Genomic DNA, 53,943 nt, shown 5'->3' with positions numbered 1-53,943 from the left:
CATCTGCCCCTCGCCACGCGCCTGCTGGTGCACAAAGGCGACGGCAGCCTGCTCGTGCACTCCGACGGCGGCAGCTACAAGCCGCTGAACTGGATGAGCCCGCCGTGCACCCTCGCTCCCGAGGTGCCGGGCGAGGAGGAGGCAAGCGCCGGCGTCGTCGAGGTGTGGCGCGTCACCCACAAGAAGACCGGCGACGCCCTGCGCGTGCAGATCTACGAGATCCTGCACGACTCCAACCACGACCTGGGCATCGACCCCGGCCTGCAGAAGGACGGCGTCGAGGCCGACCTGCAGCGGCTGCTGGCCGAGCAGGTCGATCTGATCAGCGAGGGCGGCACGCTCGTGCGCCGCGAGTACCCGACGGCCATCGGCCCGGTCGACCTGATGATCCGGGATGCCGGCGGTGCGGCGATCGCCGTGGAGGTCAAGCGCCGCGGCGACATCGACGGCGTGGAGCAGCTCACCCGATACCTCGAACTGCTGGGCCGCGACCCGCACCTGGCGCCCATCACCGGTGTGTTCGCCGCGCAGGAGATCAAGCCGCAGGCGCGCGTGCTCGCCGAGGACCGCGGCATCCGCTGCGTCGTGCTCGACTACGAGGACATGAAGGGCACCGCCTCCGGCGCCCCGCGCCTGTTCTGAGCGACGACGCGCAGGGATCATCCCGGCGGCGTACACGGGATCACTCCGCAGGCTGACGATCGTCGCGCGCCGCTCCGGAAGGCTGGAGGCATGAACACGCGTCCCGTCATCCGCGCCCTCGCGCTCGGTGCCATCCTGCTTCCCGCCGCCCTCCTCGCCACCGGCTGCTCGTCCGTGATCGACGTGGTGGTGCACCACCAGCAGGACCTGACCTTCGAGGACCGCGCCGCGATGAAGGAGGGGTGGAACCGCTTCGAGGAGTGGGTGCCGGCGGATGCCACGCACATCATCGGCACGGCCGGCACCGACGGCCCGCACGCGGCGATCATGTTCCGCAGCGAGGAGGACCTCGACCCGGCGGTGTGCGCCGAGGTTCCGCGACGGTCCGCCCCCGTGTACGCGCTGAAGGACGCCCCCGCCGTCTACGAGATGGACAAGGTCTTCGCCTGCGGCGACTGGTCCGTCGTCCGCACCGACGACGGCTGGCTCGGCTGGACGCCGAACGCCCCGGACGAGGCCGCCGAGTCCCCCGCATCCTGATCCGACATCCCGGCGGGTGCGGCCACGCGCCCGCCGTAGGCTGGGACCATGCCCTCCTCGCCCTACACCTGCATCCTCTGGGACGTGGACGGCACCATCGCCGACGCGTCGGCCGGCATCCTGCCGCGGCTGCGCCAGGTGTTCGCCTCGTACGGACTGCCGGAACCGGACGCCGGTGAGCTGGCGCTCTGGATCGGGCCGCCCATGTACGTGTCCTTCCAGGAGCGGGCGGGCATGGACGAGGAGCAGGCGCACGAGGCCGTGTCCCGGTACCGGGAGCTCGCCGCAGCGGACGGCTACGCCGCATCCGTCGACATCTACCCCGGCGTCCCCGAGGTCCTGCGAGCGGTGCAGGATGCCGGCGTCCCGCAGGCCACCGCCAGCACCAAGCCCGAGAACCAGGTGCGCGCGATCCTCGAGCACTACGAGCTGATCGACGCCTTCACCGCCCTCTCCGGCGCACGCCCGACGCCCGAGGGTCGCGCCGACGGCAAGTCGTTCGTGATCGGGCAGGCTCTGGAGCGGCTGCGCGCGGCCGGCGTCGACACGTCACGCCCCGTGCTGGTGGGCGACCGCCACCACGACGTCGAGGGCGGCGCCGAGCACGGCATCCCGGTGATCTTCGTCGGCTGGGGCTTCGGCGGGGAGGGTGAAGCGGATGCCGCGGCGTTCCGGGCATCCGATCCGGCGTCGCTGCGCACCCTTCTGCTGTCCTGATCCGCCCCGGAAGGCCGGTCTGTTCTGCGACGGTATCGGCTCGGCGGACAGCCTCGTGCTGTACCGTGATTATGCGCGTGCCCTGGTAATCGCGCGACGAGGAGAGAGGGAACCGCAGTGGCTGAAGCACCGACCACCCGCGAGGTGCAGCTCAGCGTCCCCACCGCCGACACCACCGTGGCCGAATGGCTCGACCTGCAGTACTCCGCTTCGGAGTCGATCCGCCGCCTGATCCGCGAATCTGTGGCCCGCGAGGGGTTCACCGACGTGGCGAACCGGCCGGTGCGTCCGCCGGCGAATCCGGTGTACGTGGCCGAGAGCTTCCCGGCCGACGTCGAGGCGCCCGCCGAGGAGCCCGCGGCGCCGAAGGCGACCGCCCGGAAGGCGGCCCCGAAGGCGACGAAGAGCCCTGCATCCGAGGCATCCGCTCCGGAGGGCGCAGCGCCGAAGCCCGCCGCCCGGAAGACCGAGACGCACGACGACGCCGAGCCCGCCACGCAGGCGCGGCGACCGGCGCGCTCGGACGACACCGACGCCACGGCGACCATCGACGATCTCCTCGGCTTGTGATCGATCACCACCACCATTCAACCGACGACTCGGAACGAAAGGCCTTCCCATGAGTTCGGACATCATCCACCTGACCGGCGGCATCGACGTCGGCAACGGCTACGTCAAGGGCATGATCCTCAACACCGACACGGGTGTTCGGGATCGCATCGACCTGCCCAGCGCGATCGTCGCCACGCCCCGTCAGTCGCCGAAGGTGCCGCTGGAGGACGCTGAGGCCTTCCAGACCATGAACGACGCCGAGGAGGACTTCTACAACCGCCTTGACGCCTCGTTCTCGTCGCCGCTCGTCTCCGACAGCGACCGCCGCATCTTCGGCCGTTCCGCGCTCAGCGTGCGCGGCTCGGTGTTCAGCGAGTTCGAGGTGCACGACGGCCACGCCAGCAAGGCCGACCAGCAGCTCAGCAAGATCCTCGTGCTCGGCGTGTACGCGGCCAAGGCGCTGCGCGACTACGTGCGCGTCAACGACAAGCTCCCCGAGCAGGAGCTGCGCGTCAAGGTGCGCACCGGCCTGGCGCTGCCGATCAGCGAGTTCGTCGCGCGCCGCTACGGCTACGCCGGCGAGTTCATCGGCGCCAAGGGCTCGGCCGTGCACCTGGTGACCATCAAGAACTTCAACACGCCCGTCAGCGTGCGCATCGAGTTCGAGGACGTCCAGGTCGTCGCAGAGGGCGCGTCCGCGCAGTACGCGATCTCCGAGAAGGGCGAGCCGCTCGCGAACGCGCTGCTCACCGACCTGCGCTCGCGCGAGCCGGAGATGCTCCCCGGCGTGACCGGCGCCGACCTCGTCGCCGCGCAGAACACCGTCGGCATCGACGTGGGCGAGGGCACCGTGAACTTCCCGGTGTTCACGAACGCCCGGTTCAACGCCGAGGCCGCGTCGACGCTCGACATGGGCTACGGCACCATCCTCGAGAACGCGCTCGACCGTCAGGACGAGGCCGACCTGCGCTTCACCAGCCGCAAGCAGCTCGCCGACTTCCTGCAGACCACGCCCTCGGTGCTGCAGCGCAACCGCCACCAGCGTGCCGTGCAGCTGGTCGAGCCCGACATCAAGCACCTCGTCGACCAGATCCGCCGTGCCTTCAGCGAGACGCTCAGCCAGTCGGGTGAGTCGACCGAGGTCGTCTACGTCTACGGCGGCGGCTCCGGCCCGATCAAGGAGGAGCTGTACCCCGAGCTGATCAAGGCGGCCGGCGACGTGCCCGTGCTGTACCTGGATGCCCGGTACTCGCGCCACCTGAACCGCGAAGGCCTGTTCCTCGCCGCCCGTGCGGCCGAGGAGGCCGCTGCGGCTGCCCAGGTCGCCGCCGACGGCGACAGCAGCCGTCGCGGAAACCGGAAGACCACCAAGGCATCCGCCTGACTCCGGTCCGGGGCTCGGACACGGGCCCCGGATACGGAAAGAACCCCGCCGCACTGCGCTGAGCAGTCCGGCGGGGTTCTTCGCATTCGCCTCAGACGGGGCGGATGTTCTCAGCCTGCAGGCCCTTGGGACCCTGCGCGACGTCGAACTCGACGCGCTGGTTCTCCTCGAGGGAGCGATAGCCGGAAGACTGGATTGCGGAGTAGTGCGCGAACACGTCAGCGCCTCCGTCGTCGGGGGAGATGAAGCCGAAGCCCTTCTCCGAGTTGAACCACTTGACCGTGCCCTGGGTGCTCATTTACTGCCGTTCTGCTTGTTGCGATGCCGACGCAGGATGCACCGACTGCCGCTAACGCTATCCCAGACGACCCACCAGGCAACAGCAGGGGACAGAAGGTGATCTAAATGTTGCATGCGGATCGGCGTGTCCGCGGCCCGAGATCAGGGCCTTCGCAGCGACCTCCGGGGGAAATTGGTTGGCCCCCACCGCGGGGGGAGCGGTGAGGGCCGAAGACGACCGGAGGGTGCGTCAGGTTTCAGCATACACAGGTTTCGGATGATTTGTCCCCCATTTGGGGGACAAATTTCCCAAACGGTGTCATCATGGATTCGACCCCCTCGCGAGGTGCGTCTGGGGACTGCATCAGACGAGAGGGCCAGAGTGCATGCGTGGATCGCCGGGTGACTGGGGAACCCGTCGCTGACTGGGGTTCAGCGAAAGGCGATCGATTTCCCACGCGCATGCTCTTTCACACTAGAGGAGGGGTGGTTCGAAGTCCACGGCTTCAAGCCCGACAGGTGTGAGAGGACTTTGAGGGGAGATCAGCAGGCTCGGAGAGGGAAAGGCTGCACAGCGAGGCGGCCGGCCCCCTCCGAGCCGCTCCACTCTCAGGGTGCATCCGGCGTCGCGCGCAGGCCCTAATCTTGCAGTCATCACCTTCCGTCGAGGAGACCGATGACGCTTCCCCGCCCGCCGCGCGCACGCACCTGGACGCGCGGCACCACGGTGCTGCTGGTCGTGTGCGCCCTGGTGGTGTCGATCGCGGTGGCAGCCGCCGTGCTGCTGCCCGGGTACGTCCGCGACGGGGCCCGACGGGATGCCGAGAGCACCCTGCGCGCCTTCCTCTCCGACGCCGCGGCGCTCGACGCCGAGTGGAAGGACACCGCGAGCCCGCTGCTGCGGGCGGTCGTGCCGGTGGGCGCTCCGCTGGTCGGCGAACGGGGAACGGCGGATGCCCTGAAGCTGTCGGCGCGCTATGAGATCGGCGAGCTGACCTTCTCGGGGCGGAGCCTGGAGCGCAGCGACACGGCGAGCGCGCTCGTGACGATCGACTACCGCTTCACCGTCCACGGGCGCAGGGGCGCCTCGTCGATCCAGCAGAAGGTGTGGCTGACACGCCCGTTCTACTACGGCACGGATGAGCCGCAGCAGGTGCGCCCGAAGATCGCCCCCACCGCGGTCGGCCCGTGGCGGGTCACCGGTCTGACCGCTCCCGGCTCGGGCGACGGGTCGGCGGCAGCGGCGGCCGGACTCACCTCCGACGCCCGCGATGCCGACGATCTCGCGTGCTATTCGGCCGACACCGCGCTCGAGCAGATCGCCGACAGCGCGCGCATCGACGGCCGGCTCGCGTCGGACTGCTTCCTCGGAGCGGCGGACGGTGCGGATGCCCTGGCCTCCGGGCTGGATGCGAACACTCTGCTCGAGGCGTTCCCCGCCATCGACAGGACGGATGCCGCCAGCATGCCGCCCGAGCTGACCCGGATCGACACGAACGCGTTCGGCGCAGCGCGGGCCCCGTTCACCGAGTTCCTCATTGCCGACCGCTATGTCCTCACCATCGCGGCGGTCACGACCGACGACGGCGGGCAGGCCGTGCGCATCGTCAGCATCCGTGAGAAGGGTGCCGGGCGATGAGCGATCCGCACGGCCCCGCGGAACCCGGCATCCCCGACGCCGAGCCCGCCGGCATCCCGCTCTCGCTCGGCTCGCACCAGTTGCCGGATGCCTTCGGCGGACTCGCGACTCCGCGACCGCAGCCCGCGGTGCGCCGTCCGCTGCGCCCGAAGCCGATCATCGTCGCGCTCACCGTGCTGGCACTGCTGCTCAGCGGCGGCTGGGCGGCATCCGAGTGGCCGGAGCTGCCCGCAGCAGGCCGCTCCGCCGACTTCGCCTCACCCGATCCGCAGGCGCCCTGGCTGCCGGACTACGTGCCCGACTCGGCGCAGTACTCGAAGGCTTGGGCGTCGATGAACGCGGCGCTGCGCGCCAAGGATCGCGACGCGTTCCTCTCCTACGCCGAGGGCGACGCCCGCGACCAGCTCGCGCTGTGGTGGGACAACACCGAGCGGATCGGGCGGGGAACGGCCTACATCGTCCCCACGACCGGCAGCGACGGAGGGGCGGGCGCGTTCCTGGGCGCCGAGCTGGCGTTCTCGTCGCGCCCGCTGCGGGGGAGCGGTGATCAGGACGCGGGCTACCGGCTGACGCAGGGCTTCACCTACGACATCACCACCAAGGGCGACGGCGACAGGATGCGCCTCACGTCGTTCACGCCCGTCACGCCGATGCCGTGGGATGAGGGCGAGCTGTACGTCGCCAGACGCGACCACGTCGTGCTGTACGGCATGGCCGACGAACAGGCCCTCGTCGACGCGACGGTCGACGAGGCCGAGCAGGGGGCGGTGCTGGCGGTCAGGACGATCACCGACCTGGGCGGCAAGGTGCCGATGGCGGGATTCGTGTCGGGCATCACCGACGATCAGGAGCGCATGGACCGCTGGCAGTACGGCGAGGACGTGCCCGAGGGGGATCCGATGATCGCCGGCTACGCCACCGCCACGAACCGGCCCGCGTTCCGGTCGGACTTCTTCGAGCCCGACATCGCCGTGGGCGACGCGACCTCCGGGGTGCTGGTGATGATGGGCCCGCTGAGCACCGAGGACCGGCTGGCGACCTTCACGCACGAATTCACACACGGACTGCACTACGCTGCCGCGCCGCTGACCTCGTACGACGCGCCGCCGGTGGCGGTGTACGAGGGCTTCGCGACGTACATCGAGCTGCGCACCGGGATCACCGACATCCGCTGGCTGCAGGAGCCGGACGTGAAGGATCTCGTCGCGTCCCAGGGCGTGGCGGCCCTGTCCGACCAGGCGCTCACCGAGGGCGAGGACGCGTGGCTGTCGTACATCGCGGCCGGCTCGTACTACGTGTTCATCGCCGAGAACGGCGGGGACCCGTGGAAGCTCGCGCTCGACGGAGCGGATGCCGTGGACAAGAACCTCATCGAGATCGAGAACGACCCGCGCTTCAGCGAGGCGAACTGGAAGGCGTGGCTGAAGCGACGCTGACGGAACGCGACCTGCTTGTCAATCCCCTTCATCCGGATCCTCGCGGATGAGAGTCTTGCCTCTCCGCAATCGGGCGGCGTACCGCCCACCACAGGAAGGGGAATCCCATGGGTGTCATGGACGATGCGAAGCACAACGCCGAGAAGCTGGTCGGCAAGGCCAAGGAGCACATCGGCGACGCGACGGACAACGAGGATCTGGAGGCCGAGGGCAAGCTCGATCAGGCCAAGGCCAGCGCCAAGAAGATCGGCGACGACGTCAAGGACGCCTTCGACAAGTAGTCGTCGGAACATCGACATACGGCGGCTCGCGAGGCGGGTCGTCTGAGAACGGGCGGGTGCACCGTCGGTCCCGGACGGGACCGCGGCGCACCCGCTCTCAGTTGTGAAGGGGGCACGGATGCCGTTCACCGGTCGCTTCGGCATCGAGGAGGAGTTCACGCTGCTCGACGCCTTCACCCTCGTGCCCGTCTCCGCCGAGGGGGTCCACGCCGTCGTGCTCGGCGACGTTCCGGGAGGAGGCCGGCTGAGCGCGGAGTTCATGACGAGCCAGGTGGAGGCGGCGACCGAACCGGTCGGATCGCTCGCGCAGGCGCGCGAGCAGCTGGTGCGGATGCGGCGGATGCTGGCGCAGCATGCGCCCGATGGCACCGTCGTCGCCGCGACGGGCGCGCCGTTCGCCCTCGCCGGGGCCGCGCGCGTCACCCCGACGCCGCACTACGACGACGTGTCGCAGCTGATCGGCCGGCTCGCTTCGGAGCACACCGTGAACGGGCTCCACGTGCACGTGGAGGTGACCGGAGACGAGGAGCGCGTCCGTGCTCTGCTGCGCCTGCGCGAGACGCTTCCGCTGCTGCTCGCCCTGAGCGCGAACTCGCCCTTCGCGTTCGGCGTGCCGGCCGGGCTGGCCAGCTGGCGGAGCACGCTGATCCGGCGGCTCCCGGTGTCGTGGGGACCGCCGATCTTCACGGATGCCGACCACTACCGCCGCACGGTCGACCGGCTCGTCGGGATCGGGCTGCTCCCCGCGCGTTCGTCCGTGTCCTGGGCCGTGCGCCTCTCGGAGCAGTACGACACCGTCGAGACCCGGGTCGCCGATGCCCAGCTGGAGGTCGAGGACACCCTGCTGCTGGCTGCGCTGACCCGGGCGATCGTCCTCGCCGACGACGTCATGCCCACCAGCTCGGCTCCCGACGACCTGGACGCCTCACTGTGGCTCGCCGCACGGCACGGGATGCAGGCGCGGTTCTGCACCGCGGACAGCGGGTCGGAGTCGGCGTGGGCGGCCGCGGAGCGGGTGCTGGCCGGCATCCGCCCCGTGCTCGACGAGCTCGGGGACGCCGAGTTCGTCGATGATCGCCTGGCCTACCTGCGGGCGGACGGCACGGGCGCCGAGCGTCAGCTGCGGGCGCACGCGAGCCGGGGGCGTCGAAGCGCTGGCAGAGCTCTTCAGTCGGCCGGATCATCCGTTGGCGTAGCCCATTCCCATGCGGTCGCGCACCTCGGCGAGCGTCGCCTCCGCGATCGCGTTCGCGCGCGCGTTGCCCTCGCGGAGCACCCGGTCGACGAGGCCAGGATCGGCGGCGAGCTCGGCACGGCGGGCTCTATGCCCGGAGAGGAATGCATTCACGGCATCCGTTGTGAACGCCTTCAGCGCGCCGCTGCCGGCATCCCCGATCCGCTCGGCGACGGCCTCCGGAGTGCTGCCGGTGCACAGTGCGGCCGTGGAGAGCAGCCCCGACACCCCCGGCCGGCCCGCCGGGTCATAGGTGATGACACGGTCGCTGTCGGTGACCGTGCGCCGCACGGCATCCGCTGTCTCGTCCTCGCTCATCGACAGCGCGATCGCGTTGCCGTAGGACTTCGACATCTTGCGTCCGTCGAGCCCGGGGATCTCCGGCGTCTCGGTGACCATCGCCTCGGGTTCGGGGAACACCTCGCCGTACCGCTCGTTGAAGCGCCGCGCGATGGTGCGGGTGATCTCCACGTGCGGCAGGTTGTCCTTGCCGACCGGCACGAGGTTGCCCTTGCAGAACAGGATGTCGGCGGCCTGGTGCACCGGGTACGTCAGCAGCAGCCCGCTCAGGGCGCGACCGGATGCCGCGTGCTCGGCCTTCACGGTGGGGTTCCGGTGCAGCTCCGCCTCGCTGACCAGGCTGAGGAACGGCAGCAGGAGCTGGTTGAGCGCCGGCACCGCGGAGTGCGTGAAGATCGTGGTGCGGTCGGGGTCGAGGCCCGCGGCCAGGTAGTCGAGCACCGCGCCCCGCACGTGGTCGGCGACGTTCGCCGCGGTGTCGCGGTCGGTGATCACCTGGTAGTCGGCCAGGATGATGAACGTCTCCACGCCCAGCACCTGCAGGCGCACCCGCTCGCGAATCGTGCCGAAATGATGGCCCAGATGCAGGCTTCCGGTGGGCCGCTCGCCCGTGAGCACGCGGAACGATCCGGGGTCGTCGGTGATCCTGCGTTCCAGTTCCGGCATCCGCTCCTGCGTCGCCGCGTATGAATCCGTCATGGTGAGTCCTTCCGAGAGAAGGGCTGCACGACGAGGGATGCCGCGAACCGGGGCGCGGGCTGCCGTGCAGCCCGCGAACATGCGTCAACCGGCTGCTACTGCAGCCACCACGAGGAACGGGTCAGGGAACGCATGTGCATCAGGATACGCCCGTCGGATCTGATACTCACACGATGTGAGCAGTGCTAACATTGCTCGCATGCAGACCATCCTGGGAGCGAACGGACAGATCGCCGTCGAGCTCGCCCGCGACCTGAACCGGCGGGGGAGCGAGCTGCGCCTCGTCAGCCGCAACCCTCGCGAAGTCAACGTCGGCGACGAACTGACCAGCGCCGACCTCCTCGACGCCGAGCAGACCGCCGCGGCCGTCAAGGGGAGCGACGTCGTCTACTTCACCGCCGGCCTTCCGGCGGACGCCGAGCTGTGGGAGCGGCAGTTCCCCACGATGCTGAGAAACGCGCTCGACGCCTCGCGCGCCGCCGGCGCGGCGTTCGCCTACTTCGACAACACGTACATGTATCCGCAGGACGACCGCGTGCAGACCGAGGACACCCCGTTCGCACCGCTCGGCCGCAAGGGCAGGGTGCGGGCGGCGATGGCCGAGATGGTGCTCGACGAGATGGCGCGGGGCGACATCCCCGTGCTGATCGCCCGGGCGCCGGAGTTCTACGGCCCCGGTCGCACGCAGAGCTTCACCAACTCGCTGGTGCTCGACCCGCTGCTGGCGGGCCGGAAGGCGCGCGTCCCGGTGCGCGACGACCGCGCGAGGACGCTCATCTGGACTCCGGACGCCAGTCGCGGACTCGCCGAGCTGGGAACGACTCCGGATGCCTTCGGCCACACCTGGCATCTTCCCGTGCATCCCGACCGGCTCACCTACCGCGAGCTCATCGTCCTGGCCGGGGAGGTCTTCGGCGTCGAGCCCGAGTACTCCGTCGTCCCGAAGTGGATGCTGAGCGCCGCCGGCGTCTTCGCGGCGGAGGCGCGCGTGATCCGGGAGCTCCTGCCGCGGTATCAGCACGACAACCTCTTCGACTCCACGAAGTTCCGCACGCGCTTCCCGGAGTTCGCGATCACGGATCATCGTGAGGGCCTCGCCGCCATCCGTGACGAGAGGCGGGCCGCCGATGGACGATGAGTCGACGCCGGAGTCCGGGCGCTCCGGCTACCACCACGGCGATCTGCGCGCGTCCCTGCTGAGCACGGCGATGGAGATGCTGGAGGCGGGGGAGAGCTTCTCGCTGCGCGCCGTCGCCCGCGAGGCCGGCGTCTCGCCCACCGCGCCTTACCGTCACTTCGCCGATCGCGAGGCGCTGGAGTCGGCACTGGCGGTACAGGGCTTCGACGACCTCCGACGGCGCCTGTCGGCCGACGGTGCGCGCGCGGCGAGCGTCGAGGAGCTCGTCGGGTTCGCCGTGACCTACGTCGCATTCGCCCTGGAGCGACCGGCCCTGTTCTCGCTGATGTTCGGCCGGGAGTGCGATGACAGCGACGACGAGCGCGTGCGCGCGGCCGGCGAGCTCCATGCGCTGCTCGCCGACTCGCTCGGTGACGTGTTCCCCGACCGTGACCCCGGCCCGCTCGCCACCGCTCTGTGGTCCCTCACGCACGGGCTCGCCTTCCTGCATCTGGACGGCAAGCTCTCCGCAGCATCCGCCGATGAAGTCGCCACCCGCGTGCGCACCTCGTTCGCCGCACTCGGATTCAATTGAAGGAGAAGGTCATGACTGCTCGCATCCTCCACGTCGTCACCAACGTCGGCCACTACGACGACCCGGCGCATCCGACCGGACTGTGGCTCTCCGAGCTCGCCCATGCGTGGGAGGTGTTCGAGAAGCAGGGCTTCCAGCAGACGATCGTCAGTCCTGCCGGGGGTGCGTCGCCGCTGGAGCCCCGGTCGCTGCGGTTCCCGAGCTACGATCGCATCGCGAAGGCCTGGCATGACGACCCTGCGCGCATGGCGCTGCTGGAGAGCACGTCGAGCCCGGATGCCGTGGATGCCGCCGACTTCGATGCGATCTACTTCACCGGCGGGCACGCCGTGATGTACGACTTCCCCGGCAGCGAGGGGCTGCAGCGGATCACGAGGGAGATCTTCGAGCGGGGCGGTGTGGTCTCGAGCGTGTGCCACGGCTACTGCGGGCTGCTGGACACCACCCTGTCGGACGGCTCCCACCTGATCGCCGGGCGGCGCATGACCGGCTTCTCCTGGCGGGAGGAGGAGCTGGCGAAGGTCGACGAGCTCGTGCCGTACAACGCCGAGGAGGCCGCTCGCGAACGAGGAGCGCTCTACGAGAAGGCGCTGATCCCGTTCGTGTCGAACGTCGTGGTCGACGGCCGGCTGGTCACGGGGCAGAACCCCGGGTCGGCGAAGGCCACGGCCCGGAAGGTCGTGGAGGTCCTGGGCGGCTGAACCTTCGGGCGAGGGCTCGGCAGGCGCGTCCGTGCTGCGAGGCGTGCGGCCCCTGCCTCCCGATTCTTCACCGGGGGCAGGGGCCATGCCCTTCCATCACTTCGCGAGGAACGCCTTCAGCGCCGCGTTGACGTCGTCCGCATGGGTCCAGAGCAGGCCGTGCGGCGCGCCCTCGATCTCGACGTAGTCGGCCGCGGGGACGGCCTCGTGGAAGCGCCGTGCCGTCGCGTCGATGGGGAGGATGTTGTCCTTCGTCCCGTGCAGGATGAGGGTCGGCTTGTCCGCGAGCCGGACAGCCTCGACGTCACCGCGGAAGTCCTCGATCCACGCCGGCACGACGGCGTATGCGGCGGCGGGTGCGCTGGTGACCGAGAGGTTCCAGTTCGCCGTCACGACCTGCTGGCTGATCCGGCTGCCGAGATTCTCGTCCAGGTTGTAGAAGTCGTTGTAGAACTGGGTGAACCACGAGTAGCGGTCGGTTCGGGCGGCCTCGACGATGCCGTCGAAGACCTCCTGCGGCACGCCTTCGGGGTTGTCGTCGCGCTCGACGAGGAACGGCTCGAGAGACGCCAGGAAGGCGAGCTTCGCGACGCGGTCGTGTCCGTAGGTGGCGACGTACCGCGCGAGCTCGCCGGTGCCCATCGAGAAGCCGACCAGGACGACGTCGCGGAGGTCGAGCGTCTCCAGCACGGTGTTGAGGTCCGCGGCGAAGGTGTCGTAGTCGTATCCGACGCTCACCTTCGACGAGTTGCCGAATCCGCGACGGTCGTAGGTGATGACGCGGTATCCCTGGGCGAGCAGCTCGCGGGTCTGCAGCTCCCAGCTGTGACCGTTCAGGGGATAGCCGTGGATGAGCACGACCGGCTGCCCTTCGCCCTGGTCCTCGTAGTAGAGCTCGATGGGCGTGGTGTTCTCGGTGCCGACGTTGATGTACCCCATGGGATCGTTCCTTTCGACCTGAGCGAGAACGATCGTTCTCGCTTCGCTGATCACCATACGAGAACGATCGTTCTCATGTCAAGTATGCTGATGTCATGACCGAGACCGATGCACGCGAGCAGATCCTCACCGCCGCGGAGGACCTCTACTACCGCAAGGGATACGCGGTCGTCGGCATGGACGAGCTGCGCACGGCCGCCGGCGTGTCACTCAGGCGGCTGTACGCCCTCTTCCCCTCGAAGATCGACGTCATCGCGGCCGTGCTGCAGCGCAGGCACGAGGAGTGGGAGGCGGCCCTGGAGGCGGCGGTGACCGCCGCCGGAGACAGCCCCCGGGATCGGCTGCTGGCCGTATACGCGCATCTCGAGAGGTGGTTCTGCGACGACGACTTCCGCGGTTGCGCCTTCATCAACGCGTTCGGAGAGCTCGGGGGCAACGATCCCGAGATCGCCCGCGTCGTGCGAGAGCACAAGGCAGCCTTTCAGGAGCGGATGGCCGTGCTGGCGGATGAAGCAGGGGTGCCACGCGAGATCGCATTCCAGCTCTCGATACTCGCCGAGGGGGCGCAGACCACAGCGGCGATCGCCGCTGCGCCCCACGCAGCACGGCACGCGCGCGCGGCAGCGGAGATCCTCATCGACGCGTCACTCGCAACGCATCCGTCCCGCGCGTGACGACGGCGCGCGTCCGGAGCCGCCGCAGGCCGAGGCCGACCAGCCGGAGCACGCCGGCGACGATCGCTCCGGCGAGCGCGCCCAGCGAGTTCCAGACGACGTCCCCCAGATCGGGCACGCGACCGGGGATGCGCGACTGCAGCGTCTCGACCGCGATCGAGAGGACGAAACCGATCATCGGCGCCAGCACCCAGAGCCGCCGGCTGAGCAGGATCGCCAGCGCAGCTCCGAGCGGGACGAACATCAGTGCGTTCAGGGTGCTCTCCACCTGCGCATAGGTCATCGGCTCGATCACCGGGTTCGCGACGAGGTGCGCGAACCGCATGAACAGACCGCGCGCCGGCCCCACGAGCGCCCTCGGTGCGAGCGTGAGCGTGAGAATCGTCGCGACCGACGCGAGCATCACGAAGACTCGGATGCCGGTGCCGGAACGGGCGGGAAGCTGCAGACTCGACGTCGTCATGACTCCACTCCATCCGATCGGATGTTGCGTGAGCGTATGCTTTCCGGCCGAGGCGGTTCATGATCCGCTCGTCGCATTCGCGCCCACGGAATCACTGAGAGGACCCCACCATGGACCGCAAGACCGTCTCGGCTCACCTTCGGAAGCAGTTCTTCCCGCTGCTGATCGCCGGCGGATTCACCCGCAGTGGCGACGTCCTGCGGCGGGAGCTGGACGGGCCGGTCGTGCACGTGGTCGAGGTGCAGCACCGGCCTCGAAGCGGCGTCTTCCAGGTGAACCTCGGCGCCCACCTCACCGCGCTCGGGGGCGTCGCGGGAGGGACGCCCGTCCCCGCCGAGCAGATGCGGGAGTACGACTGCGCATGGCGCTCCTCCGTCGTCTCGGGCTTCCGGAACAGCTCCGACTCGGAGTTCGCATACGGCTCCACCGAGGATGAGGCATCCGAATCGGTCGCCTTCCTGGTCTCGGAGTGGGAGCGTCAGTCCTCGGAGTTCTTCTCGCCGCTGTCTGGGTTCCCCGAGAGCTTCCACGAGCGCGCATCGTCCAGCCTCGACTCCGGCCTGCATCCCGCCCATCTGCTCACCTGGGCGCGGGTCGCGAACATCCTCGGCGACGCGGCCCTTCGCACGCGCATCGTCGAGGCCGCCCTGCCGACCGTTCCCGAGCGCGCGACGTCGCTGCGCGCGCAACTTCTCGAGCTGAGGTGATGCCCGAGTTCCGCGGTGCCGAGCGGCCGATGCTGGGACGAAACGAAAGAGACCCGGGTCCTCTGGACCCGGGTCTCTTTCCCACTGTGCGCGAGGGGGGACTTGAGTCCCTCGGTAAGTGACACGCAATCGCGTACGAGGTCGTTGCGACGATGTTGGCTCTGATAATTGGCGACATCTCTCCGGCAATTCGAGTCCCAATGTGGCTGGGGACGTTAAGCTGTTGGTGGGAGGCAACGTGACGCACAACACGATGCGCAGTTCCACCGGCAGCAGCCGCCAGCAAGAGACGGGAACTGTTCGCAGCAAGTTGGTTGAAGAAGCGAATCGCGGCAACCGCGAGCGCGAGGCCCGCGAGCAGCGGGCACTTTTTGCTGCCTCGTACAGGATCGCGACGCGCTAAGCCGTCGCTTCCACTGGCGCGTCAACGGCGAGTAGCGCCGTTCCCTCTAGCCTCAACCGCGAGACCAGACTTGCTGTGGTCTCAGAATCCGCGTTCATCGCGCAGTTCTGCACGCGCCGGGTGCTGGCGAGACTGATCACGCCGACGACGGCACCGTGGACAAACACCGGGACGCACAGGAACGACTTCCAGGTGTACTGTGTGAGGTCGTGTCGCCCGCCGTCGAGGTCTTTCACATCGAGCAGGCGTGGCCGGCCGTCGACGAACGCGCGAATTGGGGCAAGGTAGCTGCCTCTCTCGAGGTCTGCGCTCTTGCCTGCCAGCCCGTCCGGTAGGACGTCGGAAGAGCGTCCCCACCGGCGCAGGCTCCGCTTGGTAGCAACGGGCCCCTCCCGAACCCAGAGTTCGACCAGCAACCGTTCGCGGGCCGTATCCATCGGAGATCCGGCGGGGCTGAGACGAGTGATCTCGTACGCGTGAGCGAGCATCTGGCGAAGCCGCTGGGTGAGGTGGGGGTCCGTCCCGGCCCGAGCGGACCAGTTCGCCCACCACGCGTCAACACGGTCCGTGTACGGCAGGCTTTGCGGTTCGTCGGGTCGGGCGACGTCGAAGACCTGACGGAGCACAACTTCATGGATCAGCTGAGCGACCTGTCCGGGGAAGTCAGGGAAGAGCAGTCCGACGCCCAGTTCTGATGCGCGGTAGCGCGCGAGGGTGAGGGCAAGGCCTTCGTCGGCAGCGTCGTTGTGAGCGAAGTCTGCTCTTAGCAGCACACCCAGCCGTTCGCACCCTTCGCCGGAGCTGGCGCTGAGCGCGCGGATGAGCGGCGTATCCGACAGGCTCGTTCCGAGCAGGAACGCCAGGGACGCGTCTTTCAGTGCGTCTTCAATGGTCTTCTCCACCACGCCGGCACTCTGCGCGTAACTGTTCTCGTCGAGGATCAGCGGCCAGCTGACTTTGCCTCGCCCGGTGGGCGGCAGGCGCCCGTGCAGATAGACGATGTCCACGTAGGACCCTGGTTCGTCGGGGTCGGTCTTGTTCGGCGGTTCGATGCGGACCGGGCTCGCCAGGCCCGCGCGATGGACTCTCAGTCCCGGGAAGGAGACAACGTCGGGGATGTTTCCGCGGATTCTGTCGTACGCCTGCTCCAGGTAGGTGTCGTAGTTGGTGGTGAGGATCATCGTCTCGCGGCCCAGGTGCGAACGCATGGCTGCGAGCGTGATGATCTCCTCGACGAGCCGGCCGTTCTCCCAGCGCCCCTCATCCTGGTACAGGGCGGCGCGCAGCCTGTCTCTGAGGGTTCGTTGCAGGCGCTCCCCGCCGCCGGAGTTCGCGCGAAGAAGGTAGACGACACTGGAGGCGAGGGACTCCGGTGAGCGCGAATTCAGGAAGCCCACCTGTGTGCGGGTGGGCATATCAGGTCGGGACCTGTGCTTGCGTTCCGGCAACAGCGACAGGATCAGGGACCCCCAACTGTGGCCGGTGCGGTCGATGGTGACGCCCGCACCGCAATAGAGGAGGAGCCGGCCCTCCGCTTTCGCGGCCTGCTCGATTGTCGAGAGGGTGAGATAGTCCTGGAAGAAGGGATCTTTGTTTCGCACGATGTTCTGAGTCAGTCTCCGTTGACCTGGCGCGCACCAGAGTGGTGAGAGCGTGGCCTAAGCCGGCTCCCATTCGAGATCGACCATTAGCTGATTGCCGTACTGGTAGGGCAGCTTGCGGTGGCGATGAAGTTGCTGGACGGCCAGGCCCGGCGAGACGCCGATGTTCCTCGCAATGCGGGCAATCGCGCCGTTGCTGGTCACGTTGTCGAAAGGATGTAGACCGTCTGCCCCGAACAGCACCTGGAAGGCGAACGCGTTGGCGTCCTTCTCCGCTTTCGTGTTCCGCGTCTTCTCGCTCTTGTACTCGAAGTGGGTTTCTCCACGCGGGTCGTTGAGGACGTGTCCGAGTTCGTGGAAGAACGTCCAGATGATGAATCCATCTTTCGCGCGGCGACCCGACTGCTGGATCATAGGAACGCGTGAGTCAATCCACCGGGTCATCCCGTACAGGGGGAAGCTGCCGGGCGGGTCCACCATCGCGAAAACGACACCGACGGTTGCGAGCATCGTGGCCAGATCCCGCAGCATCGCCTCATCCGGTGAGGCCGCCCGTTTGCGCAACCCCGGAAGCAACAGCCGCAAACCGTCCGCATCGAAGGTGAGATTGCGCCCTCGTTCGTACGCTTCCGATAGCTCACCGGCGCGGAGCCAGGTGGAGCATGCCACCAGATCGAAGGAGGCTTTGTTCTCCTTCAGCGCGGCGAGGGCGTATTCGCCCGTGTGGGCTACCTCGATGCTCTCTTCGTACGCCGCCCATGTGCCGAAGGAATGGAAGGCGAGGAAGTCGGCGACCAACTTCCCAGGAGTGCGCAACGACGCGGTCGTCACGCCCAGCGAGCGCAGGTATGTCGCTGTTGCTGCGGGGATCTTCGTCACGTGTTCGGCAAGTTCACTCTCGTCACGGATGCGGGCGAGGTCTGCGCGATACTGCATCTCCATGCGAAGCCACACATCTGCGGCGATGCTGGTGAGCCGTTCCAGCTTGAATGCCGAATCGGCGGTGATGGGGGCACGCCCGTTGACGATTTCGTTGACCTGCTTGCGGCTGACGCCAAGACGGTTCGCCGCCTCCTGCTGCGTGTGACCGGTGTCCCCCAACCACTCGGCAAGATACTCCCCGGGGGCGACTGCATAGTTTGTGTGCGTTGGCATGATCTTCCCCTTCCAGTCAGTGGTAGTCGATGATCTCAATGACAGTCACGGTCACCGCGGCCAGACCCTCACCCTCAGGACGGACCAGAAGGCGATAGTTCGGGCTGAGCTTTCCAGCCCAGACTCCCCGACGGTCGGCCGTCATCGGATGCCAGTTGCCGCCCGGATCCTCAGCAGCGAGGCCGCCGACGGTTGCGGCGCGCTCGAGTGCCTTGATCCGAAGCCGTAGCTTCGGGGCGATGTCGGAGCGGCGACGGTTCATCTCCCGCTCGTCCGTACACAGATTTCTCAGCTTCTGGTCCTCATATCGAACCTCCATGATGTCACCGACTTCGTTACACTGTAGCGCACGGATGCGCTTCGATATTCCCCACCGGGACCTATTCAAGCGGATACGAAGACAGAACATGACCACGACGAGCGCTCACCCTGGGGAGGGCCGGGCACGACGCTCCGAACGATTGGGGAATCGCATGTATTTTCGCGTCGGGAACGACACCGCAGGCAAGGCGTCCTGGTGGCTGTACAGCTCGAACGGCGAGATGGTCGCCTGGGCAGGGGAGAGCTTCTATAGCCTCGCCGGAGCACAGCGCGCCGCGCGGGCATTCAAGGCGGGCGCGCTGACCGCGCGGTACGAGATCTGGGCGGACGCTGCGGGCAAGTACCGCTGGCGCGCCTGGCGCGGGAGCGACAAGGTCGCCGCGTCGGGCGAGGCCTTCGCCTCCAAGTACAACGCCGAACGCGCTGCGGAGAACGTCCGTCTGAACGCCGGCCGCGCAACCGGCGCGTAAGGCGCCGCGGCCGGAGCCTGAAAGGGGCCGTCCGTCGTGTCGACGGGCGGCCCCTTTCAGGCCGCGCCGATTCCGTGGAGATCGAGAACGCGAAGAACCTGGAGGTCGACATCATCCCGGCCAATGCGCATACCAGGGCCGTCAGAACCGGAGTGCTCGATGACGCGGTGCCCTGCGACGGCGTCATCGATCGCTGAGACACACCTGTCCAGCGAGTCGCAAGTGCTTCAGCGGCGAGCATGCAGACGATTTGCCTATGGACGGCCCAGAGAATCGGTTTGGACAAGAGATTGCACGCAAGAAGGTTCTGCCGCGGATCGAGGTCTCGCAGAGCGCGCGGCTCAACGCCGACGTTCTCGGGCAGACGATGCCTGCCTCGTGGCTTCCTCCCTGCGGCCAACAGCCGACATGCCGCTGCAGAACATGACGTGGTTCTGCCACCGGCTCTTGGAATCCGCGACGGATCACCTTGTGATGTGGGCCGACTACGCCACGCCCCTTCGCTTTCACCTAAAAGCGGAGATCGTCCACACGCTACGACCGGCATTCACCCTTTTCGCGCGCCACTACTGAGTCGGCAGTGCTTGGCCGCTACTTTCTTGCCCGCACTTGGAACCTCGACGAGCAGGTGAAAGCAGCCGCGAGGGGGGACTTGAGTCCCTCGCGGCCACTCCACCCGCCGCCTCGTTGCCGAGGTCGGGTTTCGTCCGGGGAAAGGGCGGCGCGCGGAGCCTCCGGCCGCGTGGGGCCCCGGCGTCCAAGGTGCCGTCACTCGCGCATACAAATGAGAAGGTCCCGACCCTCCGGGCCGGGACCTTCTCATTTCTGTGCGCGAGGGGGGACTTGAACCCCCACGTCCTTGCGAACACTGGCACCTGAAGCCAGCGCGTCTACCTATTCCGCCACTCGCGCAGTGTCTCGTTCCGAAGAACTCAACCTGCTAACACTAACATGTCCGAGCCCGTGCTCCGAACACGGCGGGCGCCGACAGCATCCGTCGAACGGCGTCCGCATGCCGTAATCCCGCCTCAAGAGGCGCATATACAGCGGGGCTGGCTACGATGGCCCCAAACAGGTCGGATGCCAGAGGAGCCCCGTGGGACTACTTGACAGCTTTGAGAAGGGTCTCGAGCGCGCCGTGAACAGCGCGTTCGCGAAGACCTTCCGCAGCGGCATCCAGCCCGTGGAGATCGCCTCGGCCCTGCGCCGCGAGGCGGACACCAAGGCGGCTGTGGTCAGCCGCGAGCGCATCATCACGCCCAGTGACTACCTCGTGCGGCTGAGCCCCGAGGACTACGAGCGGATGCTGAGCCTCGGCCACGCTCTGAACGACGAGCTCTTCGCGCTGCTGACCAAGCACGCCCGCACCCAGGGCTACAGCTTCTCCGGCCCGCTGCACATCTCGATCGAGGGCGACGCGCAGGTCGCCACCGGCACCGTGCGCGTGAACTCCTCCTCCGTGGAGAGCAGCGTCTCCTGGCAGGGTGTCGTCGAGGTGGATGGCCGCGAGCACCCGCTGACCAGCGCCCGCACCGTGATCGGCCGCGGCAGCGACGCGGGCATCACCATCGCGGATGCCGGCTCCAGCCGGCGCCACGCCGAGATCCTCTGGGACGGCGAGCGCGCCATGCTGCGCGACCTCGGCTCGACCAACGGCACCAAGGTCGACGGGCAGAAGATCCGCGAGGCGGCGCTCGCCCCCGGGTCCACCTTCACCATCGGACGCACGCAGCTGACCTTCCGCGTGGTCCCGGTCTCGAAGGGAGCCACCCGATGAGCGATCTGCTACTCCTGCTGCTGCGCATCGGCTTCCTGGTGATGCTGTGGTTCTTCGTGTTCGCCGTGGTCTACTCGCTGCGCGCCGACCTCTTCGGCGTCCGCGTGCGCAAGATGCCGGCTGCCGAAGCCCCGGTCCCGGCGGCACCCGTGCATCAGGCGCCCCGGCCGAGCGCCCCCGCGGCGAAGGCCGCCACGCGCCTGATCATCACGTCCGGGCCGAAGGAGGGCCTCGAGGTCCCCCTCGGCGCCGCCGACTCCATGTCGATCGGCCGCTCCAGCGAGTCCGGCCTGGTCATCCGCGACGACTACACCTCCAGCCACCACGCCCGGCTCACCCGCCGCGGCGACATCTGGACCCTGCAGGACCTCGGCTCCACCAACGGCACGTTCCTCGACGGCCACCGGCTGAGCGACAAGCCGGTCCAGGTGCAGATCGGCAGCGCCATCAAGGTGGGCGCCACGACCTTCGAGCTGCGAGCGTAAGGGCGCAGCCTCCAGATGGTCTTCGAGGGCTCGAGCGCCGCGATCTCCCACACCGGGAAGGTCCGCTCCAACAACCAGGACTCCGGGTACTCCGGGGCGAACCTGTTCGTGGTCGCCGACGGCATGGGCGGGCACGCGGGCGGCGACGTCGCCTCGAGCATCGCGATCGGCCGCATGGAGGGCCTCGACCACCCCTATGCGTCCACCGACGACGCGCAGGCCTCGCTGCAGGCGGCCGCCACGACCGCGGCATCCGACCTGGTCCGCGCCTCGAAGGAGCGACCCGAGCTGGCGGGCCTCGGCACGACGCTCAGCGCGATCGTGATGGTCGATGACCACGCGGTGATCGGCCACATCGGCGACTCGCGCATCTACCTGTACCGCGACGACGCGCTCACCCAGATCACCACCGATCACACGTTCGTGCAGCGGCTGGTCGATTCCGGCCGCATCACGCTCGAAGAGGCCCGCTACCACCCGCGGCGCTCGGTGCTGATGCGCGTGCTCAGCGACATGGACATCGCGCCCGACCTGGACATGTTCGTCATGCCCACGCATCCGGGCGATCGCTGGCTGCTCTGCTCCGACGGCCTGTCCGGCGTGGTCGACGAGGCGCACATCGCCAAGGCGATGGGCCAGGGCCTCGCCCCGGGCCGCACGGCCGACAACCTGCTCAAGCAGGCCCTCGACGGCGGTGCGCCCGACAACGTGACGGTCGTGCTGGTCGACGTGGGCGGGGCGCATCCGCTCTCCTCCGGCACCCCCACGGTCGTCGGCGCGGCATCCAACCCGTCGAGCCTCCCGGTCGCTCCGCCGCGCAGCTCGCTGACCGGCTGGCTGCACCCCGTGCTGCAGGCTGCGAACGAGCCCAGCCACTTCGAGCCCGACTCCGACTACTTCGAGGAGATCATCGAAGAGGACAAGCGCCGCCGCACCCGCCGGCGCATCGCCTGGCTGGCCGGCCTGCTCGTCGCGGTGCTCGCGCTGATCGGCGGCGGCATCCTCGCCTACAACTGGACGCAGACGCGCTACTTCGTCGGCGCCGACGACGACAGCGTGGTGATCTACCGCGGCATCCAGCAGGATCTCGGGCCGATCAAGCTCTCCACCGAGGTGAAGGACACCTTCATCCTGCTGGCCGACCTGCCCTCGTACCAGCGCGACTCCGTCGAGCGCACCATCAACGCACGCTCCCTGGCGGATGCCATCGCCATCACGGAGCGACTGCGGCAGAGCGCCCTCCCGCCCATTCCCGTGCCGATCCCGACGCCGACGCCCTCTGCGCCCGAGCCCACCCCGACGCCTTCCGACACTCAGACGGAGGTGCCGACGCCATGACCGACGTCGCCGCCGACACCAGCGTCCTGAAGGCGCTGAAACGGATCCGGATGCCGCAGAAGCAGCGCAACCGGGAGTTCTGGCTGCTGCTGTTCGCCATCGCCATCTCGGGAGCGTCCCTGACGCTCGTGCAGCTCGGCGCGCTGGGCGCGATCGACCCCATGATCCTCGTGATCGGCGGGGGTCTCGCCGTGCTGGTCTTCGCCGTGCACGTGGTGCTGCGCGTCGTGGCATCCGACGCCGATCCCTTCGTGCTGCCGATCGCGACGACCCTCACCGGTCTCGGCATCGCGATGATCTACCGCATCGACATCGCCAAGCAGCTGTCCGGCTGGCCGGCGTTCTCGAACAAGCAGCTCGCCTGGACCGCCATCTCCCTGGCGGGCGTGATCGCGCTGGTCATCGCCCTGCGCAACTACCGCGTGCTCTACCGGTACACGTACATCTTCGGCCTCGCCGGCATCGTGCTGCTGATCCTGCCCTTCATCCCCGGCCTGAAGGCGAGGGGCGCGACCGCCGACGTGTGGGTGTCGCTGGGCGGCATCTTCTCGTTCCAGCCGGGCGAGCTGGCCAAGATCTGCCTGGCGATCTTCTTCGCCGGGTATCTGGTGCGCACCCGCGAGAGCCTCAGCTCGGTGGGCAACAGGTTCCTCGGCATGACCTGGCCGCGGATGCGCGAGCTCGGCCCGGTGCTGGTCGTGTGGATCATCTCCCTGCTGATCATCGTCACCCAGCGCGACCTCGGCACCGGCGTGCTGATCTTCGGCATGTTCATCGCGATGCTGTACGTCGCCACGGGCAAGACCAGCTGGGTGCTGATCGGCCTGGCGGGCGTCGGCATCGGCGCGTTCCTCGCCACCCGTGTGCTCGCGTACGTGCAGCGCCGGTTCACGAACTGGCTGGACGCGTTCAACCCCGACATCATCCAGGCGCAGGGCGGCAGCTACCAGCTCGTCGAGGGCATCTTCGGCCTGGCGCACGGCGGCCTGATCGGCACCGGCTGGGGTCAGGGCCGTCCGCAGATCACCCCGCTCGCCAACAGCGACTACATCATCCCGAGCCTCGGCGAGGAGCTCGGCATCGTCGGCCTGTTCGCGATCCTCTGCCTGTACATGGTGTTCGTCAGCCGCGGTCTGCGCATCGGGCTCGCCGGCCAGGACGACTTCGGCAAGCTGCTGGCCACCGGGCTGTCGTTCACGATCGCGCTGCAGGTGTTCATCATGGTCGGCGGTGTGACCCGCGTCATCCCGCTCACCGGCCTGACCACGCCGTTCCTCGCCGCCGGCGGATCGTCGCTGGTCGCCAACTGGCTCATCGTCGCGCTGCTGCTGCGCATCAGCGACGGCGTGCGCCGCCAGCCCCGGGTGGTGATCGGATGACCACCCTTCGTCTCGCTCCGCTCGCTCAGGAACCGCGGAGGTGTTCGCATGACTAAAGAGCTCAGGCGCCTCAGCTTCGTGATCCTGGCGATGTTCCTGTCGCTGTTCCTGGCCACCAGCTGGATCCAGGTGATGGATGCCGACAATCTGGCGCAGAACCCGGCCAACACGCGCACCCGGCTGGACAGCTACCAGATCCAGCGCGGATCGATCCTGGTCGGCGACTCGGCGATCGCCAGCTCAGCGCCGACGGACGACAAGTACCAGTACCAGCGGGTCTACACGGATGCCGCGATGTGGGCGCCCGTGACGGGCTACTTCAACCCGGTGCTGCAGTCCTCCACCGGCATCGAGAGCGCGCTGAACGCCGAGCTCTCCGGCACGACCTCGAACTCGCTGGTCGCCGAGATCGAGCGCATCCTCTCCGGTCAGCCGCAGCAGGGTCTGAGCGTGAAGCTCACCATGAACGCCAACGCGCAGCGCGCAGCCTGGGACGCGCTGCAGGGCCTGCAGGGCGCTGTCGTCGCGATCGAGCCGTCCACCGGACGCATCCTGGCCATGGCATCCACCCCCGGCTTCGACACGAACAAGCTGGCCGTGCACGATGCGAAGGCCGTGAACACCGAGCACGACGCGCTGGTCGCCGACCCGACCAAGCCGCTGTACAACCGTGCCATCGCCGGCAACCTCAACCCGCCGGGGTCCACGTTCAAGCTCGTCGTCGCGAGCGCCGCGCTGAACTCGGGCAAGTACACGCTCGACTCCACGCTGCCGAATCCGGCCCGCTACACGCTGCCCGGCACCTCGACCCAGATCTCCAACGCCTCGGGCACCACCTGCGGTGAGGGCGAGACGACGACGATCGCCCAGGCGATCATCCGCAGCTGCAACATCCCGATGGCGGAGCTGGCGGCCGAGCTGGGCGACAAGGCGATCCGCGAGACGGCGGAGAAGTACGGCTTCAACTCCGAGTTCGCGATCCCGCTGAAGGCCACGCCCTCGAAGTATCCCGAGGGGCTGAACGACCCGCAGACCGCGCTGACCGGATTCGGTCAGGGACAGGTCACCGCGACGCCCCTGCAGATGGCCATGGTCGCCGCCGGGATCGCCAACGGCGGCGCCGTGATGAAGCCGCGGATGGTGGATGCGGTGATCCGCGACGACTTCTCGGTGTACAAGCAGTACACCGACGAGGCGTTCGATCAGGCGATGCCCGCCGACCAGGCCAAGGCTCTCACCTCTGTGATGGTGCAGGGAGTCAGTTCCGGGGCGGCGACGGGTGCAAGAATAGACGGCGTCGATGTCGCCGGAAAGACGGGCACGGCGCAGAACGGATCCAACCCGTACACGCTGTGGTTCACAGGTTTCGCACCGGCGGAGAATCCGAAGGTTGCGGTGGCAGTCGTCGTCGAAGACGGCGGTGGAAGAGGACAGTCGGGTTCCGGCAACGGTATTGCCGCCCCGATTGCGAAGAAAGTCATAGAGGCGGTGCTGGGCAGATGAGGCCGACGCAGGGTGTGTCGTTCGGTGGTCGCTACGAGCTGCAGTCGCGGATCGCGATCGGCGGCATGGGTGAGGTCTGGGAGGCGACGGATCACGTCATCGGACGCACCGTCGCGATCAAGATCCTCAAGGACGAGTACATGGGCGACCCGGGCTTCCTGGAGCGCTTCCGCGCCGAGGCCCGCCACGCCGCGCTCGTCAACCACGAGGGCATCGCGAGCGTGTTCGACTACGGCGAGGAGAACGGCTCCGCGTTCCTCGTCATGGAGCTCGTGCCCGGTGAGGCGCTGTCCACCATCCTCGAGCGCGACGGAGCACTCTCCGCCGACAAGACGCTCGACATCGTCGCGCAGACGGCATCCGCCCTGCAGGCGGCGCACGCCGCCGGGCTGGTGCACCGCGACATCAAGCCGGGCAACCTGCTGATCACGCCCGACGGCCGCGTGAAGATCACCGACTTCGGCATCGCGCGCATCGCCGACCAGGTGCCGCTGACCGCCACCGGCCAGGTGATGGGCACCGTGCAGTACCTGTCGCCCGAGCAGGCCTCCGGCCACGCCGCATCGCCGGCCACCGACGTGTACTCGCTGGGCATCGTCGCGTACGAGTGCCTGGCGGGCAAGCGCCCGTTCACGGGCGAGTCGCAGGTCGCCATCGCGATGGCGCAGATCAACGAGCAGCCGCCGCCGCTGCCCTCCACCGTGCCGCAGCCGGTGCAGAACCTGGTCATGGCGATGATCGCCAAGAAGCCAGCCGACCGGCCCTCCTCGGCCGCGACGGTGTCGCGCGCCGCGCAGGCGCTGCGCCGCGGTGACCTGAACTCGGCCGCGATCGCCGTGCCCGCCATCGCCGGCATCGGCGTCGCGAACGCCGACGACGCGACGCGCATCCTCACTGGGATGGGCGACGGTCAGGCCACCAGCATCCTGCCGACCACGGCTCAGCTGCCCACGGGGCAGGCGGATGCCGAGGAGCAGACGCAGAAGAAGAAGCGCAGCCCGTGGACGTGGCCGCTGGTGGCGCTGATCGCGCTGCTCGTGATCGCGCTGGGCGGCACCCTGCTGGGTCTGCTCCTGAACCAGGGCGACGACAAGCCGGTCAAGACGTCGAGCTCGGCGCCGGTCACGACCCCGTCGAACACACCGACCCAGGACACCGCCGAGCCGGTGAACATCGAGTCGCTGAACCTGATCGGCATGACCTGCGACGCGGCGAAGACCGTGCTCGCGGCGAAGGACCTCACGCTGGACTGCGTCGCCGGGAACCCTGCCGGATCCGAGGCCGAGCAGGGGCAGATCTACGAGCTGGTGGACAGCGGCAATGTCACCCCTCCCGCCACGATCCGGGTGAAGTACTACGCCGACCAGGTCGCGATCCCCGCGCCCTCCTCCGCGCCCACCTTCTCCGGGACGTTCACCGAGGGCGAGGAGGCGACCGTCAACTGGAACGCCTACGTCTGCCCCTCCGGCACCGACGCGCTGTCGTCGTACGAGGTGACCATCACGAACGCGAAGTTCAAGGACGGGTCGACGACCACGAGCTTCAAGCCGGGCACCGGCTCCGCCGTGATCGTCGTCGACCAGGGCTCGGCGGGCAAGACCGTGACGGCCACCTACCGGGCGTTCTGCGGCGATCGCGCCTCGGGCATGTCCAATTCGGGCACGTCCACCGGCATCCAGCCGGGATCGCCCCTGCCGACCGAGGGGATCACGCCGCCTCCCGCCAATTGATCAGGTTGCAGCGGGTAATCTGACAGGAGACTTCAAGGCATCAGGGGGAGACGGGACGTGACGACAGAGCCGCGCATTCTCGCCGACCGCTATCGGGTCGATGAGGTGATCGGCAAGGGCGGAATGGCCCAGGTGCACCGCGGATACGACCTGACCCTGGGCCGCGAGGTCGCGATCAAGATCCTCGACCCCGAGCTCGCGCGCGACACGGCGTTCCGCACCCGATTCCGCCTGGAGGCGCAGGCCGCCTCGCGCATGTCGCATCCGTCGATCGTCCGCGTCTTCGACGCCGGCGACCCGGGCGCCGCCCCCGGTGCGAACGGCGAGACCGAGCCCTACATCGTCATGGAGCTCGTGCACGGCACGCTGCTGAAGGACGTCATCGCCCGCGGGCCGCTGTCGGTCGAGGACGCGATCCGCTACACCGACGGCATCCTCGAGGCGCTGGACTACTCGCACCGCGCCGGCGTCGTGCACCGCGACATCAAGCCCGGCAACGTGATGATCACCGACAAGGGCACCGTCAAGGTGATGGACTTCGGCATCGCCCGCGCGGTGTCGGACTCGTCGTCGACCGTCGCCGAGACGACGCAGATCATCGGCACCGCCGCCTACTTCTCGCCCGAGCAGGCGAAGGGCGAGTCGGTCGACTCGCGCACCGACCTGTACTCCACGGGCGTGGTGCTGTACGAGATGCTCACCGCGCGGCAGCCGTTCCGCGGCGACTCCCCGGTGGCGGTCGCGTACCAGCACGTCAGCGAGACGCCGGTTCCGCCGTCGGAGGTGAACGAGGAGCTTCCCCGTGCGCTGGATGCCGTGGTGCTGCGCGCTCTCGCCAAGGACCCGTATCAGCGCTTCCCCGACGCCGGCTCGTTCCGCATGGCCCTGCAGGGCATCACGACGGGGCACGCGCCCACGAAGAAGGAGATCGGCGCCCTCACCAGCGAGCTGTACGGGTCGAGCCCCCGTCAGGCGCAGGAGACGGCCCGATCGCTGCGGCAGCTGAGCACCGACACGACCATGACCCGCACCCAGTCCGGGCCCCCTGTGGCGTGGATCTGGGCCGGCGTCGCGCTGCTCGCCGTGCTGCTGGTGTCGGTGCTGTTCTGGGTCGTGAGCCTGTCGATGCGCCCGCCGGAGACGCCGTCATCGTCGGTGACCGTGCCGAACCTGGTGGATCTGACCGTCGCCAAGGCGAAGACCGAGCTCAAGGACGCCGGGCTGGTCGCCGACGTGCGCCACGAGTCCAGTGCGGACTTCGAGGTGGATCACGTGATCCGCACGCAACCCGGCACGAATGCGAAGGTCTCCAAGGGCGAGTCGATCATCGTGTACGTGTCCACCGGCGCCGACACCATCGACATGCCCGTGATCGAGGGGCTGTCGCAGGACGACGCGACCAAGGTGCTCAAGGACAACGGGCTCGTGCTCGGCACGATCGAACAGACCAACGATCCGACCGCCAAAGCGGGCACCGTGCTGCACTCCAGCCAGCAGGCGGGCACGAAGGTCGCGCCGGGGACGACCGTGAACCTGGTGGTCGCGAACGGCAAGGTGACGGTCGAGGACATGACCGGCTTCACGATGGATGCCGCGACCAAGAAGCTCGAGGCGCTGTCGCTGACGGTCACCCCGACCGAAGTCGGCGCCTGCACCGAGGGTCAGTCGCCGAACACCGTGCTGTCGATGACGGTCTCGCCCGGTGAGGTGCCGATCCTCTCCACGGTCGGCCTGAGCTACTGCACCGCGGGCTGATCCCGCTCATCCGGGGCTGAGCGCACGCTCGCCAGCCAGTTGCCCAGCAGACGGTGCCCGTCCTCGGTGAGCACGCTCTCGGGGTGGAACTGCACGCCCAGGATCGGCAGGCTCTCATGGGCGACGGCCATGATCGTGCCGTTCTCAGCGCGTGCGGTGACCCGCAGTTCGGCGGGGAGATCCGACTCGACCAGGGCGAGGGAGTGGTACCGCCCGGCGGCGAACGGAGAGCGGATGCCGTGGAACAGGGTGGACCCGTCGTGGGTGACCTGCGACACCATGCCGTGCATGAGCTCGGGCGCTCGGGCGACCGTCCCGCCGAACGCCTCGCCGATGGCCTGATGCCCCAGGCACACGCCCAGGAGCGGCATCCGCCTTTCCCCCGCCGCGCGCACGACGGCCAGCGAGGCCCCCGCGTCCGCGGGGGTGCCGGGGCCGGGGGAGATCATCACGGCGTCGTGGGCGTCCAGCCCGGGATCGAGGTCGTTCTCGTCCAGGGCATCCGCCTCCACCATCGTCACGACGGCGCCGAGTTCGCGCAGGTACCCGATGAGGGTGTGCACGAAGCTGTCGTGGTTGTCGACCACCAGTACCCGCACGCTCATTCCACGTCGACCTCTCCCGGCGTGATGAGCGGGCTGATCCAGGGGAACACCCAGAAGAACAGCGCGTAGAGCACCGCGGCCAGCAGGGCGAGCAGGATGATCAGGCGCACCCACCAGGGGCCGGGCAGGAGCCGCCACAGTGCTGCGTACATCGGTGGTTCTCCTCAGAGGGACGGGGTGGCGGGTTCGACGGGGGCGAGGGATGCCGGCGGGCCGTCGGCGCGCGGCTGGAAGCCCTCGAACACGCCGTAGGCGACGATGCGCTCGGCGAGGGAGTACAGCGGCGAGCAGGCGGTGAGGGTGATGTAGCGCTCGCCCGTCTGCTGCTCGGGCATCTGCGGCACGTCGTCGAGCACGTCGACCTCGGTGGGCTTGACGTACTCCAGCGTGCGGAAGCGGTAGGTGTACCAGCCATCGGGCGTCTCCACGACGATGGCGTCGTTCAGCTTGAGCTTGTCGAGCTGATTGAAGGGCTTGCCCCAGGTGGTGCGGTGGCCGGCGAGCGAGAAGTTGCCGACCTCGCCGGGCATCTTCGACTGCGTGTACAGGCCGATGCCGATCCGGTCGAGCGTGCGTGCGCGGCTGGTTCCGCCGGCGATGTCCTTGGCGTAGTCGGCACCGAACCGGGGGATGCGCATGATCGCGAAGCGCTGGCCGTCGGCCGGATGCCGCAGGACGGGCAGCGCATAGCTGGTCGTGCCGTCCGCCTCCTCGACCAGCGGCGGCGGCTCGGGAGCGGGGGCTTCGGCCCACTGGCGGATGGTCGCCGCGCCCTCGGCGTTCTTCTGGGCGTTGATGATGACGTCGCCGATCCACATCTGCCAGGCCACGAAGAGAAGCACGATCACGCCGGCCGTGAGCAGCAGTTCACCGAGCACGCTCGTGACCGTCGCGCGGGAGCGACCCGCCACGCGCCGGGTACGGCGTGTCGGCGCGGAAGCGTGCATGAGGGGAAGTCTATTCGGCCCGGCTAGACTGATCCCCATGGCACGATCTCGCGTACCCGAAGAGCCCGTCGACCGCCCCGAGGGCGTCGACGACGCCGCCCCCAACGCCGTCTGGTTCAAGCCCGTGATGGTCGGCTTCATGCTGCTCGGGCTCGCCTGGATCCTGGTGTACTACATCTCCGGCTCGCTGTACCCGATCCCCGGCCTCGGCGGCTGGAACCTCGGCATCGGCCTGGCCATCGCCCTGGTCGGCTTCCTCATGACCACCCGCTGGCGCTGACGCCAGTCCGCCCGCACGTGCAAAAGGCCCCTCGCTCCGCGAGGGGCCTTTTCCGTCCCTGCCCTATCCCGCCCCACAAGAGCTCCTGCTGGACAGCGCACACAGGAACGTGAGGGAGCGGGGAGGTTCCCGGAGCGAGCATCGGGGAGGGACCCGCGAAGCGGGAGGGGCACCCGTTCTGCGAGCGCAGGGAACCTCCCCGCTCCCGGCAACCCATGACATCTCTGCGCCCGCCCCAGCATCCGCCCACAGCTTTCCACAGGGGTTCTCCCCAGAGTTATCCACAGGCTGGGGAGAATTACACCGGTGTTATTCACACAGGGGGATAACCCTGTTAACAACCGTTGATCAGCCTTAAGCGAGAATCCAGTTGCCTGCGACGGCGACTCCGAGCACCAGGACTGTGAGTACCGAGAGCAGGACGATCTGCCAGGTGCGCTGGTCGCGGCGCTTGGTGTTGATGTAGATCAGCGCGATGAGGGCGCCGACGATCAGGCCGCCCAGGTGGGCCTGCCAGGCGATGCCGGACACGATGAAGCCATAGGCGAAGTTGATGGCCAGCACCACGAGGATGCCGGTGACGTTGGCGCCGATGTGGCGCCCGATGATGAGCAGGGCTGCCATCATGCCGAACAGCGCGCCCGACGCGCCGACCGTCGAGGTGCCCGGCGCCATGAGCGCGACGGCGACCGAGCCGCCCAGACCGCTGATGAGATACAGCGCGAGGTACCGGCCGCGGCCGAGCATCGGCTCGAGGGTCTGACCCAGCATCCACAGGGCGAGCATGTTGAGCCCGAGGTGTAGGATGCCGCCGTGCACGAACACCGAGGTGAGCAGGCGCCACGGTTCGAACGGGAAGCCGGAGAGGTCGGGATAGAGGTAGACGGCGTTGAACAGCAGCGCACTGGTGATCTGCGCCCCGACGCCCGGAAGCAGCTGCAGCAGGCCGATGGCCGTGGTGATCGCCAGCAGCACGTAGGTGACGATCGGCCGGCCGCCGCGGCCGGCCATGGCGACGGGACCGCGGCCCCAGGCGCGACGGGCGCGGCGCTGGGCGGGGGACTCCGCCTTGCGCTGCGCCTTCATGCACTCCGGGCAGATGACACCGACGGGTCCCTGCGTCTGGCATTCCGGGCAGATGGTGCGCATGCAGCGCTGGCAGAGCACGAAGCTCTGCCGATCCGGATGCCGGTAGCAGAAGTTGTCGCGATTGCTCGTGAACTCTGGGTTCGTCATCCGGATCGGCTCGCGCTCTCAGGCCTGGACGATGTCGATCGACTGCAGCACGACCGGCTCGATCGGGCGGTCGCCCGCGGCGGTCGGCACGGCCGAGATGGCGTCGACGACGGCCTTGGAGGCCTCGTCGGCGACGGCGCCGAAGATCGTGTGCTTGCCCTGCAGCCAGGGGGTCGGGTCGGTGGTGATGAAGAACTGCGAACCGTTGGTGCCCTCGACCTGTCCGGTGATGGCGTTGCGGCGCAGGCCGGCGTTCGCCATGGCGAGGATGTAGGGCTCGTTGAAGTTCAGCTCCATGTTGATCTCGTCGTTGAAGTTGTAGCCGGGGCCGCCGACACCCTGACCGAGCGGGTCGCCGCCCTGGATCATGAAGTTGGGGATGATGCGGTGGAAGATGACGTCCTTGTACAGGGGGCCCTCGCCGGGCTTGCCGGTGGCGGGGTGCGTCCAGTCCTTGGTGCCGTCGGCCAGGCCGACGAAGTTGGCGACCGTGTTCGGGGCGTGGTCGCCGAACAGGTTGACGACGATGTCGCCGTGGTTGGTGTGCAGGGTTGCGACGTGAGAAGCGTGAGGCATGGTGACATTCTCGCAGAGCGACCTCTGACCGGGCTGGCATGATCGCAGATGTTCGCCGTCAGCGCCAGATCCCTGCCCGCATCCAGCCTCGCATGGCAAGATGAACACGAACGGACTCCGACCGACGGGAGAGCAACGTGAACCTCAGCCGCAAGCGCAAGAAGGAACTGCGCAAGCTTCAGGATGATGCAGGACAGCTGTGGGAGGCGCAGCAGGTGCTCGTCGGCCACGCCGCGGACATCGCCCGCGAGGCGGGCCGCCAGCTCGGCAACTTCAACCGTGAGCAGGTCGTGCCGGTCGTGCAGGACGCCTACAGCCGCAAGGTCGCCCCGACGGTCGACCGCGGGCTGAAGATCGGCAAGCACGTCGTCGACGACAAGGTCGTCCCGATCGTGGGCGGCGTCGTCGGCACCGCGCTCTCGGCGTGGGACGTCGCCAATCAGAAGCGCTACGACCTGGGCATCGGGCACCGACCGGCACCGAAGAAGAAGACCATGGGACTCGGCTCCGTCGTGGCACTGGTCCTCGGCGCCGCCGCGGCGATCGGCGTGGTCGTGGCCGCCTGGCAGGCGCTGCGCGCGGACGACGAGCTGTGGGTCGCGGACGACCCGCTGTCGACGCCGAACGCCTGAGCATGGCCGACCCGCACGAGCGGGTTCGGGCAGCAGCATCCGCTCGCGGACTCGAGATCGAGATCCGCGAGCGTCCTGCCGCCCGCAGCCTGCACGAGGCAGCCGAGCTGCTCGGCCTGCAGCCATCCGACATCGTCAAGACGCTGGTGGTCAAGCGCTCGGATGACACCTACCTGTTCGCCCTGGTGCCCGGCGGGCGGTCGATCTCGTGGCCCAAGCTGCGCGCGACCGTCGGCGTGAACAAGCTGCGCCTGCCCGAACCCGAGCTGGCGCTGGCCGCGACCGGCTACGAGCGCGGCACCATCGTTCCCATCGGCAGCACCACCGACTGGCCGGTGTTCGCCGACCAGACCATCGTCGGCCGTCGCATCGCCATGGGCGCGGGCGCACACGGGTACAGCCTGTTCGTGGACGCCGACGACCTCATCCGCGCCTACGGCGCCACGGTCGCCGACATCTCCGAGCCCGAACAGCCCCGCGACTGACCGTCAGCGCTGATACAGCAGCTTGCCACCGCCGACGGTGACCTCGCGGGGGAGCGTGCGCACGAGCACGTCCATGGTGTTCTCGGAGTCGACGAGCACGACATCCGCTCGCGACCCGGGGGTGAGGTCGTTCTTCTCCACGCCCGCGAACGGTGCGCCCAGCGAGGTCGCCAGCTCGACGACGCGACGCAGATCGTCGTCGTAGACGACGCCGGAGCTGCGCGCGAACTGCCAGGCGATGCCCATGGTGTCGCCGGTGCCGTAGGGGCCCCACAGGTCGCGGATGCCGTCGGTGCCGAAGCCGAAGCGCACGCCGGCCTCGGCGAACTCGTGCAGGCCGAACTGCTTCATCCGCAGCGGGGCGACGGTGGTCATGGAGATGCCGAGCTCGCCCATCTGCTGCAGCAGGTCGTGGCGGCGCGCGTCGTCGGCATCCACGATCGCGAAACCGTGCGCGATGTTGACCCGGCCCTGCAGACCCAGCTTCTGGGTGCGGTCGATGATGAGGTCGAACTGGAAGGCGCCCAGCGATCCGCCGTCGTGCAGATGGATGTCGATGCCCACACCGTGCTCGGCGGCGAGGGCGAAGATCGCGTCGATCTGTCCGACCGGGTCCTTGTCGATGCCGGCCGGGTCGAGGCCGCCGATGTGCTCGGCGCCGGCCTTCGCGGCATCCGCGAGCAGCTCCAGCACCCCCGGGCGGCGCAGCACGCCGTCCTGCGGGAACGCGACGATCTCGCAGGCGATTCCGCCCTCATAGGCGGCGACGGCCTCGCGCACGGCCTCGATGCCGCGCTGGCCGAGTCCGAGGTCGACGTCGACATGGCTGCGGATGGCGGTGGTGCCATGCTTGACGAACTCGGCCAGCACGCGCGAGGTGATCTCGACGCTGGGGATGCCGAGCTCGTCGCGGTGCGCGCGCTCGTGCTGGATGCGTCCGTCGGTGCTGCGGACGCCCCCGTAGGACTGCCACGGCAGGCCCCACCACGACTTGTCGATGTGGGCGTGGGTGTTGACGATGCCGGGGATGGCGAGCAGGCCGCGGCCGTCGATCTCACCGTCGCCGATCGGAGCACCGGACGCCGCGACGACCTGCGAGATCGTGGCGCCGTCGATGAGGATGTCGCTGAGCTCACCGCCCCAGGGACGGACGTTGCGGACGGCGGAGACGGGGGAGAGCTTGTCGACCATCTCCCCATTCTGACCCACCCGGTTGTCTGATGACTAGATGATTCCAGCCATCCGCAGCGCGATGTCCACGAGCTTCACGCGCTGCAGCTCCGCCACCTCAGGGATCGTGAACCACGCCGCCATGTCGGTGGACCCGTTCTGCTCGAAGCGCAGCCGCCCACCCGTGATCTCGGCCCGGTACACGATGCGGATGGTGTGCAGCGGTGTGCGCTCCCGGTGCACGCGCTGAGAGCCGGGGATGACGCGGGAGTGGATGCCGAGCAGCTCGGTCGTCTCGATGTGGAAGCCGGTCTCCTCGCGCAGTTCACGCCGCACCGCGACCTCGGGGTCCTCGCCCTCCTCGAGTCCTCCGCCCGGCATGGTCCAGGCGACGCGGCGCCCCTCGGTCCAGCGTGCGAGCAGGATGCGGTCCTCATCGTCGGTGACGACGGCGTAGGCGGCGACGCGCAGATCCATGGATTCACAGTAGCGCCGGTTCCCGCGTGCATCCCGGGCGTCCCGCCATGCGGAGTCCGGGCGGGCCGTGGCATCCGATCAGGAATCGAGAAGCGCGGTGACGACGTGGCTTCTAGCGTGGGATCAGACACGAAGGAGGCCGACATGGCTGAGCAGGACAAGACCGTGGTGTTCTCGGACGAGGAGCGCGCGGCGATGAAGGCGGCGTCGAGCGAGCGCCGCACGGCCCGTTCGCGGGCGAAGAAGGATCCGGACGAGGTGCGTCGGGAGGGCGAGGCCGAGGTCCGCGCGAAGCTGGCCGACATGCCGGACGACGACCGGGCGCTCGGAGAGGCGCTGCACGCGATGGTCGGGGAGGCCGCCCCGCATCTGGTGCCGCGCACGTACTACGGCATGCCGGCGTACGCGAACGAAGCCGGCAAGGTGGTGTGCTTCTACAAGCCGCGCTCCAAGTTCAAGGTGCGCTACTCCACCTTCGAGTTCGAGCAGGCCGCGAACCTCGACGATGGCGCGATCTGGCCCACCGCATATGCGGTCACCGCGCTGGGCGCCGAGCAGCTCGCCTTCCTGGCAGAGCGCGTGCGGATCGCGGCGTCCTGACACCTGTCCTGCGTGCGGATGCGGCGGTAGCGTGGAGCGCGTGAGTTCGCTTCCCTTCCCCGCATCCGTCTACGCCGCCCGCCTCGAGCGGGCCGGAGCCCTGGCCGCCGAAGCCGGCATCGACGCCGTGATCGTGGGTCCCGGCCCCGACCTGCGCTATCTGCTGGGTGTGGAGGGCGACACGATCGAGCGCCTCACGGCCGTGGTGCTGGGCCCCGGGTTCGAGCCGACGATCGTCGTGCCGCGCATGGAGCTCGCGAAGGTGCGCGACACCGCGGCGGGCGAGCTGGGCGTGCGGATCGCCGACTGGGTCGACGGCGAGGATCCCTATGCGCTGGTCGTCGGCGCGCTGCCCGCGGCGGGCGGGAGGATCGCGGTGTCGGATGCCCTCCCCGCACTGCACGTGATCCCGATCGGGGATCGGGTGGACGCCCGGCTCGAGCTGGCGACGCCCGTGCTGCGCGAGGGTCGCATGATCAAGGATGCCGACGAGGTCGCGGAGCTGCGCCGGGCCGGCGACGCCATCGACGCCGTGCATCGTCGGGTGGCGGATTGGCTGCGCGCGGGGCGCACCGAGCGCGAGGTGGCGGCCGACATCGCCGAGGCGATCAGGGCTGAGGGACACGAGACCGTGGAGTTCGTGATCGTGGGCTCCGGCCCGAACGGCGCCGATCCGCACCACGAGGTCTCGGATCGGGTGATCGAGGACGGCGACGTGGTCGTGGTCGACATCGGCGGGGCGGTGCCGAGCGGCTACAACTCCGACAGCACGCGCACGTACGTGGTCGGTTCGCCCACCGCGGAGCAGGCCGAGCGCATCGCGGTGCTCGTCCGCGCGCAGCAGGCCGCGGTGGACGCGGTGCGTCCCGGCGTGACCGCGCACGAGGTCGACGCCGCGGCACGGCAGGTGCTGGCGGATGCCGGACTCGGTGAGGCGTTCCTGCACCGCACCGGTCACGGCATCGGCGTCTCGGTGCACGAGGAGCCGTACATCGCGCCGGGCAACGACCTTCCGCTGCGCGAGGGCATGGCCTTCAGCATCGAGCCGGGCATCTACTTCCCGGGCGAGTGGGGCGCCCGCATCGAGGACATCGTGGTGGTGACCGCGAACGGGTGCGTGCGGCTCAACAACGCGCCGCACGCCCTGGCATCCGTCGGCTGAGCGCCGCCGTCAGCGCACCACGGCCGTGACGGATGCGAGCCGCTGCAGCACCTCGTGACTGATCGACCCGAGCAGGAAGCGGCGCACGATGCCGTGGCCTCGGCTCCCGACGACCGTGAGTCGCGCTTCCTCGGCGAGGTCGTTGATGACCGCGGAAGGGAATCCCTCCGCGACGGCCTCCACGATCTCGAGGCCCGGGTACTGGCTGCGCAGGCCCGCCAGCGACAGCGAGAGCGCCTCGCGGGACGCCTGCTCCATCCCCTGGCGGTAGCCGGCGGATGTGGTCATCAGCGCGTTGCGGGGAGCGGCGATCGGGGTCCAGACGATCACGGCGGTGAGCGGTTCTCCGAGACGATCCGCCTCCGCCGCGGCGAACGCAATCGCGTCTTCGGAGACCGGCGATCCGTCGACGCCGACGACCACTCCGCGGCGCCCGTCCTCCAGGTCGAAGTCGGGAACCACCACGACAGGGCAGTGCGAGCCGGCGGCGATGCGGATGCCGTGCGATCCGCGTGCAGGTCCCTGGCCCGGGCCCCGGTAGTCGCTGCCGATCACCAGCAGAGCCGCGTGCTCGGATGCCTCGATGAGCGTCGAGACCGGGTCGCCGAGCGCGGTCCGCGTCGTGACGGTGAGCCCGTCGGCCCGGATCCGGTCCGCGACCTCGGCGAGCAGCTGATCGGTGGCTTCGGTCGCCGCCTGGATGACGATGCCCTCGCCGACCATTCCGATGGCACCCCCGACGACGCCCAGCAGCTCGATGGACTGCCCGCGTGCGGTGGCGCGCGACACCGCCCAGTCGACCGCTCGACGGCTTGCCTGTGCGTCGGTCACACCGACGACGATCTTCTCCGACATCTCCGGCTCCCATCTCTGCAGGGGCCTCCACTCTATTGACCTCCGTGCGACTTCGCGCGGGCGGGGGCCGTGGAAAACGCGTCAGACCTGCATCGCGTCGAGTGCCGCCTCCAGACGTGCCACGGTGCCGTCGACGTCGCCGAGCTTGTCGAGCCCGAACAGCCCCATCCGGAACGTGGAGAACGACTCCGGCTCGTCGCAGTGCAGCGGCACGCCGGCGGCGATCTGCAGTCCCTGGGCCTTGAACTTCGCCCCGGTGCGCAGGCCCTCGTCGGTGGTGTGCACGACGACCACGCTGGGTGCGGCGAAGGCGGATGCCGCGACGGACGGCAGGCCGCGCTCGGCCAGCAGGGCGCGCACGCGCGTGCCGAGTTCGATCTGCGCCGCGCGGAGGCTCTCCAGGCCGCGGTCGCGGGTCTCGATCATCTGCGCGAGGTTGCGGGCGATGGTGTCGGTGGGCATGGTCGCGTGGTACCCGGCCCTGCCGTCGCGATAGCCGTCCGAGATCGCGAGCCACCGGTTCAGGTCGAGGGCGAAGCTGGTCGGCGTGCCGGATGCCACAGCATCCCGGCCCTTCTCGCTGAGCATGACGAACCCGACGCCGGGCGAACCGCTCCAGCCCTTCTGAGGGGCGCTCAGCAGCACGTCGACGCCGAGCGCACGCATGTCCACCCACATCGCGCCGGAGGCGATGCAGTCCAGCACGAGCACGCCGCCCACCTCGTGCACGGCGTCGGCGAGCGCACTGACGTAGTCGTCCGGAAGCAGGATGCCCGCGGCGGTCTCGACGTGCGGGGCGAAGACGACGTCGGGGCGCCCGGCGCGGATCGCAGCGACGACCTCGTCGATCGGAGCGGGGCTCCAGGCGGCCTGCGGCTCGTCGCTGTCGGGGCGCGCCTGGCAGACGGTGACGGCGGATGCGATGGATCCGGCGTCGAGGATCTGCGACCAGCGGTAGGAGAACAGTCCGTTGCGGACGACGAGCGCCTTCCTGCCGGTGGCGAGGTGACGGGCGACGGACTCCATGGCGTAGCTGCCTCCGCCGTTGATGACCGCCGCGCTGTCGGCGCCGTAGGTCTCGCGCAGGATGGCGAGCGTCTGCTGCATGATGCCGACGAACCGGGCCGACATGTGGTTGAGGGAGCGATCGGTGAAGACCACCGAGTACTCCAGCAGGCCGTCGGGATCGATGTCGTCGCGGGGGAGGCTCATGCGTCCAGGTTTCCACCGCTCGCGCGTTCCGGAAAGGCCCTTTCACCTGGCGGAAGTCTCGGCCGAGGGAGAGGGACTCGTGCCGCGTCGCCGAGGTGACTAGCATGCGGGTGGAGCTGAGATGGAGCGTGGATCGGATGCTGCGGCACGGCGCGCGCCCGTGCGCTGGCCGGTGGTGTGCTGGCTCGTCATCCTGGTGCTGATCGGAGTCGCCCAGCTCGTGCGTGGGGAGTGGTTCGATTCCGCGGTGTTCCTGGTCGCGATCGCGCTCGTCTGCTGCAGCATCCTGCTTCCGTCGCACGGGGCGCATCGGCCGCGGCCGGACCTCGTCGTGTTCGCCGCGACGGTGCTCGCGGCGGCGGTCGCGCTGCTGCCGCGGCACAGCACCGGAATGATCGTCGCGGTGCTGGTCACCGGCGTCGCCGCGCTGGTCGCGAGCTGGCCAGGTGCGGCATCCGTTCGCCGCGCCTGGACGCCCGGGCTGCGACGGCTCGCCGTGGCGTGGGCGGTGATCCTGGTGGCCGGATGCCTGTGGGAACTGGCGCAGTTCATCGCCGGCCGGATCGCGCCGACGCAGCCGAGCTTCGCGCTGAGCGACCTCGTCGATCCGCTGCTGGACACGGAGCTCGGCAAGGCGGTCTTCGCCGGCGCCTGGCTCAGCTGCGGCGCGTTCCTGGTGCTGAGGGGACGGCGCAGCGGATGATCTTCAGCACCGCGTTCTTCCTGCTCTGCGCGGCAGGGCTGATCCTGGCATCCTGGCGCATCCGGCTACGGGATGCGGAGGCGACCGTCACGGAGCTGTTCGACCGGCTGCTCGAGGACCGGTCCGTGCGGATCGCCGTGATCGTGGTGTGGTGGTGGCTGGGCTGGCACTTCCTGGCGGGCGAGACCCTGTGACCGGCCTACGCTGAGGTGGTGACCGTCGCCGAGGATTCCGCCGCCGCCCTCCGCTCGTGGACTCCGCTCCGGGAGGCCGATCGGACCCTGTGGCAGGAGTACGTGGACTTCGCCGACGATCCCGCGCACGCGCACCGTGAGACGTCGACGGCCCAGCACCTGACGGCGAGCGCGCTCCTCTTCGACGCGGCGCTGGAGCACGTGCTGCTCTGCTTCCACGGGAAAGGGCGCTTCTGGGTGCAGCTGGGCGGTCACCTCGAGCAGTCCGATGCGTCGCTGGCCGATGCCGCGCTGCGCGAGGCCCGCGAGGAGAGCGGGCTGGACGCACTCACACCCCTGCTCGGCACCCCCGTCGACCTCGACCGGCACGCCCTCTCGTCGCGATTCGGTACCTGCCGGGTGCACTGGGACGTCGGCTACGCGTTCCGCGCTGAGCCGGATGCGATGCCCGTCGCCAGCGACGAGAGCGAGAGCGTCGCGTGGTGGCCGGTCGATGACCTGCCCGAGGGCAGCGTAGAGGGACTCGCGCGGCGCGTCGGCCGGGCCGTCGAGATCCTGCGCGCAGGGTGAGGCCGGTCAGCGGCCGATGCCGGTGACCGCCGCGTTGTTCTCCAGGGCGGCATCGACCCAGAAGGCCAGCTGCTCCTCATCCAGCTCGCCGGCATCCACCGTGATCCACCCCTGCCCCATCTCCCGGCCGGGACCCATCACCGCCTGCCTCGCGCCCGCTCGCAGAACGAGCTCATCATTCCGGTCGGCGGAGACCCGCACCAGCAGACCGCCGTCCTTCTCCGCGCCGACGATCATCTTGTCGTTCACCAGGATGCAGTGATCGCCGAACATCGACACCTCGCGCTGAACCGGCTCGTCGGCGATCAAGTCGCGGATCCGCTCGACGAGTTCTTCCTGCGCAGGAGTCATGCCGGAAGGATACGTGAAGGTTCCGCCGCGAAACCAGAAAGACCCCGGCAGAAGCCAGGGTCTTGATCTGTGGAGCCTAGGAGATTCGAACTCCTGACATCCTGCTTGCAAAGCAGGCGCTCTACCAACTGAGCTAAGGCCCCGAAGGGGATTCCTCGAGGGAATGTGTGGGGCTACCAGGACTTGAACCTGGGACCTCTTCATTATCAGTGAAGCGCTCTAACCGCCTGAGCTATAGCCCCGTCAACCTCCAAGACTTTACCGGATGAAGCTGAGGAAAAGCGAATCGAGCCCGGCCTGCGTGCAGGCCGGGCGTTTCCGATTCACTCCGCGGCGCCTCCGGGGCTCAGGGTGACGGTTCCGGCCGACACGTCGGCCTGGATCCGGTGCGTGCTGGAGGGGTCCTGCACCAGGTCGCTCTCCAGAGTTCCGGCCGTCGCCTGATGACGCAGGGCGTACGACCCGTCCGGCACGGTGAGGTCCAGCCGGCCGGCGGTGAGGTCGATCGAGACCTCGTCCGGAACGGACTGGAGCTCTGCGGTGACGCGGCCCGCGTTCACCGTGTACTCCGCGGTCCGCACGTCACGCAGGTCGATGTCCGCACGGCCGGCGTTCACCTGGACATCCAGTTCCCTCGCCGCGCCCTGCACGGTGAGCGCCCCGGCGTTGATGTCCAGATCCAGCTCGCCGAACTCACCGTCCACGCTCAGCGATCCCGCCTGAAGGGTGAGATCGGCGTCGATGCCGAGCAGCGACTCGGGCAGCACGAGCGTGGCCTGCTGCTCGCCGCGCAGCCAGTCCGGCCGGAACCAGTCGAAGCCGCTCCCCGGGCCGCGCACCTTGAGCTCGTCATCATCGCGCCGCAGCGACCAGTCCTGCTCCGAGCCCTGCTCGATCTCCAGGCGGGCCTCGGTGACTCCCTCCCGGAACTCAATGGTCATGTCGGCGGCGCCGACCTCGAGATCCAGGGAGGTGACGCCCTGCACGTCCTGCCGCGTCGTGCCGCCCTCCTGCGACGACACCTGCTGCACGCCGGCGAACGCCGCCCCGGCCCCGGTGCCCAGCAGCACCACGCCGCCGCACACCGCCAGCACCACGGTGAGTGCTCCCACGGTCTTCTTCGTCGCGCCGTTCATCGGACGCCTCCCTGATAGTCGTTCCCGGCGTCCGCGACGCCGGTGTTCTCGATGTGCGCGAGTGCTGCCAGCACCCGCCGGTTGCCGTCCTCCGGCTCGAGCCCGAGCTTCTGGAAGATGGCGGTGATGTGCTTCTCGATGCTGGCCTCGCTGAGGAACAGCAGGGCGGCGATCGCGCCGTTGGACTTGCCCTCGGCGATCAGCGCGAGCACGGTGCGCTCGCGATCCGTCAGGCGCAGCATCCGCTCGTCGCGATTGCGGCGCGTCAGCAGTTGCGCGACCACCTCGGGGTCGAGCACGGTGGCACCGGATGCGATGCGCTGCACCGACTCGATGAACTCGGCCACATCGGCGACCCGGTCCTTGAGCAGATACCCCAGCGCCCCGCCCTGCGCGGCGATGAGGTCGCTCGCGTAGCGCTCCTCCACGTACTGGGACAGCACGAGGAGGGGGAGGGACGGATGCCCGGCGCGGATCGCCAGGGCCGCCCGGATGCCCTCGTCCGTGAACGTCGGCGGGAGCCTGACGTCGAGGATGCAGAGTTCGGGGTCCGTGTCGACCACCGCGTCCATGAGGCCGTCGGTGTCGGGGAGGGCGGCGACCACCTCGTGGCCGGCGTCCTCGAGCAGGCGGACGAGCCCTTCGCGGAGGAGGACCGAGTCCTCGCAGATGAGGATCCGCATCACGCCACCTCCTCGTTCTCAGGCCACCGGTGCTGGTTCAGGGTCGGGCAGATCAGGATGCGCACGGCACCGTCACCTCCAGGCTGGTGGGACCGCCCGCGGGGCTGTCCAGGCGGAAGGTCCCGCCGGCGGCGAGGATGCGGTTGGTGATGCCGTCGAGTCCGCCTCCGGGCTGCACCTGCGCGCCGCCCATGCCGTTGTCCTCGACGCGCGCCCACAGGCCGCCGTCGCGGCTGCGCACGACCACGCGGCATTCGCTGGCCCTGGAGTGCTTGGCGGCGTTGGTCAGCGACTCGGCGATGGCGAAGTAGATCGCGGCCTCGGCGTCCCGGCATCCGGCTCCGGAGTCGGTCGTCCCGGCGTCGATCCGCACGTCGAGCTGCACGGGGATGTGCGAGCGGCTCGCCAGGGCGGAGAGTGCGGCGTCCAGGCCGCGGTCGTCCAGCACGGAGGTGTGGATGCCGCGCGCGAGCTGGCGCAGTTCGGTGATGGCGGCCTTGGTGGAGGTGTGCGCCTCGTCGATCAGGGCCTTCGCGGCGGCGGGGTCGGTGTCGATCTTCTGCTGGGCCAGGCCCAGGGTCATGCCCACGGAGACCAGCCGAGGCTGGACGCCGTCGTGCAGGTCGCGCTCGATGCGGGTGCGCTCGAGCTCGGCGGCCCGGACGGCGCCCTCACGCTGCGCCGAGGTGGTGCGCACCTGCGCGGTCAGCTCGGCCTCCCGGTTCGGCATGACGAGAGCGCGGCTGAGCAGGCGATGAAGCAGGGCGAGACCGAGGATGCCGGCAGCGGCGGCGAGCACGCCGAGGATGCCGACCAGCGGCGCCCAGGGCGCGGCGACCATCGAGCCGAACGGCCCCTCGACCGTGGAGCGCCCGGAAAGCGGGGCGAACGCGGTGAAGGCCGACCAGATCACGCCCCAGAACAGGCGCAGCACGAGCGTGCCGGCGATGCATCCGAGCACGAAGTTGAGCAGCGCCCGCCACATGCGGCCGTCGACGGACTGCCGCAGGACGTTGCGGAGCCACCCCCCGAAGCCCGGATGGGTGCGGGGACGCCACTGCAGGTCGGGAAGGTTCCCGCCGTACAGGCCGTCGACGCGGCGCACCTCGAACCAGGCGACCCCGTAGAGTCCGTAGACCAGTGCGAGCAGCACGAAGATGCCGATGCCGAACACGAACAGCATGCCGAGGCCGATGCCGAGGGTCGCGGTGAGCACGGCGAAGACGGCCGTGCCCACGGCGCCGAGTGCGGCGAGTTCGAGGACGGTGAGGACGATGCGCAGCGGCGGGCGGTCGGCATCCTTCGCGGGAGCGGACGCCGGCGCGACCGGCGGGACGGGGGCCGTCGGAGGGACGGGGGCCGTCGGAGGGACGGGGGCCGTCGGCGGAACCTGCGCCGCGGGCGGCACCGGCGCTTCCGGGGCGGTGGGCGCGGTGCCCTGGCCCGGTGCCGGGGAAGTCGGATTCGTGGTCATGGCATCCACGCTACGGTCATGAGGAAATCATTGACACGGGGCTGACCAGAGACCCCGATTCGGGTTTTCCCTACACTGGCACCATGACGGATGCGCATCCTGACGAGCCGCACGGAGCGGGCCTCGGTCAGAGACTGAACTGGCTGCGAGCAGGCGTGCTCGGCGCCAACGACGGGATCGTCTCGGTGGCGTCCCTGGTGGTGGGTGTCGCGGGCGCGACGACCGACAACGCGGCGCTGCTGATCGCGGGCCTCGCCGGCCTGGTCGGCGGCGCGATCTCGATGGCGCTCGGCGAGTACGTGTCGGTGAGCAGCCAGCGCGACACGGAACGGGCCCTGATCCACAAGGAGCGCGAAGAGCTGCGCACCATGCCGGAGCAGGAGCTCGACGAGCTGACCCAGCTCTACCGCGACCGCGGCCTGAGCGAGGAGACCGCACGGCAGGTGGCGGTGGAGCTCACCGAGCACGATGCGCTGGCCGCTCACCTCGAGGTGGAGCTCGGCATCGATCAGGACGACCTGGTCAACCCGTGGCACGCCGCGATCTCCTCGGCCATCTCGTTCACGATCGGGGCGCTGCTGCCGCTGCTGGCCATCCTGCTTCCGCCTCCCGCCGTGCGGGTGCCGATCACGTTCCTCGCCGTGCTGGTCGCCCTCGCCCTCACCGGCTACGTCTCGGCGAAGGTCGGCGGGGCGAGCCCGGTCCGGGCCTCGCTGCGCCTCGTCATCGGCGGCGCCCTCGCGCTGCTCGCGACCTGGCTGATCGGCACGCTGCTGGGTACGACCGGAGTCGTCTAGCGCTCCGGATCCGCTCCCTTTTCAGGCATCCGCTCCATCGATCTGTGGAGCGGATGCCACTTTCTGGAGCGGATGCCACTCAGCGGGCGTCCGTGAGCAGGGGGATCAGCACCTCGTCGACGATCCGCACGGCGGTGTCCGCGTCGATCGCGCTGTCGCGGAACAGGAACCTCCCCGCCTCCGACGCACCAGACGAAGAACGCCCCTTCCCGAAAGGAAGGGGCGTTCTTCGAACGCAACTCAGTTCGACATGAACCCGACGAGCAGGCCGCCCGTCACCTTGACCGCCAGGTTGTAGATGCCCGCGATCACCGCGCCGAGCACCGTGAAGACGATCAGGTTCAGGATCGCGACGACCGCGCCGAACGCCATCACCTGCGGCAGTCCGACCAGACTCGTCAGGTCGATGGAGCCATCGGTGATCTTGTCCAGGAAGTCACTGGTCTGGGTGAGCACGCCGGTCGCCTGCAGCACCATGAACACCAGGAAGAACGACACCATCGTGACGATCGCCAGTGCCACGGCACCCAGGAACGACAGCTTCACCGCAGACCAGAAGTCGACGTAGACCAGGCGCAGCCGCACCTGCTTGCCACCGGTGCGTCGGGTGGACTTCTTCGCCAGCTTGTCTGCGACTGTGCTCATCGGTCAGCTCTCTTCGGTAGTCAGGATTCGGGGGTCTCAGCCTCAGGGGACTCTGCCGTGGGGGTCTGAGGTTCGAGGTTCTGTGCTTCGGGGGTCTGGGGCTCGGAGGTCTCTGCATCCGCCTCGTCCTCGTCGTCGATGGCACGCTCACTGTTGCGTGCCACGGCGAGGATGCGGTCATCGCCCGTCATCCGGGCGAACACGACTCCCATGGTGTCGCGGCCCTTGGCGGGCACCTCGGCCACGGCAGAGCGTACCACCTTGCCGCTGGACAGAACCACCAAGACCTCGTCGTCCTCCGAGACGACCAGACCGCCCGCCAGAACACCGCGCTCGTCGCTCAGCTTGGCCACCTTGATGCCGGTCCCGCCGCGCTTCTGAACCTTGTACTCGCCCACCGTCGTGCGCTTGGCGTAGCCGCCGTCGGTCACCGTGAAGACGTACGAGTCGTCGTGCACGATGGATGCCGAGAGCAGGCAGTCCTCGTCATCCTTGAACTTCATGCCGCGCACACCCTCGGTCGCACGGCCCATCGGACGCAGTGCGTCGTCGGTGGCGTGGAAGCGGACCGACATGCCCTTGGCGCTGATGAGAAGGATGTCCTCGTCCGCGTTCACGAGCTCGGCGCTGACCAGCTCGTCGCCCTCGCGCATCCGGATCGCGATGACACCGCCCTGACGGTTGGTGTCGTAGTCACCCAGGCGGGTCTTCTTCACCAGGCCGCCGCGGGTGGCCAGCACCAGGTAGTCCTTCGCCTGGTAATCGCTGATCGCGAGCACCTGGGCGATCTTCTCCTCGGGCTGCAGGGCCAGAAGGTTGGCGACGTGCTGACCCTTGGCATCCCGGCCCGCCTCCGGCACCTCATACGTCTTGGTGCGGTACACCCGGCCCTTGTCCGTGAAGAACAGCAGCCAGTGGTGCGTGGTGGTGACGAAGAAGTGCTCGACCAGGTCGTCGGCGCGCAGCTGCGCACCCTTCACGCCCTTGCCGCCACGGTGCTGCGACCGGTAGTTGTCGCTGCGGGTGCGCTTGATGTACCCCTCGCGGGTGATGGTGACGACCATCTCCTCGACCGGGATCAGGTCCTCCATCGACATGTCGCCGTCGAAGCCGTGCAGGATGTGCGTGCGGCGCTCGTCACCGAAGCGGTCGACGATCTCGGTGAGCTCGGTGCGGACGATCTCGCGCTGGCGCGCCTCGGTGGCGATGATGTCCTTGTAGTCGGCGATCTTCGCCTCGAGATCGGTGGCCTCGTCGATGATCTTCTGGCGCTCCAGGGCTGCCAGTCGACGCAGCTGCATGTCGAGGATGGCCTGGGCCTGATCGTCGTCGATGTCGAGCAGCGCCTTCAGTCCCTCGCGCGCCTCGTCGACGGTGGGGGAGCGGCGGATCAGCGCGATGACCTCGTCGAGGGCATCCAGTGCCTTCAGGTAGCCCTGCAGGATGTGCATGCGGGCCTGCGCCTTGCGCAGACGGAAGCCCGTGCGACGCACGATCACATCGAGCTGGTGGTCCAGCCAGTTGGTGATGAAGCCGTCCAGCGCGAGTGTGCGCGGAACGCCGTCGACGATCGCGAGCATGTTCGCGCCGAAGTTGTCCTGCAGCTGGGTGTGCTTGTACAGGTTGTTCAGCACGACCTTGGCGACCGCGTCGCGCTTGAGCACGACCACCAGGCGCTGACCGGTGCGGTCGGAGGACTCGTCGCGGATGTCGGCGATGCCCGTGATCTTGCCGTCGCGGGCGAGCTCGCCGATCTTCACCGCGAGGTTGTCGGGGTTGACCTGGTACGGCAGCTCGGTGATGACCAGGCAGGTGCGCCCCTGGATCTCCTCGACCTCGACGACCGCGCGCATCGTGATCGAACCGCGGCCGGTGCGGTACGCCTCCTGGATGCCCTTGGTGCCGAGGATCTGCGCGCCGGTGGGGAAGTCCGGCCCGGGGATGCGCTGGATCAGGCCCTCGAGCAGCTCCTCGCGGGGAAGACCCGGGTTCTCCAGAGCCCACAGTGCCGCAGCCGAGACCTCACGGAGGTTGTGCGGCGGGATGTTCGTGGCCATGCCGACCGCGATGCCGATCGAGCCGTTGACGAGCAGGTTCGGGAACCGCGACGGCAGGACGTCGGGCTCCTGGGTCTGACCGTCGTAGTTCGGCGAGAAGTCGACGGTCTCCTCTTCGATGTCGCGCACCATCTCGAGCGCGAGCGGAGCCATCTTGGTCTCGGTGTACCGCGGAGCCGCGGCGCCCATGTTGCCGGGGGAGCCGAAGTTGCCCTGGCCGAGGGCCAGCGGGTAGCGCAGCGACCACGGCTGCACCAGGCGCACGAGGGTGTCGTAGATCGCCGAGTCGCCGTGCGGGTGGTACTGACCCATGACCTCGCCGACCACGCGGGCGCACTTCGAGAACGACTTGTCGGGGCGGAACCCGCCGTCGTACATGCCGTAGATGACCCGGCGGTGCACGGGCTTGAGTCCGTCGCGCACGTCGGGCAGCGCGCGGCCGACGATGACGGCCATGGCGTAGTCGAGGTAGCTGCGCTGCATCTCGGACTGCAGGTCGACCTGGTCGATGCGGCCGTGCTCGTGGGCCGGCTCGGGGCGTTCTTCGTCAGTCATGTCTTTTCTTCTTCTCCGGATGCTGCCGGACTCCGGAATCTTCTCTTCATTCGCAGAACGGGTTCCCTCCCGCTTCGCGGGCCCCTCCCGATGCTCATTCCGAGAAGATTCCTCCGTCCTACGTGCGTGTTCTGTTGTCCGAGATCAGCGGTGGGTGAGGAGTAGGGGGTCAGATGTCGAGGAAGCGGACGTCCTTGGCGTTGCGCTGGATGAAGGTGCGTCGCGACTCGACGTCCTCACCCATCAGCACGCTGAAGATCTCGTCCGCGGCCGCGGCGTCGTCGATCGTGATCTGGCGAAGGGTGCGCGTGGTGTGATCCATCGTGGTCTCCCACAGCTCCTTCGGGTTCATCTCACCGAGACCCTTGTAGCGCTGGATGCCGGCGTCCTTGGGCAGGCGCTTGCCGTTCTCGCTGCCGTGCTTGAGCAGGGCATCCCGCTCGACGTCGGTGTACACGTACTCGTGCGGGGCGTTGGTCCACTTCAGGCGGTACAGCGGCGGCATCGCGAGGTACACGAATCCGGCCTCGATCAGCCCGCGCATGTAGCGGAACAGCAGTGTCAGCAGCAGCGTCGTGATGTGCTGGCCGTCGACATCGGCATCCGCCATCAGCACGATCTTGTGGTACCGCGCCTTGTCGATGTCGAAGTCCTCGCCGATGCCCGTGCCGAAGGCCTGGATCATCGCCTGGACCTCCTTGTTGCCCAGGGCCTTGTCCAGACGAGCGCGCTCGACGTTGAGGATCTTGCCGCGCAGCGCCAGGATCGCCTGGGTGTGCGGGTCGCGACCCTGCACCGCCGAACCGCCGGCCGAGTCACCCTCCACCAGGAAGATCTCGCTGATCGACGGGTCCTTGCTGGTGCAGTCCTTGAGCTTGTCCGGCATCGCCGCCGACTCGAAGACGCTCTTGCGGCGCGCGGTCTCACGCGCCTTGCGGGCGGCGATGCGCGCAGTGGCGGCATCGATCGCCTTGCGGATGATGTTCTTCGTCTGCGCCGGGTTGCGCTCGAACCAGTCGCCCAGCTGATCGTTCACGACCTTCTGCACGAACGCCTTCGCCTCGGTGTTGCCGAGCTTGGTCTTGGTCTGGCCCTCGAACTGCGGCTCGCCGAGCTTGATCGAGATGACCGCGGTCAGACCCTCGCGCACGTCGTCGCCGGAGAGGTTGTCGTCCTTCTCCTTGAGCAGGTTGTTCGCCCTGGCGTAGCGGTTGACCAGGCTGGTCAGCGCTGCGCGGAAGCCCTCCTCGTGCGTGCCGCCCTCGTGCGTGTTGATCGTGTTGGCGTAGGTGAACACGTTCTCGGTGTACGACGTGGTCCACTGCATCGCGACCTCGAGCGAGATCTTGCGCTCGGTGTCCTCGGCGTCGAAGTCGATGATCTCCTCGTTGACCACCTCTGCCTTGCGCACCTTGTTGAGGTACTCGACGTAGTCGACCAGACCGCGCTCGTAGAGGAACACGTCGGAGGGCTGCTTGGTGATGCTCGTGCCGTCGGGACCGTCGACCTCGTAGGCGGATGCCTCGCGCTCGTCGCGCAGGGCGATGCGCAGCCCCTTGTTCAGGAACGCCATCTGCTGGAAGCGGGTGCGCAGGGTCTCGTAGTCGAACTCGATGGTCTCGGCGAAGATCTCCGGGTCCGGCCAGAACGTGATGCTGGTTCCCGTCTCGGAGGTCTCCTCGCCCTTCTCCAGCTTCTGCTGGGGGGTGCCGCCGTCGGCGAAGACGTGCCGCCAGACGAAGCCCTTCTGCTTGACCGCCACCTCGAAGCGGGTCGAGAGCGCGTTCACGACCGAGGAGCCCACACCGTGCAGACCACCCGAGACGGCGTACGCGCCGCCGCCGAACTTGCCGCCGGCGTGCAGGATCGTCAGCACGACCTCGACGGTCGACTTGGTCGGGTCGGAGGAGTGCGGATCGACCGGGATGCCACGGCCGTTGTCGACGACGCGGACCGCGCCGTCGGCGAGGATGGTGACGTCGATGTTGTCGGCGTAGCCGGCGAGGGCCTCATCGACCGAGTTGTCGACGATCTCGTACACGAGGTGGTGCAGACCGCGCGGACCCGTCGAGCCGATGTACATGCCGGGCCGCTTGCGGACCGCCTCGAGGCCTTCGAGGATCTGGATCTGATCGGCGCCGTAGTCGCCGGGGACCTTCTTCGACTCCTGTGTGTTCGGCTCCGTCCCTGTCGAGGGGGCGTTCTCGTCGTCGGCAGGTGTTTCAGGCGTCATCAGAAATGGTTCTCCACATCGAAAGTACCGTCCCATTCTAGCGGGTTTCGATGGTCGATATACGCCTCAAACGCCGTGTGTGCGCTTCTGAGGGCTTGAGCCCCCGGTCGTGATGCCCTACCCGTAGGTGTCCCGTGGGCCCCGTCCCGGCACGACCCGCGGTCCCCACTTCCACGACGGGACGTCCGGGCCGATGAACCGGATGTTCTCGACACCGGCATCCGGATAGCGGTTCCCGATCTCGGTCATGATCACGGCGCGCATGAACTGCAGGTTCTTCGCCCACGCCGTGGAATCGCACTTCACAGTGAGAACGCCGCGCTCCAGCGACACGGGCTCGGAGTGCTTGGCGGTGTCGGCGCCGGCGAGCTCGGCCCACTGCCGCACCAGGTCCTCGGCCGCGAGCGTCTTCTCCCAGCCGGAGTCCCTGGTGAGCTTGGCGAGGATGTCGCCGAGCGTGCCCGGATCGCGTCCCTTGGAGAAGGGCGCGTTGTCGTCGTCGACCTCGATGCGCTTGCGGCGCTTCCAGTTCTTCGAACTGGGCTTCAGGCCGCGCAGCCGCAGGTAGGTCGCGACGGTCTCAGGAGGCTGCGGGTCCATCATCGGCCGCCTCCTCTTCGGTTCCTGCAGAGCCCAGATCGTCCTCGGTTCCTGAGCGAGCGGAGCGAGACGAAGGACGCTCATCGCTGATGGTTCCGGCGTGGATGCGCACGACATGACGGTGCAGCGGCTCGGGGATGTCCCCCTCGACGGCGGCTGTGACGATCACCTGCTCGTATCCGGAGGTGATGGCCGCCAGACGCTGGCGCCGGTCGGCGTCGAGCTCGGCGAAGACGTCGTCCAGGATCAGCACCGGGTCCCCGGCGGGGGACTCGGCGCGCAGGAGTTCCGCGGATGCCAGGCGCAGCGCGAGCGCCACGGACCAGGACTCGCCATGCGAGGCGTACCCCTTCACGGGAAGATCGCGGACGCGCAGGATCAGGTCGTCGCGGTGGGGCCCGACCAGCGTCAGCCCGCGCTCGATCTCCTTCGAGCGCTTCGCCTGCAGCGCGGCGCGGAACTGCTCCTCGATCTCGCCGCGGACGTCGAGTTCGGCGTCGGGCTCGCCCTCCTCGGGGTCTCCGCCGCGCACCGACAGCGCCCAGTCGAGCTGCGGACGGTGGTCGGCTCCTGCGATCGCCGCGTAGGCCTCGGTCAGCGGACCCTGCAGATCGGATGCCAGCCGCAGGCGCGCATGGATGATCTCGGAGCCCAGCGAGATGAGCTTGTCGTCCCACACGTCGAGCGTGGACAGGCCCTCGCCGCGCACTCCGCGCGCACGGGCGGACTTCAGCAGAGCGGTGCGCTGCCGCAGCACGCGCTCGTAGTCGGCGATCACCCCTGCCATCCGCGGCGTGCGCTGAATCAGCAGCTGATCTGCGAATCTTCTGCGCGATGACGGATCGCCGCGGACGATCTGCAGGTCCTCGGGCGCGAAAAGCACGACATGCGCGTAGCGCGGCAGCTCGTTGGTCTTCGACGGAGACCCGTTGATGCGCGCCTTGTTCGATCCCTGCCTGTTGAGCTGCACCTCGACGAGCACCTTGCGCTCACCATGCACCAGACGTGCGCGCACCACCGCGAATTCCCTGCCGTCCCGCACCATCGGGGCATCTGACGACACCCGGTGGGAACCGAGCGTCGCGAGGAACACGATCGCCTCGGCGAGGTTGGTCTTTCCTTGTCCGTTGCTGCCGACGAGCACGTTGGGGCCGCGGTGCAAGGTGAGATCGGCGGTCGCGTAATTGCGGAAATCGCCCAGGTTTAGGTGCTCCACAATCACGAGGATCAGCCTACCTTCGGGGTCGGACGCTCAGCCCGGCGCTGGATGCCGGTGCCGGGGGCTCCGCGTGTCAGAGCTCCCGCGCGAAGAACACCTTGTCGGCGGAGCGGTGGGTCTCGACGAGACCGGACTTCTCGAGTACCCGGATGGAGGGCGCGTTGTCGAGGTCGGTGTCGGCGATCGCGCGCCGCGCGCCGGCCGCCGCGGCGATCCGCAGCCCTTCGGCCACGGCATCCGTGGCCAGTCCGCGGCCTCGAGCGGAGGGGATCAGGCCGTAGCCGAACTCGACGGTGCCCGACTCGCCCGGTGGTCCGAAGAAGCCGAAACCGCCCACGGCCAGGCCTTCTTCTCGGATCATGTACAGCGTGAAGACAGCATCCGCGGCATCCTGGCCCGCCAGCATCCGCAACGGCACCAGCTCGTCCGCGAAGGGATAGTCCGAATGCCAGCGGTCACCGTCACGCTGATCCCGCGCGACGATCCGCCGCGCGAGCTCCGGTGTGATCGGCTCGAGCGTCACCGCAGCAGCAGGTTCGGCTGCAGCAGGTACTTGAACGAGTCGAGACCCGCCTGATCCACCGAGGTCTGGCTGGTCACGAGCACCGGGCTGAGCTTGTTGGCGTTGTCGCTCGACGTGAACGTGACGCGAGTGAACTCGCTCTTGACCGCGCCGAGCGCCTCGAGGAGGTACTGCGGGTTCAGACCGAGCGTCACCTCGTCGCCGCCGTTCAGGTGAGCGTCGACCGACTCGGAAGCGCGGGCCTGCTCACTGCCGGATGCGTCCATCGTCACGCCGTCGGCGCCGAACGTGAACCGCAGCGGAGCGGAGCGGTCGAGCACCAGGGCGACACGGCGCACGGCCTCGATGAGGTCGCCCGTGTTGACGACCGCGTAGTGGTCGGTCTGCTCGGGGAACAGCCTGCGCACGGGCGGGAAATTGCCCTTGATCAGGAGAGATGTCACGGTCTTGTTGCCCGCCGTGAAAGCGATGATCTCGCGGTCACCCGCTCCGGAGAACGCGATCTCGATGTTGCCGGCGTGCGCGAAGGTCTTCCCGACCTCTGTGAGCGTGCGGGCCGGGACCAGCGCGGTCTGCTCGGCGCCCTCCCCGTCCCACGGCACGTCGCGGAGCGAGACGCGGTAGCGGTCGGTCGCGACCAGGCTGAGGGTGGTGCCCGAGACCTCGAGCTGCACACCGGTGAGGACCGGGGTCACGTCGTCGCGGGACGCGGCGAACGCGACCTGTGCGATCGCGGTGCCGAACTCCTCGGCCGGGACGACGCCCGTCGAACCGGTCACCTCGGGGATGGAGGGATATTCCTCGACCGGCATGGCCGCGAGGGTGAACCGGGCGGAACCGCAGGTGACGGCGATTCCGCCGTCCTCCTCCACCGCGATCTCGATCGGCGCGTTGGGAAGCCGGCTGGCGATGTCCGACAGCAGACGACCGTGCACGAGGATCGTGCCGGGCTCGTCGACGGTCGCCTCGATCGTGGTGCGGGCGGATGCCTCGTAGTCGAAGGCCGAGAGGGTCAGCCCCTCAGCCGATGCCTCGATGAGCACACCAGCCAGGATCGGCTGCGGATTGCGCTGCGGCAGCAGCTTGACGACGAAGGACACAGCCTCGCTGAACACATCGCGGTTGACCTGGAACCTCACGGGCGCTCCCT

59 protein-coding genes, 3 tRNA genes and 1 pseudogene (1 of these 63 only partly in view) are annotated in these 53,943 nt (G+C 68.7%); 33 read left to right on the top strand and 30 right to left on the bottom strand.

Annotated features, from left to right (window positions below; all coding sequences use genetic code 11):
- The 5 genes from nucS to MIAR_RS02950 all read left to right on the top strand — a co-directional run.
- On the top strand, positions 1-642 hold the 3' portion of the coding sequence (gene nucS / locus MIAR_RS02970) for an endonuclease NucS (RefSeq protein WP_285631070.1). Its footprint begins 54 nt before the window's first position; only the last 642 of its 696 coding nucleotides appear in the window; the start codon falls outside the window, past its left edge; it ends in the stop codon at positions 640-642.
- A gap of 90 nt (positions 643-732) precedes the next feature.
- Positions 733-1,182: a hypothetical protein gene (locus tag MIAR_RS02965; RefSeq protein WP_285631067.1), complete on the top strand. Its 450-nt coding sequence runs from the start codon at positions 733-735 to the stop codon at positions 1,180-1,182.
- A 48-nt stretch (positions 1,183-1,230) separates the two neighbouring features.
- Positions 1,231-1,899, top strand: a complete 669-nt coding sequence (locus tag MIAR_RS02960; RefSeq protein WP_285631064.1) for an HAD hydrolase-like protein — start codon at positions 1,231-1,233, stop codon at positions 1,897-1,899.
- Between the two features lie 117 nt (positions 1,900-2,016).
- Complete coding sequence (locus MIAR_RS02955) at positions 2,017-2,469, top strand: hypothetical protein (RefSeq protein ID WP_285631061.1); 453 nt, start codon at positions 2,017-2,019, stop codon at positions 2,467-2,469.
- 49 nt (positions 2,470-2,518) lie between these two features.
- Complete coding sequence (locus tag MIAR_RS02950; RefSeq protein ID WP_285631058.1) at positions 2,519-3,835, top strand: acetate and sugar kinases/Hsc70/actin family protein; 1,317 nt, start codon at positions 2,519-2,521, stop codon at positions 3,833-3,835.
- 91 nt (positions 3,836-3,926) lie between these two features.
- Here the strand turns inward: MIAR_RS02950 and MIAR_RS02945 are convergent, their stop codons facing one another.
- Positions 3,927-4,133, bottom strand: a complete 207-nt coding sequence (locus MIAR_RS02945; RefSeq protein WP_017203899.1) for a cold-shock protein — start codon at positions 4,131-4,133, stop codon at positions 3,927-3,929.
- A gap of 657 nt (positions 4,134-4,790) precedes the next feature.
- Between MIAR_RS02945 and MIAR_RS02940 the strand changes: the two genes are divergently transcribed.
- The 4 genes and pseudogenes from MIAR_RS02940 to MIAR_RS02925 all read left to right on the top strand — a co-directional run.
- Positions 4,791-5,753 carry a hypothetical protein gene (locus MIAR_RS02940; RefSeq protein ID WP_285631037.1) on the top strand — a complete coding sequence of 321 codons (963 nt, stop codon included), beginning with the start codon at positions 4,791-4,793 and terminating at the stop codon, positions 5,751-5,753.
- On the top strand, positions 5,750-7,189 hold the full coding sequence (locus tag MIAR_RS02935) for a hypothetical protein (RefSeq protein WP_285631035.1): 1,440 nt from the start codon (positions 5,750-5,752) through the stop codon (positions 7,187-7,189). The genes MIAR_RS02940 and MIAR_RS02935 overlap by 4 nt, the downstream gene beginning before the upstream one ends.
- A 107-nt stretch (positions 7,190-7,296) precedes the next feature.
- On the top strand, positions 7,297-7,470 hold the full coding sequence (locus MIAR_RS02930) for a CsbD family protein (protein ID WP_285631031.1): 174 nt from the start codon (positions 7,297-7,299) through the stop codon (positions 7,468-7,470).
- A gap of 118 nt (positions 7,471-7,588) precedes the next feature.
- A pseudogene (locus MIAR_RS02925) lies at positions 7,589-8,554 on the top strand (carboxylate-amine ligase); the annotation flags it as partial.
- A 96-nt stretch (positions 8,555-8,650) separates the two neighbouring features.
- On the opposite strand, the gene trpS reads toward MIAR_RS02925, so the two are convergent.
- Positions 8,651-9,703, bottom strand: coding sequence for a tryptophan--tRNA ligase (gene trpS / locus MIAR_RS02920; protein ID WP_425561622.1), 1,053 nt, complete (start codon positions 9,701-9,703; stop codon positions 8,651-8,653).
- A 199-nt stretch (positions 9,704-9,902) separates the two neighbouring features.
- Here trpS and MIAR_RS02915 point away from each other — a divergent pair, with 199 nt between their 5' ends.
- From MIAR_RS02915 to MIAR_RS02905, 3 genes are read left to right on the top strand one after another with little or no spacing between them, the layout of a single operon-like run.
- Entirely contained in the window at positions 9,903-10,841 is a 939-nt protein-coding gene (locus MIAR_RS02915) for an NAD-dependent epimerase/dehydratase family protein (RefSeq protein WP_285631029.1), read from the top strand.
- Positions 10,831-11,415, top strand: coding sequence for a TetR/AcrR family transcriptional regulator (locus MIAR_RS02910; RefSeq protein WP_285631027.1), 585 nt, complete (start codon positions 10,831-10,833; stop codon positions 11,413-11,415). The genes MIAR_RS02915 and MIAR_RS02910 overlap by 11 nt, the downstream gene beginning before the upstream one ends.
- Positions 11,416-11,426: 11 nt before the next feature.
- On the top strand, positions 11,427-12,116 hold the full coding sequence (locus MIAR_RS02905; RefSeq protein WP_285631023.1) for a type 1 glutamine amidotransferase domain-containing protein: 690 nt from the start codon (positions 11,427-11,429) through the stop codon (positions 12,114-12,116).
- A 96-nt stretch (positions 12,117-12,212) separates the two neighbouring features.
- Here the strand turns inward: MIAR_RS02905 and MIAR_RS02900 are convergent, their stop codons facing one another.
- The gene (locus MIAR_RS02900; protein ID WP_285631021.1) at positions 12,213-13,055 is read right to left on the bottom strand and encodes an alpha/beta fold hydrolase; all 843 of its coding nucleotides are present in this window, start codon (positions 13,053-13,055) and stop codon (positions 12,213-12,215) included.
- Positions 13,056-13,150: 95 nt separating this feature from the next.
- Here MIAR_RS02900 and MIAR_RS02895 point away from each other — a divergent pair, with 95 nt between their 5' ends.
- Positions 13,151-13,729 carry a TetR/AcrR family transcriptional regulator gene (locus MIAR_RS02895; RefSeq protein WP_285631018.1) on the top strand — a complete coding sequence of 193 codons (579 nt, stop codon included), beginning with the start codon at positions 13,151-13,153 and terminating at the stop codon, positions 13,727-13,729.
- On the opposite strand, the gene MIAR_RS02890 is transcribed toward MIAR_RS02895, so the two are convergent.
- Positions 13,689-14,192, bottom strand: a complete 504-nt coding sequence (locus MIAR_RS02890; protein WP_285631015.1) for a VanZ family protein — start codon at positions 14,190-14,192, stop codon at positions 13,689-13,691. The genes MIAR_RS02895 and MIAR_RS02890 overlap by 41 nt on opposite strands.
- A 110-nt stretch (positions 14,193-14,302) precedes the next feature.
- On the opposite strand from MIAR_RS02890, the gene MIAR_RS02885 reads away from it, so the two are divergent.
- Both MIAR_RS02885 and MIAR_RS02880 read left to right on the top strand, forming a co-directional pair.
- Complete coding sequence (locus tag MIAR_RS02885) at positions 14,303-14,899, top strand: DUF4304 domain-containing protein (protein WP_285631012.1); 597 nt, start codon at positions 14,303-14,305, stop codon at positions 14,897-14,899.
- Positions 14,900-15,137: 238 nt separating this feature from the next.
- On the top strand, positions 15,138-15,302 hold the full coding sequence (locus MIAR_RS02880) for a hypothetical protein (RefSeq protein WP_285631010.1): 165 nt from the start codon (positions 15,138-15,140) through the stop codon (positions 15,300-15,302).
- On the opposite strand, the gene MIAR_RS02875 is transcribed toward MIAR_RS02880, so the two are convergent.
- From MIAR_RS02875 to MIAR_RS02865, 3 genes are read right to left on the bottom strand one after another with little or no spacing between them, the layout of a single operon-like run.
- Positions 15,299-16,903 (bottom strand): SIR2 family protein, encoded by a 1,605-nt coding sequence (locus MIAR_RS02875; RefSeq protein ID WP_285631007.1) that lies wholly within the window; start codon positions 16,901-16,903, stop codon positions 15,299-15,301. The two genes, MIAR_RS02880 and MIAR_RS02875, sit on opposite strands and share 4 nt — an antisense overlap.
- 57 nt (positions 16,904-16,960) lie before the next feature.
- Complete coding sequence (locus tag MIAR_RS02870) at positions 16,961-18,058, bottom strand: HigA family addiction module antitoxin (RefSeq protein WP_285631004.1); 1,098 nt, start codon at positions 18,056-18,058, stop codon at positions 16,961-16,963.
- Positions 18,059-18,074: 16 nt separating this feature from the next.
- Positions 18,075-18,320: a type II toxin-antitoxin system RelE/ParE family toxin gene (locus MIAR_RS02865; protein WP_285631001.1), complete on the bottom strand. Its 246-nt coding sequence runs from the start codon at positions 18,318-18,320 to the stop codon at positions 18,075-18,077.
- A gap of 211 nt (positions 18,321-18,531) precedes the next feature.
- Here MIAR_RS02865 and MIAR_RS02860 point away from each other — a divergent pair, with 211 nt between their 5' ends.
- Both MIAR_RS02860 and MIAR_RS02855 read left to right on the top strand, forming a co-directional pair.
- Positions 18,532-18,849 (top strand): YegP family protein, encoded by a 318-nt coding sequence (locus MIAR_RS02860; RefSeq protein ID WP_285630998.1) that lies wholly within the window; start codon positions 18,532-18,534, stop codon positions 18,847-18,849.
- 74 nt (positions 18,850-18,923) lie between these two features.
- Positions 18,924-19,046, top strand: coding sequence for a hypothetical protein (locus tag MIAR_RS02855; protein ID WP_285630994.1), 123 nt, complete (start codon positions 18,924-18,926; stop codon positions 19,044-19,046).
- A 631-nt stretch (positions 19,047-19,677) separates the two neighbouring features.
- Here the strand turns inward: MIAR_RS02855 and MIAR_RS02850 are convergent.
- Positions 19,678-19,761 (bottom strand) — tRNA-Leu (locus tag MIAR_RS02850).
- Positions 19,762-19,945: 184 nt separating this feature from the next.
- Here MIAR_RS02850 and MIAR_RS02845 point away from each other — a divergent pair.
- Genes MIAR_RS02845 through pknB form a run of 7 tightly spaced genes read left to right on the top strand, consistent with a single transcriptional unit; the run spans position 19,946 to position 28,816 of the window.
- Positions 19,946-20,626 (top strand): FHA domain-containing protein, encoded by a 681-nt coding sequence (locus MIAR_RS02845; protein ID WP_285630991.1) that lies wholly within the window; start codon positions 19,946-19,948, stop codon positions 20,624-20,626.
- A complete protein-coding gene (locus tag MIAR_RS02840) occupies positions 20,623-21,111 on the top strand; it encodes an FHA domain-containing protein FhaB/FipA (protein WP_285630988.1) in 489 nt (162 codons plus the stop codon). The genes MIAR_RS02845 and MIAR_RS02840 overlap by 4 nt, the downstream gene beginning before the upstream one ends.
- 15 nt (positions 21,112-21,126) lie before the next feature.
- On the top strand, positions 21,127-22,449 hold the full coding sequence (locus tag MIAR_RS02835) for a PP2C family protein-serine/threonine phosphatase (protein WP_285630985.1): 1,323 nt from the start codon (positions 21,127-21,129) through the stop codon (positions 22,447-22,449).
- Complete coding sequence (locus tag MIAR_RS02830) at positions 22,446-23,828, top strand: FtsW/RodA/SpoVE family cell cycle protein (protein WP_285630982.1); 1,383 nt, start codon at positions 22,446-22,448, stop codon at positions 23,826-23,828. Before MIAR_RS02835 ends, MIAR_RS02830 begins: the two co-directional genes overlap by 4 nt.
- Before the next feature lie 48 nt (positions 23,829-23,876).
- Positions 23,877-25,331, top strand: coding sequence for a peptidoglycan D,D-transpeptidase FtsI family protein (locus MIAR_RS02825; protein WP_285630979.1), 1,455 nt, complete (start codon positions 23,877-23,879; stop codon positions 25,329-25,331).
- Positions 25,328-27,061 carry a protein kinase domain-containing protein gene (locus tag MIAR_RS02820; RefSeq protein WP_285630976.1) on the top strand — a complete coding sequence of 578 codons (1,734 nt, stop codon included), beginning with the start codon at positions 25,328-25,330 and terminating at the stop codon, positions 27,059-27,061. The genes MIAR_RS02825 and MIAR_RS02820 overlap by 4 nt, the downstream gene beginning before the upstream one ends.
- A 57-nt stretch (positions 27,062-27,118) precedes the next feature.
- Positions 27,119-28,816 (top strand): Stk1 family PASTA domain-containing Ser/Thr kinase, encoded by a 1,698-nt coding sequence (pknB, locus tag MIAR_RS02815; RefSeq protein WP_285630972.1) that lies wholly within the window; start codon positions 27,119-27,121, stop codon positions 28,814-28,816.
- On the opposite strand, the gene MIAR_RS02810 is transcribed toward pknB, so the two are convergent.
- The 3 genes from MIAR_RS02810 to MIAR_RS02800 are packed head-to-tail and all read right to left on the bottom strand — an operon-like array spanning position 28,798 to position 30,368.
- A complete protein-coding gene (locus tag MIAR_RS02810; protein WP_285630970.1) occupies positions 28,798-29,421 on the bottom strand; it encodes an anthranilate synthase component II in 624 nt (207 codons plus the stop codon). The genes pknB and MIAR_RS02810 overlap by 19 nt on opposite strands.
- On the bottom strand, positions 29,418-29,573 hold the full coding sequence (locus tag MIAR_RS02805) for a hypothetical protein (protein WP_285630967.1): 156 nt from the start codon (positions 29,571-29,573) through the stop codon (positions 29,418-29,420). Before MIAR_RS02805 ends, MIAR_RS02810 begins: the two co-directional genes overlap by 4 nt.
- 12 nt (positions 29,574-29,585) lie before the next feature.
- Positions 29,586-30,368 (bottom strand): class E sortase, encoded by a 783-nt coding sequence (locus tag MIAR_RS02800; RefSeq protein WP_285630964.1) that lies wholly within the window; start codon positions 30,366-30,368, stop codon positions 29,586-29,588.
- Between the two features lie 37 nt (positions 30,369-30,405).
- Here MIAR_RS02800 and MIAR_RS02795 point away from each other — a divergent pair, with 37 nt between their 5' ends.
- Positions 30,406-30,648: a cell division protein CrgA gene (locus MIAR_RS02795; protein WP_285630961.1), complete on the top strand. Its 243-nt coding sequence runs from the start codon at positions 30,406-30,408 to the stop codon at positions 30,646-30,648.
- A gap of 354 nt (positions 30,649-31,002) precedes the next feature.
- On the opposite strand, the gene MIAR_RS02790 is transcribed toward MIAR_RS02795, so the two are convergent.
- Positions 31,003-31,884, bottom strand: a complete 882-nt coding sequence (locus MIAR_RS02790; RefSeq protein WP_285630956.1) for a rhomboid family intramembrane serine protease — start codon at positions 31,882-31,884, stop codon at positions 31,003-31,005.
- An 18-nt stretch (positions 31,885-31,902) separates the two neighbouring features.
- Positions 31,903-32,460, bottom strand: coding sequence for a peptidylprolyl isomerase (locus tag MIAR_RS02785; protein WP_285630953.1), 558 nt, complete (start codon positions 32,458-32,460; stop codon positions 31,903-31,905).
- Between the two features lie 137 nt (positions 32,461-32,597).
- On the opposite strand from MIAR_RS02785, the gene MIAR_RS02780 reads away from it, so the two are divergent.
- A complete protein-coding gene (locus MIAR_RS02780; RefSeq protein ID WP_285630949.1) occupies positions 32,598-33,092 on the top strand; it encodes a DNA helicase in 495 nt (164 codons plus the stop codon).
- 2 nt (positions 33,093-33,094) lie between these two features.
- Positions 33,095-33,577, top strand: a complete 483-nt coding sequence (locus tag MIAR_RS02775; protein ID WP_285630946.1) for an aminoacyl-tRNA deacylase — start codon at positions 33,095-33,097, stop codon at positions 33,575-33,577.
- Between the two features lie 3 nt (positions 33,578-33,580).
- Here MIAR_RS02775 and MIAR_RS02770 read toward each other — a convergent pair whose 3' ends face one another.
- Entirely contained in the window at positions 33,581-34,768 is a 1,188-nt protein-coding gene (locus MIAR_RS02770) for an amidohydrolase family protein (RefSeq protein ID WP_285630943.1), read from the bottom strand.
- A gap of 33 nt (positions 34,769-34,801) precedes the next feature.
- On the bottom strand, positions 34,802-35,224 hold the full coding sequence (locus MIAR_RS02765) for an NUDIX hydrolase (protein WP_285630940.1): 423 nt from the start codon (positions 35,222-35,224) through the stop codon (positions 34,802-34,804).
- Positions 35,225-35,368: 144 nt separating this feature from the next.
- Between MIAR_RS02765 and MIAR_RS02760 the strand changes: the two genes are divergently transcribed.
- Both MIAR_RS02760 and MIAR_RS02755 read left to right on the top strand, forming a co-directional pair.
- Positions 35,369-35,824: a hypothetical protein gene (locus MIAR_RS02760; protein ID WP_285630937.1), complete on the top strand. Its 456-nt coding sequence runs from the start codon at positions 35,369-35,371 to the stop codon at positions 35,822-35,824.
- A 40-nt stretch (positions 35,825-35,864) separates the two neighbouring features.
- The gene (locus MIAR_RS02755; RefSeq protein WP_285630934.1) at positions 35,865-36,986 is read left to right on the top strand and encodes a M24 family metallopeptidase; all 1,122 of its coding nucleotides are present in this window, start codon (positions 35,865-35,867) and stop codon (positions 36,984-36,986) included.
- A 9-nt stretch (positions 36,987-36,995) separates the two neighbouring features.
- Here MIAR_RS02755 and MIAR_RS02750 read toward each other — a convergent pair whose 3' ends face one another.
- Together MIAR_RS02750 and MIAR_RS02745 are read right to left on the bottom strand one after the other, a co-directional pair.
- Entirely contained in the window at positions 36,996-37,841 is an 846-nt protein-coding gene (locus MIAR_RS02750) for a universal stress protein (RefSeq protein ID WP_285630931.1), read from the bottom strand.
- An 81-nt stretch (positions 37,842-37,922) separates the two neighbouring features.
- Entirely contained in the window at positions 37,923-39,053 is a 1,131-nt protein-coding gene (locus MIAR_RS02745) for an aminotransferase class V-fold PLP-dependent enzyme (protein ID WP_285630928.1), read from the bottom strand.
- A gap of 121 nt (positions 39,054-39,174) precedes the next feature.
- Here MIAR_RS02745 and MIAR_RS02740 point away from each other — a divergent pair, with 121 nt between their 5' ends.
- From MIAR_RS02740 to MIAR_RS02730, 3 genes are read left to right on the top strand one after another with little or no spacing between them, the layout of a single operon-like run.
- Positions 39,175-39,756: a hypothetical protein gene (locus MIAR_RS02740; protein ID WP_285630926.1), complete on the top strand. Its 582-nt coding sequence runs from the start codon at positions 39,175-39,177 to the stop codon at positions 39,754-39,756.
- Positions 39,753-39,950 carry a DUF6186 family protein gene (locus MIAR_RS02735; protein WP_285630923.1) on the top strand — a complete coding sequence of 66 codons (198 nt, stop codon included), beginning with the start codon at positions 39,753-39,755 and terminating at the stop codon, positions 39,948-39,950. Before MIAR_RS02740 ends, MIAR_RS02735 begins: the two co-directional genes overlap by 4 nt.
- Positions 39,951-39,968: 18 nt before the next feature.
- Positions 39,969-40,520: an NUDIX hydrolase gene (locus tag MIAR_RS02730; RefSeq protein WP_285630920.1), complete on the top strand. Its 552-nt coding sequence runs from the start codon at positions 39,969-39,971 to the stop codon at positions 40,518-40,520.
- A 6-nt stretch (positions 40,521-40,526) separates the two neighbouring features.
- On the opposite strand, the gene MIAR_RS02725 is transcribed toward MIAR_RS02730, so the two are convergent.
- The 6 genes from MIAR_RS02725 to MIAR_RS02700 all read right to left on the bottom strand — a co-directional run bounded on the left by MIAR_RS02725 (position 40,527) and on the right by MIAR_RS02700 (position 44,164).
- Positions 40,527-40,871 (bottom strand): TfoX/Sxy family protein, encoded by a 345-nt coding sequence (locus tag MIAR_RS02725; protein ID WP_285630917.1) that lies wholly within the window; start codon positions 40,869-40,871, stop codon positions 40,527-40,529.
- A 70-nt stretch (positions 40,872-40,941) separates the two neighbouring features.
- Positions 40,942-41,014: transfer RNA gene (locus MIAR_RS02720), tRNA-Ala, on the bottom strand.
- 25 nt (positions 41,015-41,039) lie between these two features.
- A tRNA-Ile gene (locus MIAR_RS02715) sits at positions 41,040-41,113 on the bottom strand.
- Positions 41,114-41,194: 81 nt separating this feature from the next.
- Positions 41,195-42,007, bottom strand: coding sequence for a DUF4097 family beta strand repeat-containing protein (locus MIAR_RS02710; protein ID WP_285630914.1), 813 nt, complete (start codon positions 42,005-42,007; stop codon positions 41,195-41,197).
- Positions 42,004-42,690, bottom strand: a complete 687-nt coding sequence (locus MIAR_RS02705; RefSeq protein ID WP_285631871.1) for a response regulator transcription factor — start codon at positions 42,688-42,690, stop codon at positions 42,004-42,006. The genes MIAR_RS02710 and MIAR_RS02705 overlap by 4 nt, the downstream gene beginning before the upstream one ends.
- A gap of 52 nt (positions 42,691-42,742) precedes the next feature.
- Positions 42,743-44,164, bottom strand: a complete 1,422-nt coding sequence (locus tag MIAR_RS02700; protein ID WP_285630910.1) for a sensor histidine kinase — start codon at positions 44,162-44,164, stop codon at positions 42,743-42,745.
- An 83-nt stretch (positions 44,165-44,247) separates the two neighbouring features.
- On the opposite strand from MIAR_RS02700, the gene MIAR_RS02695 reads away from it, so the two are divergent.
- On the top strand, positions 44,248-44,961 hold the full coding sequence (locus tag MIAR_RS02695) for a VIT1/CCC1 transporter family protein (protein WP_285630907.1): 714 nt from the start codon (positions 44,248-44,250) through the stop codon (positions 44,959-44,961).
- Positions 44,962-45,201: 240 nt separating this feature from the next.
- On the opposite strand, the gene MIAR_RS02690 is transcribed toward MIAR_RS02695, so the two are convergent.
- The 7 genes from MIAR_RS02690 to dnaN form a co-directional block, all read right to left on the bottom strand.
- Positions 45,202-45,606, bottom strand: a complete 405-nt coding sequence (locus MIAR_RS02690; protein ID WP_285630905.1) for a DUF3566 domain-containing protein — start codon at positions 45,604-45,606, stop codon at positions 45,202-45,204.
- Positions 45,607-45,626: 20 nt separating this feature from the next.
- Entirely contained in the window at positions 45,627-48,218 is a 2,592-nt protein-coding gene (gyrA, locus tag MIAR_RS02685) for a DNA gyrase subunit A (protein ID WP_285630902.1), read from the bottom strand.
- Between the two features lie 169 nt (positions 48,219-48,387).
- Entirely contained in the window at positions 48,388-50,451 is a 2,064-nt protein-coding gene (gene gyrB / locus MIAR_RS02680) for a DNA topoisomerase (ATP-hydrolyzing) subunit B (protein ID WP_285630899.1), read from the bottom strand.
- A gap of 117 nt (positions 50,452-50,568) precedes the next feature.
- The gene (locus tag MIAR_RS02675; protein WP_425561628.1) at positions 50,569-51,051 is read right to left on the bottom strand and encodes a DciA family protein; all 483 of its coding nucleotides are present in this window, start codon (positions 51,049-51,051) and stop codon (positions 50,569-50,571) included.
- The gene (gene recF, locus MIAR_RS02670; RefSeq protein ID WP_285630893.1) at positions 51,032-52,273 is read right to left on the bottom strand and encodes a DNA replication/repair protein RecF; all 1,242 of its coding nucleotides are present in this window, start codon (positions 52,271-52,273) and stop codon (positions 51,032-51,034) included. Before recF ends, MIAR_RS02675 begins: the two co-directional genes overlap by 20 nt.
- A gap of 70 nt (positions 52,274-52,343) precedes the next feature.
- Positions 52,344-52,793 carry a GNAT family N-acetyltransferase gene (locus MIAR_RS02665; protein WP_285630891.1) on the bottom strand — a complete coding sequence of 150 codons (450 nt, stop codon included), beginning with the start codon at positions 52,791-52,793 and terminating at the stop codon, positions 52,344-52,346.
- The gene (gene dnaN / locus MIAR_RS02660) at positions 52,790-53,932 is read right to left on the bottom strand and encodes a DNA polymerase III subunit beta (protein ID WP_285630888.1); all 1,143 of its coding nucleotides are present in this window, start codon (positions 53,930-53,932) and stop codon (positions 52,790-52,792) included. The genes MIAR_RS02665 and dnaN overlap by 4 nt, the downstream gene beginning before the upstream one ends.
- Positions 53,933-53,943 lie beyond the last annotated feature (11 nt).

The organism is Microbacterium arabinogalactanolyticum (assembly GCF_030268005.1).
GTDB lineage: Bacteria > Actinomycetota > Actinomycetes > Actinomycetales > Microbacteriaceae > Microbacterium > Microbacterium arabinogalactanolyticum.
This window is presented reverse-complemented; position numbering and strand designations above follow the sequence as displayed.

What these genes read in the sequence shown, in the direction of transcription:
- MIAR_RS02710 (WP_285630914.1), bottom strand. Translation starts at nt 42,007, where the DNA reads ATGAACGGCGCGACGAAGAAGACCGTGGGAGCACTCACCGTGGTGCTG.
- trpS (WP_425561622.1), bottom strand. Translation starts at nt 9,703, where the DNA reads ATGACGGATTCATACGCGGCGACGCAGGAGCGGATGCCGGAACTGGAA.
- MIAR_RS02865 (WP_285631001.1), bottom strand. Translation starts at nt 18,320, where the DNA reads ATGAACCGTCGCCGCTCCGACATCGCCCCGAAGCTACGGCTTCGGATC.
- MIAR_RS02870 (WP_285631004.1), bottom strand. Translation starts at nt 18,058, where the DNA reads ATGCCAACGCACACAAACTATGCAGTCGCCCCCGGGGAGTATCTTGCC.
- MIAR_RS02885 (WP_285631012.1), top strand. Translation starts at nt 14,303, where the DNA reads ATGGACCGCAAGACCGTCTCGGCTCACCTTCGGAAGCAGTTCTTCCCG.
- MIAR_RS02800 (WP_285630964.1), bottom strand. Translation starts at nt 30,368, where the DNA reads ATGCACGCTTCCGCGCCGACACGCCGTACCCGGCGCGTGGCGGGTCGC.
- MIAR_RS02940 (WP_285631037.1), top strand. Translation starts at nt 4,791, where the DNA reads ATGACGCTTCCCCGCCCGCCGCGCGCACGCACCTGGACGCGCGGCACC.
- MIAR_RS02775 (WP_285630946.1), top strand. Translation starts at nt 33,095, where the DNA reads ATGGCCGACCCGCACGAGCGGGTTCGGGCAGCAGCATCCGCTCGCGGA.
- MIAR_RS02935 (WP_285631035.1), top strand. Translation starts at nt 5,750, where the DNA reads ATGAGCGATCCGCACGGCCCCGCGGAACCCGGCATCCCCGACGCCGAG.
- MIAR_RS02930 (WP_285631031.1), top strand. Translation starts at nt 7,297, where the DNA reads ATGGGTGTCATGGACGATGCGAAGCACAACGCCGAGAAGCTGGTCGGC.
- MIAR_RS02965 (WP_285631067.1), top strand. Translation starts at nt 733, where the DNA reads ATGAACACGCGTCCCGTCATCCGCGCCCTCGCGCTCGGTGCCATCCTG.
- MIAR_RS02820 (WP_285630976.1), top strand. Translation starts at nt 25,328, where the DNA reads ATGAGGCCGACGCAGGGTGTGTCGTTCGGTGGTCGCTACGAGCTGCAG.
- MIAR_RS02895 (WP_285631018.1), top strand. Translation starts at nt 13,151, where the DNA reads ATGACCGAGACCGATGCACGCGAGCAGATCCTCACCGCCGCGGAGGAC.
- MIAR_RS02910 (WP_285631027.1), top strand. Translation starts at nt 10,831, where the DNA reads ATGGACGATGAGTCGACGCCGGAGTCCGGGCGCTCCGGCTACCACCAC.
- MIAR_RS02805 (WP_285630967.1), bottom strand. Translation starts at nt 29,573, where the DNA reads ATGTACGCAGCACTGTGGCGGCTCCTGCCCGGCCCCTGGTGGGTGCGC.
- MIAR_RS02695 (WP_285630907.1), top strand. Translation starts at nt 44,248, where the DNA reads ATGACGGATGCGCATCCTGACGAGCCGCACGGAGCGGGCCTCGGTCAG.
- MIAR_RS02765 (WP_285630940.1), bottom strand. Translation starts at nt 35,224, where the DNA reads ATGGATCTGCGCGTCGCCGCCTACGCCGTCGTCACCGACGATGAGGAC.
- MIAR_RS02705 (WP_285631871.1), bottom strand. Translation starts at nt 42,690, where the DNA reads ATGCGGATCCTCATCTGCGAGGACTCGGTCCTCCTCCGCGAAGGGCTC.
- MIAR_RS02900 (WP_285631021.1), bottom strand. Translation starts at nt 13,055, where the DNA reads ATGGGGTACATCAACGTCGGCACCGAGAACACCACGCCCATCGAGCTC.
- MIAR_RS02735 (WP_285630923.1), top strand. Translation starts at nt 39,753, where the DNA reads ATGATCTTCAGCACCGCGTTCTTCCTGCTCTGCGCGGCAGGGCTGATC.
- MIAR_RS02840 (WP_285630988.1), top strand. Translation starts at nt 20,623, where the DNA reads ATGAGCGATCTGCTACTCCTGCTGCTGCGCATCGGCTTCCTGGTGATG.
- MIAR_RS02770 (WP_285630943.1), bottom strand. Translation starts at nt 34,768, where the DNA reads ATGGTCGACAAGCTCTCCCCCGTCTCCGCCGTCCGCAACGTCCGTCCC.
- MIAR_RS02905 (WP_285631023.1), top strand. Translation starts at nt 11,427, where the DNA reads ATGACTGCTCGCATCCTCCACGTCGTCACCAACGTCGGCCACTACGAC.
- MIAR_RS02785 (WP_285630953.1), bottom strand. Translation starts at nt 32,460, where the DNA reads ATGCCTCACGCTTCTCACGTCGCAACCCTGCACACCAACCACGGCGAC.
- MIAR_RS02830 (WP_285630982.1), top strand. Translation starts at nt 22,446, where the DNA reads ATGACCGACGTCGCCGCCGACACCAGCGTCCTGAAGGCGCTGAAACGG.
- MIAR_RS02950 (WP_285631058.1), top strand. Translation starts at nt 2,519, where the DNA reads ATGAGTTCGGACATCATCCACCTGACCGGCGGCATCGACGTCGGCAAC.
- MIAR_RS02740 (WP_285630926.1), top strand. Translation starts at nt 39,175, where the DNA reads ATGGAGCGTGGATCGGATGCTGCGGCACGGCGCGCGCCCGTGCGCTGG.
- MIAR_RS02675 (WP_425561628.1), bottom strand. Translation starts at nt 51,051, where the DNA reads ATGGACCCGCAGCCTCCTGAGACCGTCGCGACCTACCTGCGGCTGCGC.
- MIAR_RS02860 (WP_285630998.1), top strand. Translation starts at nt 18,532, where the DNA reads ATGTATTTTCGCGTCGGGAACGACACCGCAGGCAAGGCGTCCTGGTGG.
- MIAR_RS02690 (WP_285630905.1), bottom strand. Translation starts at nt 45,606, where the DNA reads ATGAGCACAGTCGCAGACAAGCTGGCGAAGAAGTCCACCCGACGCACC.
- MIAR_RS02745 (WP_285630928.1), bottom strand. Translation starts at nt 39,053, where the DNA reads ATGAGCCTCCCCCGCGACGACATCGATCCCGACGGCCTGCTGGAGTAC.
- MIAR_RS02835 (WP_285630985.1), top strand. Translation starts at nt 21,127, where the DNA reads ATGGTCTTCGAGGGCTCGAGCGCCGCGATCTCCCACACCGGGAAGGTC.
- MIAR_RS02810 (WP_285630970.1), bottom strand. Translation starts at nt 29,421, where the DNA reads ATGAGCGTGCGGGTACTGGTGGTCGACAACCACGACAGCTTCGTGCAC.
- MIAR_RS02725 (WP_285630917.1), bottom strand. Translation starts at nt 40,871, where the DNA reads ATGACTCCTGCGCAGGAAGAACTCGTCGAGCGGATCCGCGACTTGATC.
- MIAR_RS02790 (WP_285630956.1), bottom strand. Translation starts at nt 31,884, where the DNA reads ATGACGAACCCAGAGTTCACGAGCAATCGCGACAACTTCTGCTACCGG.
- MIAR_RS02825 (WP_285630979.1), top strand. Translation starts at nt 23,877, where the DNA reads ATGACTAAAGAGCTCAGGCGCCTCAGCTTCGTGATCCTGGCGATGTTC.
- MIAR_RS02795 (WP_285630961.1), top strand. Translation starts at nt 30,406, where the DNA reads ATGGCACGATCTCGCGTACCCGAAGAGCCCGTCGACCGCCCCGAGGGC.
- MIAR_RS02700 (WP_285630910.1), bottom strand. Translation starts at nt 44,164, where the DNA reads ATGACCACGAATCCGACTTCCCCGGCACCGGGCCAGGGCACCGCGCCC.
- MIAR_RS02960 (WP_285631064.1), top strand. Translation starts at nt 1,231, where the DNA reads ATGCCCTCCTCGCCCTACACCTGCATCCTCTGGGACGTGGACGGCACC.
- MIAR_RS02890 (WP_285631015.1), bottom strand. Translation starts at nt 14,192, where the DNA reads ATGACGACGTCGAGTCTGCAGCTTCCCGCCCGTTCCGGCACCGGCATC.
- gyrB (WP_285630899.1), bottom strand. Translation starts at nt 50,451, where the DNA reads ATGACGCCTGAAACACCTGCCGACGACGAGAACGCCCCCTCGACAGGG.
- MIAR_RS02750 (WP_285630931.1), bottom strand. Translation starts at nt 37,841, where the DNA reads ATGTCGGAGAAGATCGTCGTCGGTGTGACCGACGCACAGGCAAGCCGT.
- MIAR_RS02945 (WP_017203899.1), bottom strand. Translation starts at nt 4,133, where the DNA reads ATGAGCACCCAGGGCACGGTCAAGTGGTTCAACTCGGAGAAGGGCTTC.
- MIAR_RS02760 (WP_285630937.1), top strand. Translation starts at nt 35,369, where the DNA reads ATGGCTGAGCAGGACAAGACCGTGGTGTTCTCGGACGAGGAGCGCGCG.
- gyrA (WP_285630902.1), bottom strand. Translation starts at nt 48,218, where the DNA reads ATGACTGACGAAGAACGCCCCGAGCCGGCCCACGAGCACGGCCGCATC.
- MIAR_RS02915 (WP_285631029.1), top strand. Translation starts at nt 9,903, where the DNA reads ATGCAGACCATCCTGGGAGCGAACGGACAGATCGCCGTCGAGCTCGCC.